General features: G+C 71.6%; 50 protein-coding genes, 1 tRNA gene and 1 other RNA gene (1 of these 52 only partly in view). 11 read left to right on the forward strand and 41 right to left on the reverse strand.

Features of this window, described 5'->3' with window-relative positions; translation table 11 throughout:
• A protein-coding gene (locus HYQ63_RS20645; RefSeq protein WP_179935290.1) for a DUF1992 domain-containing protein crosses the window boundary here: on the forward strand, nt 1-393 show its 3' portion. The gene continues 27 nt to the left of window position 1, outside the view; 393 of the gene's 420 nt are visible here — the last part of the coding sequence; its start codon lies off the left edge, out of view; it ends in the stop codon at nt 391-393.
• Between the two features lie 67 nt (nt 394-460).
• Here the strand turns inward: HYQ63_RS20645 and HYQ63_RS20650 are convergent, their stop codons facing one another.
• Both HYQ63_RS20650 and HYQ63_RS20655 read right to left on the reverse strand, forming a co-directional pair.
• Nucleotides 461-847 carry a VOC family protein gene (locus HYQ63_RS20650; protein ID WP_179935291.1) on the reverse strand — a complete coding sequence of 129 codons (387 nt, stop codon included), beginning with the start codon at nt 845-847 and terminating at the stop codon, nt 461-463.
• Between the two features lie 88 nt (nt 848-935).
• Complete coding sequence (locus HYQ63_RS20655) at nt 936-1,706, reverse strand: VOC family protein (RefSeq protein ID WP_179940333.1); 771 nt, start codon at nt 1,704-1,706, stop codon at nt 936-938.
• Nucleotides 1,707-2,009: 303 nt separating this feature from the next.
• On the opposite strand from HYQ63_RS20655, the gene HYQ63_RS20660 reads away from it, so the two are divergent.
• Nucleotides 2,010-3,287 carry a cytochrome P450 gene (locus tag HYQ63_RS20660; protein WP_179935292.1) on the forward strand — a complete coding sequence of 426 codons (1,278 nt, stop codon included), beginning with the start codon at nt 2,010-2,012 and terminating at the stop codon, nt 3,285-3,287.
• Between the two features lie 205 nt (nt 3,288-3,492).
• Here the strand turns inward: HYQ63_RS20660 and HYQ63_RS20665 are convergent, their stop codons facing one another.
• A complete protein-coding gene (locus tag HYQ63_RS20665; protein ID WP_179935293.1) occupies nt 3,493-3,867 on the reverse strand; it encodes a nuclear transport factor 2 family protein in 375 nt (124 codons plus the stop codon).
• Nucleotides 3,868-3,995: 128 nt separating this feature from the next.
• On the opposite strand from HYQ63_RS20665, the gene HYQ63_RS20670 reads away from it, so the two are divergent.
• Complete coding sequence (locus HYQ63_RS20670; RefSeq protein WP_179940335.1) at nt 3,996-5,867, forward strand: prolyl oligopeptidase family serine peptidase; 1,872 nt, start codon at nt 3,996-3,998, stop codon at nt 5,865-5,867.
• Here HYQ63_RS20670 and HYQ63_RS20675 read toward each other — a convergent pair.
• From HYQ63_RS20675 to ffs, 10 genes are all read right to left on the reverse strand, one after another.
• A complete protein-coding gene (locus HYQ63_RS20675; protein ID WP_179935294.1) occupies nt 5,755-6,633 on the reverse strand; it encodes an SURF1 family protein in 879 nt (292 codons plus the stop codon). The two genes, HYQ63_RS20670 and HYQ63_RS20675, sit on opposite strands and share 113 nt — an antisense overlap.
• Nucleotides 6,634-6,784: 151 nt before the next feature.
• Nucleotides 6,785-7,984, reverse strand: a complete 1,200-nt coding sequence (locus HYQ63_RS20680; protein WP_179935295.1) for a hypothetical protein — start codon at nt 7,982-7,984, stop codon at nt 6,785-6,787.
• Nucleotides 7,981-8,562, reverse strand: a complete 582-nt coding sequence (locus HYQ63_RS20685) for a SigE family RNA polymerase sigma factor (RefSeq protein ID WP_179935296.1) — start codon at nt 8,560-8,562, stop codon at nt 7,981-7,983. The genes HYQ63_RS20680 and HYQ63_RS20685 overlap by 4 nt, the downstream gene beginning before the upstream one ends.
• Nucleotides 8,563-8,936: 374 nt before the next feature.
• Complete coding sequence (locus HYQ63_RS20690; RefSeq protein WP_179935297.1) at nt 8,937-10,013, reverse strand: aspartate-semialdehyde dehydrogenase; 1,077 nt, start codon at nt 10,011-10,013, stop codon at nt 8,937-8,939.
• On the reverse strand, nt 10,010-11,290 hold the full coding sequence (locus HYQ63_RS20695; RefSeq protein WP_009716710.1) for an aspartate kinase: 1,281 nt from the start codon (nt 11,288-11,290) through the stop codon (nt 10,010-10,012). The genes HYQ63_RS20690 and HYQ63_RS20695 overlap by 4 nt, the downstream gene beginning before the upstream one ends.
• A gap of 294 nt (nt 11,291-11,584) precedes the next feature.
• Nucleotides 11,585-12,250 (reverse strand): DUF5063 domain-containing protein, encoded by a 666-nt coding sequence (locus HYQ63_RS20700; protein WP_179935298.1) that lies wholly within the window; start codon nt 12,248-12,250, stop codon nt 11,585-11,587.
• Nucleotides 12,243-12,842 carry a recombination mediator RecR gene (gene recR / locus HYQ63_RS20705; protein ID WP_009716708.1) on the reverse strand — a complete coding sequence of 200 codons (600 nt, stop codon included), beginning with the start codon at nt 12,840-12,842 and terminating at the stop codon, nt 12,243-12,245. Before recR ends, HYQ63_RS20700 begins: the two co-directional genes overlap by 8 nt.
• Nucleotides 12,843-12,960: 118 nt before the next feature.
• Nucleotides 12,961-13,296 carry a YbaB/EbfC family nucleoid-associated protein gene (locus HYQ63_RS20710; protein ID WP_123098234.1) on the reverse strand — a complete coding sequence of 112 codons (336 nt, stop codon included), beginning with the start codon at nt 13,294-13,296 and terminating at the stop codon, nt 12,961-12,963.
• 178 nt (nt 13,297-13,474) lie between these two features.
• A complete protein-coding gene (locus tag HYQ63_RS20715; protein WP_179935299.1) occupies nt 13,475-16,099 on the reverse strand; it encodes a DNA polymerase III subunit gamma and tau in 2,625 nt (874 codons plus the stop codon).
• A gap of 71 nt (nt 16,100-16,170) precedes the next feature.
• Nucleotides 16,171-16,267: signal recognition particle sRNA small type (gene ffs, locus HYQ63_RS20720), an RNA gene on the reverse strand.
• Between the two features lie 73 nt (nt 16,268-16,340).
• On the opposite strand from ffs, the gene HYQ63_RS20725 reads away from it, so the two are divergent.
• A tRNA-Ser gene (locus HYQ63_RS20725) sits at nt 16,341-16,428 on the forward strand.
• A 159-nt stretch (nt 16,429-16,587) separates the two neighbouring features.
• Here the strand turns inward: HYQ63_RS20725 and HYQ63_RS20730 are convergent.
• The 4 genes from HYQ63_RS20730 to HYQ63_RS20745 all read right to left on the reverse strand — a co-directional run bounded on the left by HYQ63_RS20730 (nt 16,588) and on the right by HYQ63_RS20745 (nt 18,912).
• Complete coding sequence (locus tag HYQ63_RS20730; protein WP_179935300.1) at nt 16,588-16,785, reverse strand: hypothetical protein; 198 nt, start codon at nt 16,783-16,785, stop codon at nt 16,588-16,590.
• 172 nt (nt 16,786-16,957) lie between these two features.
• A complete protein-coding gene (locus HYQ63_RS20735; protein ID WP_179935301.1) occupies nt 16,958-17,152 on the reverse strand; it encodes a hypothetical protein in 195 nt (64 codons plus the stop codon).
• Nucleotides 17,149-17,451: a hypothetical protein gene (locus HYQ63_RS20740; RefSeq protein ID WP_257231986.1), complete on the reverse strand. Its 303-nt coding sequence runs from the start codon at nt 17,449-17,451 to the stop codon at nt 17,149-17,151. Before HYQ63_RS20740 ends, HYQ63_RS20735 begins: the two co-directional genes overlap by 4 nt.
• A 210-nt stretch (nt 17,452-17,661) precedes the next feature.
• On the reverse strand, nt 17,662-18,912 hold the full coding sequence (locus HYQ63_RS20745) for a helix-turn-helix domain-containing protein (protein ID WP_179935302.1): 1,251 nt from the start codon (nt 18,910-18,912) through the stop codon (nt 17,662-17,664).
• A gap of 413 nt (nt 18,913-19,325) precedes the next feature.
• On the opposite strand from HYQ63_RS20745, the gene HYQ63_RS20750 reads away from it, so the two are divergent.
• Both HYQ63_RS20750 and HYQ63_RS20755 read left to right on the forward strand, forming a co-directional pair.
• Complete coding sequence (locus HYQ63_RS20750; protein ID WP_257231987.1) at nt 19,326-21,512, forward strand: McrB family protein; 2,187 nt, start codon at nt 19,326-19,328, stop codon at nt 21,510-21,512.
• Nucleotides 21,513-21,516: 4 nt separating this feature from the next.
• A complete protein-coding gene (locus HYQ63_RS20755; RefSeq protein WP_179935304.1) occupies nt 21,517-22,791 on the forward strand; it encodes a PE-PGRS family protein in 1,275 nt (424 codons plus the stop codon).
• Nucleotides 22,792-22,833: 42 nt separating this feature from the next.
• Here HYQ63_RS20755 and HYQ63_RS20760 read toward each other — a convergent pair whose 3' ends face one another.
• Nucleotides 22,834-24,297, reverse strand: a complete 1,464-nt coding sequence (locus HYQ63_RS20760; protein WP_179935305.1) for an MFS transporter — start codon at nt 24,295-24,297, stop codon at nt 22,834-22,836.
• A 66-nt stretch (nt 24,298-24,363) separates the two neighbouring features.
• Between HYQ63_RS20760 and HYQ63_RS20765 the strand changes: the two genes are divergently transcribed.
• The gene (locus HYQ63_RS20765; RefSeq protein WP_257231988.1) at nt 24,364-25,035 is read left to right on the forward strand and encodes a TetR/AcrR family transcriptional regulator; all 672 of its coding nucleotides are present in this window, start codon (nt 24,364-24,366) and stop codon (nt 25,033-25,035) included.
• Between the two features lie 32 nt (nt 25,036-25,067).
• Here the strand turns inward: HYQ63_RS20765 and HYQ63_RS20770 are convergent, their stop codons facing one another.
• The gene (locus HYQ63_RS20770) at nt 25,068-26,162 is read right to left on the reverse strand and encodes a magnesium and cobalt transport protein CorA (protein ID WP_179935307.1); all 1,095 of its coding nucleotides are present in this window, start codon (nt 26,160-26,162) and stop codon (nt 25,068-25,070) included.
• Nucleotides 26,163-26,337: 175 nt separating this feature from the next.
• Here HYQ63_RS20770 and HYQ63_RS20775 point away from each other — a divergent pair, with 175 nt between their 5' ends.
• The gene (locus tag HYQ63_RS20775; RefSeq protein WP_179935308.1) at nt 26,338-26,952 is read left to right on the forward strand and encodes a dihydrofolate reductase family protein; all 615 of its coding nucleotides are present in this window, start codon (nt 26,338-26,340) and stop codon (nt 26,950-26,952) included.
• A 132-nt stretch (nt 26,953-27,084) separates the two neighbouring features.
• Nucleotides 27,085-30,276 (forward strand): BTAD domain-containing putative transcriptional regulator, encoded by a 3,192-nt coding sequence (locus HYQ63_RS20780; RefSeq protein ID WP_179935309.1) that lies wholly within the window; start codon nt 27,085-27,087, stop codon nt 30,274-30,276.
• Nucleotides 30,277-30,319: 43 nt separating this feature from the next.
• Here the strand turns inward: HYQ63_RS20780 and HYQ63_RS20785 are convergent, their stop codons facing one another.
• The 4 genes from HYQ63_RS20785 to HYQ63_RS20800 are packed head-to-tail and all read right to left on the reverse strand — an operon-like array spanning nt 30,320 to nt 33,551.
• Nucleotides 30,320-31,567: a cytochrome P450 gene (locus tag HYQ63_RS20785; RefSeq protein ID WP_179935310.1), complete on the reverse strand. Its 1,248-nt coding sequence runs from the start codon at nt 31,565-31,567 to the stop codon at nt 30,320-30,322.
• A 33-nt stretch (nt 31,568-31,600) separates the two neighbouring features.
• Nucleotides 31,601-32,398, reverse strand: coding sequence for an ABC transporter permease (locus HYQ63_RS20790; protein ID WP_179935311.1), 798 nt, complete (start codon nt 32,396-32,398; stop codon nt 31,601-31,603).
• The gene (locus HYQ63_RS20795; RefSeq protein WP_179935312.1) at nt 32,395-33,378 is read right to left on the reverse strand and encodes an ATP-binding cassette domain-containing protein; all 984 of its coding nucleotides are present in this window, start codon (nt 33,376-33,378) and stop codon (nt 32,395-32,397) included. Before HYQ63_RS20795 ends, HYQ63_RS20790 begins: the two co-directional genes overlap by 4 nt.
• A gap of 26 nt (nt 33,379-33,404) precedes the next feature.
• Entirely contained in the window at nt 33,405-33,551 is a 147-nt protein-coding gene (locus HYQ63_RS20800; RefSeq protein WP_179935313.1) for a hypothetical protein, read from the reverse strand.
• A 33-nt stretch (nt 33,552-33,584) separates the two neighbouring features.
• Between HYQ63_RS20800 and HYQ63_RS20805 the strand changes: the two genes are divergently transcribed.
• Nucleotides 33,585-35,120 carry a subtype B tannase gene (locus HYQ63_RS20805; protein WP_257231989.1) on the forward strand — a complete coding sequence of 512 codons (1,536 nt, stop codon included), beginning with the start codon at nt 33,585-33,587 and terminating at the stop codon, nt 35,118-35,120.
• A gap of 28 nt (nt 35,121-35,148) precedes the next feature.
• On the opposite strand, the gene HYQ63_RS20810 is transcribed toward HYQ63_RS20805, so the two are convergent.
• From HYQ63_RS20810 to HYQ63_RS20870, 14 genes are all read right to left on the reverse strand, one after another.
• Complete coding sequence (locus tag HYQ63_RS20810; protein ID WP_179935314.1) at nt 35,149-35,475, reverse strand: hypothetical protein; 327 nt, start codon at nt 35,473-35,475, stop codon at nt 35,149-35,151.
• Nucleotides 35,475-36,692 carry a hypothetical protein gene (locus HYQ63_RS20815; RefSeq protein WP_257231990.1) on the reverse strand — a complete coding sequence of 406 codons (1,218 nt, stop codon included), beginning with the start codon at nt 36,690-36,692 and terminating at the stop codon, nt 35,475-35,477. Before HYQ63_RS20815 ends, HYQ63_RS20810 begins: the two co-directional genes overlap by 1 nt.
• A 40-nt stretch (nt 36,693-36,732) precedes the next feature.
• Nucleotides 36,733-36,864, reverse strand: coding sequence for a hypothetical protein (locus HYQ63_RS44820; RefSeq protein ID WP_257231991.1), 132 nt, complete (start codon nt 36,862-36,864; stop codon nt 36,733-36,735).
• Entirely contained in the window at nt 36,861-37,310 is a 450-nt protein-coding gene (locus HYQ63_RS20820) for a hypothetical protein (RefSeq protein ID WP_257231992.1), read from the reverse strand. The genes HYQ63_RS44820 and HYQ63_RS20820 overlap by 4 nt, the downstream gene beginning before the upstream one ends.
• Before the next feature lie 162 nt (nt 37,311-37,472).
• Nucleotides 37,473-38,708 (reverse strand): hypothetical protein, encoded by a 1,236-nt coding sequence (locus HYQ63_RS20825; protein ID WP_179935315.1) that lies wholly within the window; start codon nt 38,706-38,708, stop codon nt 37,473-37,475.
• A gap of 192 nt (nt 38,709-38,900) precedes the next feature.
• Entirely contained in the window at nt 38,901-39,749 is an 849-nt protein-coding gene (locus tag HYQ63_RS20830; protein WP_179935316.1) for a hypothetical protein, read from the reverse strand.
• On the reverse strand, nt 39,746-44,974 hold the full coding sequence (locus HYQ63_RS20835; protein WP_257231993.1) for a caspase family protein: 5,229 nt from the start codon (nt 44,972-44,974) through the stop codon (nt 39,746-39,748). The genes HYQ63_RS20830 and HYQ63_RS20835 overlap by 4 nt, the downstream gene beginning before the upstream one ends.
• A gap of 121 nt (nt 44,975-45,095) precedes the next feature.
• The gene (locus HYQ63_RS20840; protein ID WP_179935318.1) at nt 45,096-45,767 is read right to left on the reverse strand and encodes a 4-carboxy-4-hydroxy-2-oxoadipate aldolase/oxaloacetate decarboxylase; all 672 of its coding nucleotides are present in this window, start codon (nt 45,765-45,767) and stop codon (nt 45,096-45,098) included.
• 25 nt (nt 45,768-45,792) lie between these two features.
• A complete protein-coding gene (locus HYQ63_RS20845; RefSeq protein WP_179935319.1) occupies nt 45,793-47,022 on the reverse strand; it encodes an aspartate transaminase in 1,230 nt (409 codons plus the stop codon).
• Between the two features lies 1 nt (nt 47,023).
• Nucleotides 47,024-47,767, reverse strand: a complete 744-nt coding sequence (locus HYQ63_RS20850; protein ID WP_179935320.1) for an SDR family oxidoreductase — start codon at nt 47,765-47,767, stop codon at nt 47,024-47,026.
• Between the two features lie 49 nt (nt 47,768-47,816).
• The gene (locus HYQ63_RS20855) at nt 47,817-49,136 is read right to left on the reverse strand and encodes an MFS transporter (protein WP_179935321.1); all 1,320 of its coding nucleotides are present in this window, start codon (nt 49,134-49,136) and stop codon (nt 47,817-47,819) included.
• Between the two features lie 107 nt (nt 49,137-49,243).
• Nucleotides 49,244-50,341 (reverse strand): biotin-dependent carboxyltransferase family protein, encoded by a 1,098-nt coding sequence (locus HYQ63_RS20860; RefSeq protein WP_179935322.1) that lies wholly within the window; start codon nt 50,339-50,341, stop codon nt 49,244-49,246.
• Nucleotides 50,334-51,071 (reverse strand): allophanate hydrolase subunit 1, encoded by a 738-nt coding sequence (locus HYQ63_RS20865; protein ID WP_179935323.1) that lies wholly within the window; start codon nt 51,069-51,071, stop codon nt 50,334-50,336. The genes HYQ63_RS20860 and HYQ63_RS20865 overlap by 8 nt, the downstream gene beginning before the upstream one ends.
• Nucleotide 51,072: 1 nt before the next feature.
• On the reverse strand, nt 51,073-51,873 hold the full coding sequence (locus tag HYQ63_RS20870; RefSeq protein ID WP_179935324.1) for a LamB/YcsF family protein: 801 nt from the start codon (nt 51,871-51,873) through the stop codon (nt 51,073-51,075).
• Between the two features lie 239 nt (nt 51,874-52,112).
• Between HYQ63_RS20870 and nac the strand changes: the two genes are divergently transcribed.
• Nucleotides 52,113-53,015, forward strand: a complete 903-nt coding sequence (nac, locus tag HYQ63_RS20875; RefSeq protein WP_179935325.1) for a nitrogen assimilation transcriptional regulator NAC — start codon at nt 52,113-52,115, stop codon at nt 53,013-53,015.
• A gap of 33 nt (nt 53,016-53,048) precedes the next feature.
• Here the strand turns inward: nac and HYQ63_RS20880 are convergent, their stop codons facing one another.
• The 4 genes from HYQ63_RS20880 to HYQ63_RS20895 all read right to left on the reverse strand — a co-directional run bounded on the left by HYQ63_RS20880 (nt 53,049) and on the right by HYQ63_RS20895 (nt 56,956).
• Entirely contained in the window at nt 53,049-54,173 is a 1,125-nt protein-coding gene (locus HYQ63_RS20880; RefSeq protein WP_179935326.1) for a PP2C family protein-serine/threonine phosphatase, read from the reverse strand.
• Between the two features lie 108 nt (nt 54,174-54,281).
• On the reverse strand, nt 54,282-55,076 hold the full coding sequence (locus tag HYQ63_RS20885; protein ID WP_179935327.1) for an IclR family transcriptional regulator: 795 nt from the start codon (nt 55,074-55,076) through the stop codon (nt 54,282-54,284).
• A 117-nt stretch (nt 55,077-55,193) separates the two neighbouring features.
• Entirely contained in the window at nt 55,194-55,652 is a 459-nt protein-coding gene (locus HYQ63_RS20890; RefSeq protein WP_123099092.1) for an SRPBCC family protein, read from the reverse strand.
• A 59-nt stretch (nt 55,653-55,711) separates the two neighbouring features.
• Entirely contained in the window at nt 55,712-56,956 is a 1,245-nt protein-coding gene (locus tag HYQ63_RS20895; RefSeq protein WP_179935328.1) for an FAD-binding oxidoreductase, read from the reverse strand.
• Between the last annotated feature and the right edge of the window lie 35 nt (nt 56,957-56,991).

Genomic DNA, 56,991 nt, shown 5'->3' on the forward strand with positions numbered 1-56,991 from the left:
AGCTTCGAGACATGGGCCGACCGGCAGATCCGGGAGGCGGAGGAGCGCGGAGACTTCGCCGACCTGCCGGGCATCGGCAAGCCGCTCCCCCACCTGAACAGGCCGTATGACGAACTGTGGTGGGTCAAGGAGAAGATGAGCCGCGAGGGCCTGTCGTTCCTGCCCCCGACGCTCGTGCTGCGCAAGGAGGCGGAAGACGCGCTCGCGGCCGCCGCGGAGGCACCGTCGGAGCGGGCGGTACGGGAGATCATCGCGGACGTCAACGACAAGATCCGCGAAGCGATCCGGCGCCCTCCCCCGGGTCCGCCGCTCAATCTGGCGCCCTTCGACGCCGACGAGATCGTCCGGGAGTGGCGGGAGCGGCGGGAGCGGCAACCAGAAGACCAGGGCTGACCTGCACTGAGGGGTCCGGTGTGGCCGGGGCGCAGGCCCCGGCCACACCGGACCGCCCTGAGGAGGACTACTCCTCGTTGCCGTAAGGCCGGGTGATGATCTCCATGCCATGACCGGCCGGGTCCATGAAGTACAGCCCGCGGCCGCCGTAGTGGTGGTTGATCTCGCCCGGCTGCTTACCGTGCGGATCGGCGTAATACGTGATGCCCTGCTCCCGTATCCGCTGGAACGCCGCGTCGAATTCCTCGTCGGAGATGAGGAACGCGTAGTGCTGCATGGTGATCGACTCGGCGGGGATACTGGCGAAGTCCAGGGTGACCCCATTGCTGGTGGAGACCGGTATGAACGGACCCCAGGCGTCCCCCACCTCCAGGCCCAGAATATTGGCCAGGAATTCGGCGGATTCCCGGTTGTCCCGGGAGTGGACGATGGTGTGATTCAGCTCGACTGACACTGTGGAATGCCTCCAATTAAGGCAATCTCACGGGCACCTCCATGCCTCACCCAGCCGGTGACCGACACGCGATGCCGTATCTCCGATCCTAGGCGTCGTCCCGCTCACCCGTCGAGCCTCTTTGGACGGCCGCCACGCTGAAGATTCCGCCCTCCGCATCGCGGAGTGCCGCGACGCGGCCATAGGGGGTGTCGACCGGCGGGGACACGACGCTTCCGCCCAGCGCCACGGTGCGTTCGGCCACCTGGTCGACGTCCTCGACCCGGAAATAGGCATGCCAGCGGGGCCGCACATTCGGATCGGGGGCGGCCTCCAGTGCGCCGCCGCGCAGCCCGGCCACCGCCTTCCCGTCGATGTGCAGGACCACCCGGTCATACTCGAAGCGGACGTCGCACCGCTCCCGCGCCTGGGCGTCCCAGCCGAAGACATGGCCGTAGAAGAGCGCCGCGTCGAACGCGTCGCGCGTACGCAATTCCAGCCACACGGGGGCGCCCGGTCTGCGCTCGCCCCACCAGGCGGAGGTGAGGTCGCCCTCCCAGATGCCGAAGACGGCGCCGTCCGGATCGGCCGCCCAGGCCACCCGGCCGTTGCCGAATTCCAGCGGCCCGACCGCGACCGTGCCCCCGCGCTCCTGGACGCGCCAGGCCACCTCGTCCGCGCTGTCCGCAGCGAAGTACGTCGTCCAGGTGACGGGCAGCGTCACACCCACCGTCGGGGCCGACGCACCGATACCGACGGTCGGTACGCCATCGTCGGTGCAGGCGATGGTGTAACGGCCGTGCCCGTACCGCGTGGACCGGAACGTCCAGCCGAAGAGCTCTCCGTAGAAGGCGTGCGCGCGGTCCAGATCGGCTGCCATCAGGCTCACCCAGCAGGGTGCTCCCTGGACAGCGCGGAACCTCTCCCGCAAGCCGCTCACCTCACTCCGCTCACTCCGCATCCATCGCGACGCACGGCCATGCGCTTCTCTTGCGCGCGCAGCCCTCATCGCTCGCGCGTGACGCCCGATATCTTCACTTTCCTCCGATCTCCCGGTCCGCGCCACCGCACCGCTCATGAGGCGGGCCGGGCAGCGGCCGCGGCGCATCTGTGGTACATCACACCGGGACGCGTCTGCCAACGTGTGACGGACGACCCTCCGCGGCAGGGCAGTATTGCGCCCATGTCGAATCTCCGCTCGAACATCGTCACGTGGCTGGGCCGCAAGTACTTCACGAAGATTCAGAAGAACGGGTTCGATCTGTCCAAGATGTCGTTTCTTCCCGATGCCACGCTGGCACCGCTGAAGCGCGACGGACTCGACCCCGTGGCCGATCTCTCCAAAACCCGGGCAAAGGAGCCCATCAGCAAGATTTGGCTCCCTTTCGGGATCAACGGCTGGCTCGTCACCGGGTATGACGAGACCAAGGCGGTCCTCGGAAAGGCGAAGGGGTTCAGCTCCGACTTCACCAACCTGGCCGAGAAGAACATCGGCGTCGCCGAACAGCAGCATCCCGGCGGCCTCGGCTTCAGCGATCCACCGACGCATACGAGACTGCGGCGGCTGCTGACGCCCGAATTCACCATGCGGCGGCTCAGCAGGCTCACCCCGCGCATCCACGCCATCGTGGAGGAACGGCTGGACGAGATGGCCGCGGCCGACGGCCCGGTCGACCTGGTGGAGATGTTCGCGCTCCCCATTCCGGCCCTCGTCATCTGCGAACTGCTCGGCGTTCCGTACGAGGACCGCGACGACTTCCAGCGGTACAGCACGGCGCGGTTCGATCTGTTCGGCGGCGCGAACGCGTCCCTCGGCGCCATGTCGGACTCGCTGACGTATCTCCATGGAATCGTCCGCAAGCAGCGGGAATCACCGGGTGACGGGCTGCTCGGCATGCTGGTGAAGGAGCACGGCGACGAAATCGACGACCAGGAGCTGGCGGGGCTGGCCGACGGGGTGCTGACCGGCGGTCTGGAAACCACCGCGAGCATGCTGGCGCTGGGCACGCTCGTACTGCTCCAGGCACCCGAACAGTTCGCGGCGATACGCGACCAGGAAGATGTCGTCGACCGTTTCGTGGATGAGCTGCTGCGCTATCTCTCCGTCGTCCAGGTGGCGTTCCCGCGGTTCGCCCGCGAGGACATGGAGATAGCGGGCACGAAGATATCCGCGGGCGATCTGGTGCTGTGCTCGCTGAGCGGAGCGAATCGCGACGAGAAGCTGGGTCCGGACATGGAGCGGGTCGACCCGCACCGGCAGACGCCGTCTCACCTGGCCTTCGGTCACGGCATTCACCGCTGCATCGGCGCCGAACTGGCCAAGATGGAACTCCGGGCGGCCTATCCCGCGCTGGTCCGGCGATTCCCGGAGATGCGGCTGGCCGTGGATGCCGACAAGCTCAAGTTCCGGAAGCTGTCCATCGTTTACGGCGTCGACGCGCTGCCGGTGACGCTGCACTAGGCGAGCGCCGGAGGGGACACACCGGAGGGGTGGAGGGGCGGGGAGAGAAAGGGGCGAGGGAGCGGGAATCGCGGGGTGGATACGGGGAGATGGGGCCTGTCAGGTGGGGACCTGACGGGGCGGGATCTGCTGGGTGGGGGCCTGCTGGGTGGGGCCCTGCCGGGAGGGGTTTCTGCCGGGAGGGGATCTGCTGGGAGGGGATCCGTCAGAAGCGCTCGGTCAGTTGCTCGCGCCCGGCCGGCGGCTCGTACGCACGGGGCCAGAAGTCGGTGATGGTCTGGATCCTGCCGTCCGGAGCCGAGGTGAAGAAGCTGATGCCCTGCGTCTCCTCCTCCTCGTCGCTGAACCGGACCCAGGAGACCGCCTGGGTGGCGTCGGCGACCACGCGCTCGACCTCCAGGCTCCACTCGCCGAGCTGCTCGGCGTTGAAGCGGACCACGCCGTCCCGGCCGACCACCCGCTCCCGGGTCTGCGGAAGCTCGTAGCGGACGTCGTCGGCGAGGGTCGCGCCGAACGCCCTCCAGTCCCTGGCCTGGGCCGTAGCCCAATATGCCTCCACGGTCGCGGCTATGTCGCCCATCGTCGCCCCCTCCGTTACGGCCCATCTGTCCATGCCCGCCGGGAACGTTATCCACAGGCGCGAGGGGACGCCAGCGCGGATGTCGGGGTCCGGCGCAGAATGGGGTCATGACTGAGAGCACGGAGTCCATGCCGGACTGGGAAAAGCGGTTTCGGGCACCGCGAGTGGGGTTGCCGGAGTGGGCGGAGGACGCCCCGGACCGGTCGCTGTTCGTCTCGAACGCCACGGGCACATACGAGCTGTACGCATGGGACCGCGCGACCGGCGCGCAGCGGCAGGTGACGGACCGGCCGAACGGGACGACGGACGGGGTGCTGACCCCGGACGGCCGGTGGATCTGGTGGTTCTCGGATACCGATGGTGACGAGTTCGGGGTGTGGCTGCGCCAGCCCTTCGACGGCGGCAACGGGACAGGCGGCGACGGCGGCGAGTCCGGGGAGGCAGCGGGGGCGGACGAGCCCGCGGCGCCCGGTCTCGAACCCTCTTATCCGGCGGGTCTCGCGCTCGGCCGGGACGGCACGGCGGTCGTCGGGCGGTCCACGGACGAGGAGGGCTCGACGATCCATGTGGTGACGCCGGGGGCCGAGCCCCGGGAGATCTACCGCCACCGGGAGTCGGCCGGAGTGGGCGACCTGTCGCACGACGGGACGCTGATCGCGGTCGAGCACACCGAGCACGGCGACGCCATGCACTCGGCGATCCGGGTCGTCCGGCTGGACGGGACGGCGGTCGCGGAGTTGGACGACACCAAGGACGGCACCGAGGAGCTGGGCCTGTCCGTCATGGGCTTCGCACCGGTCGCCGGGGACACCCGGCTGCTGGTCGGGCACCAGCGGCGGGGCCGGTGGGAGCCGATGGTGTGGGATCCGCTGACCGGGGTGGAGACGGCCCTGGCCATCGATCTGCCGGGCGACGTCGGCGCGGACTGGTTCCCGGACGGCTCGGCGCTGCTGATCGCCCACGACCACCAGGCGCGCGGCGAGCTGTGGCGGTATGAGCTGGCCTCCGGTGAGCTGACCCGCGTCGAGACCCCGGCCGGGTCGATCGGGGGCGCCTCCGCGCGGCCGGACGGCACGATCGAGTTCCTGTGGTCCTCGGCGGAGCAGCCGCCGCAGGTGCGGTCGACGAGCGGGCGGACCGTGCTCGACCCGCCGGGGTTCAAGGCCCCCGTGTCGGTGCCGGTCGGCGACGCCTGGGTGGACGGACCGGGCGGGCGGGTGCACGCGCTGGTGCAGAAGCCCGAGGGCGAGGGCCCCTTCCCCACCGTCTTCGACATCCACGGCGGGCCGACCTGGCACGACAGCGACGCGTTCGCGGCGGGCCCGGCGGCCTGGGTCGACCACGGTTTCGCCGTCGTCCGGGTCAACTACCGCGGCTCGACCGGGTACGGGCGGGCGTGGACGGACGCGCTCAAGCACCGGGTCGGGCTGATCGAGCTGGAGGACATCGCGGCCGTCCGGGAGTGGGCGGTGGCCTCGGGGCTGGCCGACCCCGAGCGGCTGGTGCTGTCCGGCGGCTCCTGGGGCGGCTATCTGACGCTCCTGGGCCTGGGCACCCAGCCCGAGGCCTGGGCGCTGGGCCTGGCCGCGGTTCCGGTCGCGGACTATGTGACGGCCTACCACGACGAGATGGAGGCCCTGAAGGCGATGGACCGCACGCTCCTCGGGGGCACCCCGGAGGAGGTGCCGGAGCGCTTCGAGGCGTCCTCCCCGCTGACCTACGTGGACCAGGTGCGGGCGCCGGTCTACATCTCGGCCGGGGTGAACGACCCGCGCTGTCCGATACGGCAGATCGACAACTATGTGGAGCGGCTACAGCAGCGCGGCGCCCCGCACGAGGTGTACCGCTACGACGCGGGGCACGGCTCGCTCGTGGTCGAGGAGCGGATCAAGCAGTTGCGCTTGGAGATCGATTTCGCTCAGCGTCATCTGAGTCTTCCGGGTCCGGGGCGCGGTCCGGCCGCGGACCGGACGGAGGAGCCGCAGGCCCGTCCGGAGTGAGGCCCAGCGCGAGGTCGCGGGCGGCCTCGACCTCGCGCCGGAAGAGCCGGAACCACATGAAGACCACGAAGCCCGCGAAGACGAACCACTCACCGGTGTAGCCGAGGTTCTGGAACGCCTTGAGGTCCAGCCCGGTGCCCTCCGCCACGACGGGGGGCACCGGCCGCAGGGCCCCGGGCGCCTGGGAGGAGGTGATCCACGCGTCGTACACCGAGTACGGCACCAGGTTGACCAGCGAGGCATCGCTGATCATGCCCAGCTGACCGCGCGGCAGGGCGCCGCTCGCGGTCACCCCGCCGCTGCCCTCGTGCTCGGTCGCCTGGAGCGCCCCGGTGACCGTCACCCGGCCGGTCGGCGGCGCGGGCACCTTGGCCGTGTCGGCCTTGGAGGAGGCGTCCCCGGGCAGCCAGCCGCGGACGACGGGCAGCGCCTTGCCCCCGTCGGTGCGCAGCAGCGTCAGTACGTAGAAGCCGGTCCGGTCGCCGAGCCGCCGGTCGGGAACGAGGAGTTGGTGTTCGGTGTCATACCGGCCGGTGGCGGTCGCCCGCCGTCCTGAGGTCTCCGTGGTGACCGGCAGCAGGTCGCGCAGCGGCTTCGCCGCGGCCTTCTCGGCGCCGGACGCATCCTCCTGCTGCTGCTCGTGCGTGTCGATGCGCATCTCGAAGCGGCTGAGCTGCCAGCTGCCCATGAAGAGGCAGAACGGGATCGCCAGCACGGTGAACACGTTGATCACCCACCAGCGGGGTGTCAGCAGAAACCGATACACACCCCCACGGTACGGGCCCCGCGGCGGGCCCCCGGCGGCGGGCCCCGGCATCACGCCGCCGCGAGGACAGGGACGGGCACCGGCACAGGCACCGGCACGAGGGCCCGGACGGCGCCGGGAAGAGGGCCGGGGAGAGGCCCCGCGAGGGGGCTCAGGAGGAGGCCAGCAGGCCGGTGCCGTAGACCGTCCCCGCGCAGGCACCGTTCAGGGTCACGCTGCCGACCGCGGGCTCGCCCGCCTCCGGCGTATAGCTGACCTGGACGCTCGCGGCAGGCTGCTCGCCACCGCCGCCGCCCGGGGAGCCGCTCGGGTCGCCCGAGCCGGGCTGGTCCGCCGGGCCACCGGCATCCGGGGTGGGGCTGGCGGTCGGCGTGTCGTCGCCGGAGCTGGGGCATCCGCTGGTGCCGCCGCCCGACGCCGGGATCCATGCGAACCGGACCTCGTACGCCTGGCCCGGCTGGAGGATCAGCGTGCCCGGCTCGGTGGCCGGGTCGGGCAGCCCGCCGGCCGCGTCCCCCGCCGTGTGATCGACGAAGAAGACCTTCCCGGGGTCCGCCGAGCCCTGCGCGGCCACGCCGAACCTGCCGTCGCCCTCGACCATGCAGGCCTGACCGGAGGTGTTCACGACGCGGAACGAGCCGTAGATCCGGCCCTCGGCGTCCGCCGCTCCGGCCGACCCGCCATTGCCGCCGAGCTGGGTGCGGGAGCAGGTGGGCGAGGTGGCGTTCAGCGTGCTGGAGGGGTCCGGGGCGGTGCCGCCCGAGTCGCCGCCCTGAGCGCCCTTGGACGGCTTGTCCTCGTCCTTCTTGCCGTCCTTGCCCTTGTCGCCGTGGTCATCCGTCCGGGCCGTGTCGGAGGGCCCGTCGGGGTCCTTGCCGCCGCTGCCCTCGCCGCGCCCGCTGCTGTCGCCCCCCTGAGGGGTGCGGTGGCTGCTGGCCGCGTTGGCCGGGCGGTCGTTCGAGGCGTTGCTCGCGGAGGTGACGTGCACCAGGGCAGGCAGCGCGGCACCGCCGAGCACCACCGCCGCCACGGCCCCGACCAGGGCCTGGCGGCGCCGCGCCCGGCGGGCGGGCACGGCGCGCCGCAGATACTCCAGGGAGTGCGGGGGCGGCTCCAGGTCGTCCACCGCGTGGTGCAGCATCCGCCGTAGCGCCTGCTCGTCCATGTCACCCGCGCCGCGTATGTCCCCCGCGTCGTCCGCGCCGGTGCCGTCCGGACCCGTGCCGTCCGCGGCCGCGCCGTCCGGCGCCGCTCCGTCCGGACCCGCGCCGTCGGGAGCGGCCTCCAGCGGCTCCCGGTCGCCCCTGCGGTCGGGGTCCTCCGGGACCGGCGTGTCGTTCTCGTGGTTCATGCGGGAGCCTCCATGGCGACGCGGAGCGCCGCGATGCCGCGCGAGCCGTACGCCTTGACCGAGCCGAGCGATATGCCCAGCGCCTCGGCCACCTGGGCCTCGGTCATGTCGGCGAAGTAGCGCAGCACGAGGACCTCGCGCTGGCGGCGCTGGAGGCCCTTCATCGCCTTGATCAATTGGTCGCGCTCCAGCTGGTCGTACGCGCCTTCCTCGGCACTGGCCATGTCGGGCATCGGCTTGGAGAGCAGCTTCAGCCCCAGGATGCGGCGGCGCAGCGCCGAGCGGGAGAGGTTGACGACCGTCTGCCGCAGATAGGCGAGGGTCTTCTCCGGGTCGCGGACTCTTTTGCGCGCCGAGTGCACGCGGATGAACGCCTCCTGCACCACGTCCTCGCAGGACGCGGTGTCGTCGAGGAGGAGCGCCGCGAGCCCGAGCAGCGACCGGTAGTGGGCGCGGTAGGTCTCGGTGAGGTGATCGACTGTGGTCCCCGCTGCCATCGCCATCGCGTCGTCAGCGTCCTCGCGCCCTGTCGCGAGGGGTGCAGGGCGGGCGGTCGACCATGGCGCGATCACCGGCATGCCGCCTGATGTGCGCGGACGCGGGGGCCGCACTGCCGCGCCGCCGCGCCCTGGAACCGTTGCGATGCCGAATACCTCTGCCACGTCTGTTGGACACGCTGTCCCCCGTCAGGGTTGTACGCGCGAGGCACCGCTTTTGACGCTGCACCAGATCCCCCCATGCGCCCCAACTCTCCCCAATGCCCAGTTTTCACAGCGCCCACGGGTGGGCGACCAGAAAGACGCTCCCCGCTCGCTGCCGGTTGCAGCAAGCGGGGAGCGGTTCGTCGGACGGGTCGTCGGCCCGGACCAACTGGTCCAGGCCATTGACCGGATCACAGGATATTCACATTATCCGGGGCGTGCACCTCCTACGGTGCACTATCCGCGGGGCACTACGCGGCGGTCAGCTCCGCCGCGATGACCTCCCCGATCTGCGCGGTGTTGAGCGCCGCGCCCTTGCGGAGGTTGTCGCCGCACACGAAGAGTTCGAGCGCCTTCGGGTCGTCCAGCGAGCGCCGCACCCGGCCGACCCACGTCGGATCGGTGCCCACGACATCGGCGGGCGTCGGGAACTCGCCCTCCGCCGGGTTGTCGCACAGCACCACACCCGGCGCACCGGCCAGGATCTCGTGGGCCGCCTCCACCGTCACCTCGTTCTCGAACCGCGCGTGCACGGCCAGCGAGTGCGTGGTGATCACGGGCACGCGCACACAGGTCGCGGTGACCCGCAGGTCCGGCAGCCCCAGGATCTTGCGGGACTCGTTCCGTACCTTCAGCTCCTCCGAGGACCAGCCGTCCTCCTTGAGCGAGCCCGCGAACGGCACCACGTTGAGCGCCATCGGCGCCGGGAACGGCCCGGTCTCGCCGACCGCCCGCCGTACGTCGCCCGGGTGCGTACCCAGCTCCGTACCGGCCACCAGCGCGATCTGCTCGCGCAGGGCGTCGATGCCCTCCTTGCCCGCGCCGGAGACCGCCTGGTACGAGGAGACGATCAGCTCGCTCAGCCCGAACTCGGCGTGCAGCGCGCCCATCGCGACGATCATCGACAGCGTGGTGCAGTTCGGGTTGGCGATGATGCCGCGCGGCCGGACGCGCGCCGCGTGCGCGTTCACCTCGGGCACGACCAGCGGCACTTCCGGGTCCATCCGGAAGGCGCCGGAGTTGTCCACGACGACCGCGCCCTTGCTCGCCGCGACCGGCGCCCACTGGGCCGAGACCTCGTCCGGGACGTCGAACATCGCGACGTCGACGCCCTCGAAGGCCCCCTCGCCCAGCGCCACGACCTCGACCTGCTCGCCCCGGACGGTCAGCTTCCGTCCGGCCGAGCGCGGGGAGGCGATCAGCCGGATCTCGCCCCACACGTCGGCCCGCTCGGACAGGATCGAGAGCATGACAGTGCCGACGGCACCGGTCGCGCCGACGACGGCAAGCGTCGGCTTCCGGCCACCGGCGCCGCCGGCCCGGGTCATCGGCCGGTCCCTCCGTACACGACGGCCTCGACGCTGTCGCTGTCCAGCCCGAACGCGCTGTGCACGGCGCGGACCGCGTCCTTCACGTCGTCGGCGCGGGTGACGACCGAGATGCGGATCTCGGAGGTCGAGATCAGCTCGATGTTGACCCCGGCGTTCGACAGCGCCTCGAAGAAGGTCGCGGTCACGCCCGGGTTGGTCCGCATCCCGGCGCCGATCAGCGAGATCTTGGCGATCTGGTCGTCGTAGCGCAGCGAGTCGAAGCCGATCTGCGGCTTCGCCTTGGTCAGCGCCTCCATCGCCCGGTGACCGTCCGTCTTGGGCAGCGTGACGGAGATGTCGGTCAGCCCGGTCGACGCGGCGGAGACGTTCTGCACCACCATGTCGATGTTGATCTCGGCGTCCGAGATCGTGCGGAAGATGGCCGCGGCCTCACCCGGCTTGTCCGGCACCCCGACGACCGTGACCTTGGCCTCGGACGTGTCGTGTGCGACCCCGGAGATGATCGCCTGCTCCATGCCTTCTTCTCCTTCTCCCGCTTCCTGCCGATTGCGCACCCAGGTGCCCTGATGGCCGGAGAACGATGACCGTACGTGGATGGGGATGTTGTAGCGGCGCGCGTACTCCACGCAGCGCAGATGCAGCACCTTGGAGCCGCTCGCGGCCAGCTCCAGCATGTCCTCGTACGGGATTTCGTTGATCTTGCGAGCCTTCTTCACCACGCGCGGGTCGGAGGTGAACACTCCGTCCACGTCGGTGTAGATCTCGCACACCTCGGCCTCCAGGGCCGCCGCCAGGGCCACCGCGGTGGTGTCCGAGCCGCCCCGGCCGAGGGTGGTGATGTCCTTGCTCTCCTGGGACACGCCCTGGAAGCCCGCGACGATCGCGACGGCGCCCAGTTCGAGCGCATCGCGGATGCGCCCCGGCGTGACATCGATGATCCGCGCTTTGTTGTGGACCGCGTCGGTGATGACTCCTGCCTGGCTGCCGGTGAACGACAGCGCCTCGTGACCGAGGTCTTTGATCGCCATGGCCAGCAACGCCATGGAGATTCGCTCTCCCGCGGTCAGCAGCATGTCGAACTCGCGCCCAGTAGGAATCGGGGATACCTGCTCGGCGAGATCGATCAGCTCGTCCGTCGTGTCGCCCATCGCGGAAACCACGACGACCACCTGGTGGCCGTTCTTCTTGGCTTCGACGATTCGCTTGGCGACCCGCTTGATGCCCTCGGCATCGGCAACGGAGGAGCCTCCGTACTTCTGCACGACAAGGCCCACGTGCGCTCCTCGCAGATCTCAATAATGCGGTCGGCTCAGTCTAGCGAGCGGCCGGAAAGTGCCCTCCCAATATCAGATAGCGAGACACACGCCTCACCAACCGACCAGGACGGACCAGACGGACCCGGGCGGACCAGGGGGATCATGCGGCACAACGTCCCCGTACCGCGGATACTCCCGGCATCCCGTACCACTCGTTCAGCGACGAACCCTGCCCGCTTCCGGGCGAAGCACACGGGAACGTAACCCAGCTCACAGGGCGCACGGGTGCCCTGCGGGCCTCCGGGTCGGCTCTCAGGGGCGCAGGGAGCGCAGCCCCAGCGGCTCCGCGATCTCCGCCGCCATGACCCGGCCGGCCTCCTCCGCCAGCGCCTCGTCACCGCCCGCGTTACTGTCCGTGTCCAGCCCGTCCAGCTCGTCCAGCGGGCTGTCCAGCCGTACGTGCGCGACGAGCGACTGGAGCGCGCGCAGGGCGGCGGAAGCGGTCGTACCCCAGTTGGAGAGGTACGAGAACTGCCACCACCACAGCGCCTCGTTGATCCGGCCCTCGCGGTAGTGCGCCATGCCGTGCCGCAGATCCGTGATGATCAGGGCGAGGTCGTCGGAGATGCGGCAGGGGACGGGCTCACTGCGCGGTACGTACGGGTCGAACACCTCCGAGTAGACGTCCACCGGCTCCAGCAGCCGGGCGAACCGTTCCCGCAGCTCGTCGACGTCCGGCTCAGGGCCGGCGTCCGGCTCGTACCGCTCGTCCGGTACGAAGTCCTCGTGGGCGCCGAGCCGCCCGCCGGCGAGGATCAGCTGGGAGAGCTCGAGCAGCAGGAACGGCACGGCGCTGTTCGGTTCGTCGCCCTTGGCGACCTCGGTGACCGCGACGATGAAACTCTCGATCTGATCGGCGATCTGGACCGAGAAGTCGTCCGGGTCCGGGTGGGCGTCGTGCAACGTAGCGTCAGACATCGAGAAGTCTTCTCCCTTCGAAGGCACGACCCAGCGTGACCTCGTCGGCATACTCCAGGTCCCCCCCGACGGGAAGACCACTGGCCAGGCGCGTGACCTTCAGCCCCATGGGCTTGATCATGCGCGCGAGGTACGTGGCGGTGGCTTCACCCTCCAGATTCGGATCGGTGGCCAGGATCAGCTCCGTGACCGTACCGTCCGCGAGCCGGGCCAGCAGCTCCCTGATCCGCAGATCGTCCGGGCCCACGCCCTCGATGGGGCTGATCGCCCCGCCGAGCACGTGATAGCGGCCGCGGAACTCGCGGGTCCGCTCGATCGCGACAACGTCCTTCGGCTCCTCGACCACGCAGATGACCGCGGGGTCGCGGCGCGGGTCCTGGCAGACCCGGCACTGCTCGGCCTCGGCGACGTTCCCGCACACCGCGCAGAACCGCACCTTCTCCTTGACCTCGGTCAGCGCGTGAGCGAGGCGGCGGACGTCGGTGGGCTCGGACTGGAGGATGTGGAAGGCGATCCGCTGCGCGCTCTTGGGACCGACGCCGGGCAGCCTGCCCAACTCGTCGATGAGGTCCTGGACCACGCCCTCGTACACGCCTGCATCCAATCTCGCGCCGCCGCGCGGTGGCTGTACTTCATCTGAATATTCGGTTGCGCCGCTCGAAACGGGACACAGGACCCGTCGAACGGTCTTCAGTCTCGGGCCTGCGGCCTCAGAAAGGCAGCCCCGGCATCCCACCCAGCCCCTGCGCCAGCGGGCCGAGCTTCGTCTGCTGAAGCTCCTGCGCCGCGTGGTTCGCGTCGCGGACGGCCGCGACGACCAGGTCCGCGAGGGTCTCGGTGTCCTCCGGGTCCACCGCCTTCGGGTCGATCACCAGACCCTGAAGCTCACCGGCACCGGTCACGGTCGCCTTCACCAGCCCACCACCCGAGGACCCCTCGACAGGGGTACGGGCCAGCTCCTCCTGGGCCGCGGCGAGGTCCTGCTGCATCTTCTGCGCCTGCTGCAACAACTGCTGCATGTCAGGCTGGCCACCACCGGGAATCACGAGTTCGCTCCTGGCTGTCGACTGCGGTTCTCTTCGATAGCCCGAGCCTACGTGCTCCCACGGCGCCTTGCCCTACGCCGTACGGAGGAGACGGCCGCGCCCGGCACCGGGCCCGCCCCCTACGCCGTACGGCCTACGTGCTCTCCTCGCTTTGCCCGCTCTGCCCGCTCTGCTCGCTCTACTCGTTCGCGATCTCTTCGATGACCGTGGCGCCCAGCTCGCGCACGATCAGGTCGTGCCCGCTCAGCGCGGTCTCGTCCAGATCCGGGTCGTCCTCGGCCGGCATGTCGTCCTCCGGCGAGATGGGCGGAGGCTCGGGCTCCCGGTACGCGGACGCCTCGGGAGGCGGCCCCGCGTCGGCGGGCGCGGGAGCCGGGGCCGACGGGCCCGGGGCCGAGGGTGCGGGGGCGGACGGGGGCGCGGGGGCGGGCTGTCGGGGCGGGGCGGGCTGGCCGCCGCCCCCGCCGAAGCCGCCGCCTGCGTTTCCGCCGAAGCCGCCGCCTGCGTTCCCGCCGCCTCCGCCGAAGCCGCCGGGACCGCCGGAGGCTCCCGGCCCCGGCCCGCCGGGCCCGCCGCCCGGACCAGCCGGCCCGCCCTGTCCTCCAGAAGGATCGACGATCGCCTCGATGCGCCACTGCACGCCGATCGCGTCGTTGAGGGCCTGCCGCAGGACGTCCTCGCTGCCGCCGTTGGCGAAGCTGTCACGGGCGCCCGCGTTGGGGAACCCGATCTGGAGGGTCGTGCCGTCGAACCCGGAGACCGTGGCGTTCTGGCTCAGCAGGATCCACGTGAAACGGCGGCGGTTCTTGACCGCCTCCAGGATGTCCGGCCACATCTGCCGCACCTGCATGGCGCCCTGCGCCATGCCCGGAGTCGGCTGCGGCTGGCCGGGCCCACCAGCCGGACGCCCCTGCCCGGCCCCCTGTCCGGCCCCGGGCGCAGGTCCGGCCCCGGCCCCGGGCGCGGACCCAGCTCCGGACCCAGCTCCGGGCGCGGGCGTAGTAGCCACGGACCCCGGCGCGGAGGCCGTGGGCCAGGCCCCCGGCCGCTGCCCCCCGCCCGCCGCGGGCGAACCGCCGGGCTGCTGCCCACCGCCGCCCGCACCGGGCTGCGCACTCGTCGGCCAGGCCCCGGGCCGCTGCCCGCCGCCCTGCGGCGCCTGCCCGGACGCACCGCCGCCGCCTCCACCTGCCGAAGGCCAGGCGCCTGGCCGCCGCGCACCGCTGTCCGCACCGCCACTGTCCGCACTGCCGGCGTCCGTACTACCGCTGCCCGCACCGCCTCCGCCTCCGGCCGGACCGCCGCCCGCCGCGGGCTGCGCACCTCCGGGCCAGGCGCCCGGCCGCTGGCCGCCGCCCTCACTTCCCGCACCCCCGCCGGAAGCGTCGTACCCAGGCGCCGGTCCACCAGCGCCACCTGCCGTCTCGTCCTGCCCGCCGGTCTGCCCCCCAGGAGCCTCGGGGGCCCCGGGCGCGCCCCCGCCCGGCCCACGGCCGCCGGCCATCGCCGCGCGGGCGGCCGCCGGACCGGAGGGCCCGGCCGGGACGTGGGCGTCGGGCCCCGGTACGTACCCCACGGCAGGCCCGGACCCACCGCCGACGCCGCCACCACCGCCGCCGACGCCACCGCCCAGGCCGCCCGCCAGGGCACCCCGCTCCAGCCGCTCCAGACGCGACTGCACCGACCGCTCGTCGTCGAAGGCGGCGGGCAGCAGCACCCGCGCGCAGATCAGCTCCAACTGCAACCGCGGCGAGGTGGCGCCGCGCATCTCCGTCAGCCCCTCGTTGACCAGATCGGCCGCCCGGCTCAGCTCGGCCCCGCCGAAGACCGACGCCTGCGCCTGCATCCGCTCGACCACATCGGCCGGGGCGTCGATGAGCCCCTTGTCCGCCGCGTCCGGCACGGCGGCGAGGATCACCAGGTCACGCAGCCGCTCCAGCAGGTCGGCGACGAAGCGCCGGGGGTCGTTGCCGCCCTCGATCACCCGGTTCACGACCTCGAAGGCCGCCGCGCCGTCGGTCGCCGCGAACGCGTCCACGATCGCGTCGAGCAGCGAGCCGTCCGTATAACCGAGCAGCGAGGTGGCCATGGCGTACGTCACGCCGTCCTCGCTCGCGCCCGCGAGCAGCTGGTCCATGACCGACATCGAGTCCCGGACGGACCCGGCGCCCGCCCGCACCACCAGCGGCAGCACCCCGTCCTCGACCGGGATCTCCTCGCGCCCGCAGACCTCGCCCAGATAGTCGCGGAGCGTCCCCGGCGGCACCAGCCGGAACGGATAGTGGTGCGTACGCGACCGGATGGTGCCGATGACCTTCTCCGGCTCGGTGGTCGCGAAGATGAACTTCAGATGCTCCGGCGGCTCCTCGACCACCTTCAGCAGGGCGTTGAACCCCGCCGAGGTGACCATGTGGGCCTCGTCGATGATGTAGATCTTGTAACGACTCGACGCGGGCCCGAAGAACGCCTTCTCCCTCAGCTCCCGCGCGTCGTCCACACCACCGTGCGACGCGGCGTCGATCTCGATCACATCGATCGACCCGGGCCCGTTCCGCGCGAGGTCCTGGCAGGACTGGCACTCCCCGCACGGCGCCGGAGTGGGGCCCTTCTCACAGTTCAGACAGCGGGCCAGGATGCGCGCACTGGTCGTCTTGCCACAGCCGCGCGGACCACTGAACAGATACGCGTGGTTGACCCGGTTGTTGCGCAGCGCCTGCTGCAACGGATCGGTGACATGCTCCTGCCCGATGACCTCCGCGAAGGTCTCGGGGCGGTAGCGGCGGTACAGCGCGAGGGACGACACGCTTACGACGATATCGGGGCCCACCGACATCCGGACGCCGCCCGGTGCCCCGCCCCACACGTCCCCCACAACGCAAGGGCCCCCCACGCACCCGCCAGAGCCCACTTACCCTTGCTGCCTTCCGGCCCTGGGGGAGTTCGGTGAGATAGCGCCACGTGAGGGGCTGGCCCCCACCCTAGCGGATAGACCGGGGTGGGAACGAGTTCGCGAGCACTCCCGATCGTCTTGTAGAGTCTCCAGCGGAGGATTCGCCTAGAGGCCTAGGGCGCACGCTTGGAAAGCGTGTTGGGGGCAACCCCTCACGAGTTCGAATCTCGTATCCTCCGCCAGTGCCTTCACCGGGCACGATGTCGAAGGGCCCCACCGCTCGCGGTGGGGCCCTTCGGCGTTCGTGGTCTCATTTTTGGTCTCGTTAAGCCCGGGTAGCCCAGATCACCATGCTCTATCGCCTGGCGTTGGAGAACTCGCGCCGCGCTCGAACCACTGAGCTACGGTGCGACGCCCGTACCGTCGCACCGGTTGCACCCCACCGTGAACACCTTGCCGCCCGGCTCCAGGAAGACGGTCGCGGGCAGGCCGCGGCGCTTCTTGCAGCCACAAGCTTCAGCCGGTTGCGGGGCGGGGGCCCGGAGCTGATCCACGAGTTCCACGAGATCGACCTTCTCGGGGTTCACCCATTGCTCCATGGCGACCACCTCCTGTGACGATGGTACGAGCGCGACACATGGTCGCTCAGCGCTTCGTCAGTTCAGACCGTCCCCCGACCGGTCCGCAGCCGTGGCGGGACAGGATGGTCGGCACGCCCACAGCTCTGATGGGCGTTCAGCGTCAGCGGGTCTGACAGCGCGGCCGGGTCGTTCATCGGCCACGCTCCAAGCGCCTGTGGCGGGCGAGGAGGCTGCCGTCGAACGGGTCGCGCTGCTGCGGAAAGGTGGGCGCACAGTCGGGGCAGGCGTAGACCGTGCCCCCACCGGCGCTCGCGCCGTGCCCGATCGCGACCACGACCGGCTGCCCGGTGGTCTCCTGACAACGGGCGCAGACCTGGACGCTCACCGGGCCGTCGCCCCCTCGGCGGGCTCAGCGGAAACCACCCGCACCAGCGCCTCGCGGAGCCGGGCCGCGTCGGTCAGGTACCGGTCCGGCCCCACCGGGACGCGCCAGTGCAGGCGCGGACCATCCCTCCAGTCGACAGGCGGAACGCCGACGTACGTGACCTCGGCGCCGTGCGCACCGAGCGTCTGTACCTGCTGCATTCCTCGCCAACACTGGGCATGGCCCGCCGGGATGAGCCAGTACATCAATCCGTAGTCGGCGATGACGGCACCGGACTCATCACCGAGTAACTCCAGCACCCGTTCACCGATCTCACCGGGGCGCGCAAGACGTCCCAGTACGGACCGACCTTGACCATCTCGACGTCGCTACCGCGCGGCGGCGTCCATGGACTGGGTGTTCTCGGTTGCGTCTGCACGCGGTCTCCCGGCGTCATCGGTGAGCAGGTGATGACCGACCGTAAGAGCGCCGGGAGCGGGGTAGGGGCAGGATTCCTGCCCCTCGAACATTCAGGCGGCCAATACCCCGATCTTCACGGCGAGTTCGGCAGCACGACGGCGACGCACCGGGGACTTCGACTCGGTCTCTTCCAAGATGATGCGGCGGGCGTAGCCGTTGTAGCGGATCGTCTCCGGCGCAGCCTCGTACGCCGTGTCCAACGTCGCCAGAGCGGCCTCCGGCTGCCCGTCCAACTGGTAGCCCCTGGCCTCCTCGATCCGGTGCCGGGCTCGCCGCGGCCGCGACGGAATCGTCTTGGCATCCGCCTTCGCGGCCTGTCGTACGGATTCCCCGCCCGCGTGCAGCTCGACGGCGACCGTGACCGCGTGTGCGCCCATGACGGCCCGGGAGAACGACGTCGCCGGGTGGAAGTAGTCGGCGGGCAGCCGCTTGGCCGTCTTGCGGGCGGTGTCCCAGTAGCGCCAGGCGGTGCCGGTGTCCCCGCGGCGGGCTGCGGTGTATCCGGCCTCGAACTGTAGGGCCCCGGCGATGGCGCGTACGTCGTCCGACGCGTCGGACAGCAGCGGGGTCAGGTAGCGCAGCGTTTTGAGGGTGACCGCGTCGGCCGCATCGAAATGGGCGGGCCCGCTGTCGCGGTGGGCCTGGGCAGTGAGCCAGGCGGCGACGCCGATTGCGTGCGGGTCCCCGCTCTCCTGGGCAGCAACCATGCCGCGCTCGGCCACGCGCCACAGCAGGGCGGAGTCGGGCTGATAGGCGATGAAGAACTGGCTGAGGCCGTAGACCTCCGCGAGCACAGCCTGCGCCGCTCGCCGCTCGGGGGCACGGTCTGCCTGATGGACGGCGAGTTGCGCATCCCGGATGAGGCCCGGCAGGAGCCCGCCGATCACTTCGCGGTGGTTGGGCGCGGAATGGCGCGCGGACCAGGCACTCGCGAGGCGAGCGCTCAGGTGCGCGGCCGAAGGCGCCTCGCGGTCGGTGGCGAAGAGGAACGCGTCGATCGCGTCTCGTACGGCCGGCAGCTTGGCATGGCCGGGACCGATGAACAGGTCGACGGGCATGGTCTGATCGCCCGTAAGTTCACCGAGGTTGCGAACCCGCAGCACCTCAGCGACGCGCAAGATCATGGGCAGTCCTGGTGTGTGAAGCGTGCCGTTCTCCACCTGCTTCACCCAACTCGGGGACTTACCGAGCAGACCGGCGAGGACGGTACGGCTCATGCCTCGACGTGTGCGGAGAACCTGCATGCGCTGGCCGAAGACCAACGGGTGGTCCATCGGGTCCGGAGTGACATCAGATGGCATGGCCTTGCCCCTCTCTGTCCAGCTCGTCACCGCCAGGGTATGGGGCAAGGCCCTTGTCGTGTGAGGCCGTTCACTCCCGGTCCGGACGAAAGCCCCTTCGGTCGGCCGGAAGGCAGCGAGGGGACACAGCCCAGTACACGCCCGCGGTTCCTTCGACCTCGACGACCTCCATGCCCGGCTCACCGGCATCGGCTGGCTAGTCGACGCCGCATTCACCGCAGACGGCCTCGATGAAGAGGCAACCACCGAGCTGCGCAGGCGGGCACAGTCGTGGGCAGAAGACATCGCAGAGCGACTCCACAAGCTGGAAGTCGATAACGAAATCTGCGTCACCCAGCCCCTAGCGCTCCATTGCCGCACCTGACAGGGAGAGGCCGAGGCAGCGGGCGTGGGAGGTGCGTAAGAATGGGCGCATGGCTGAGGGTGGGGACTTCTGGCACGGTCTCGCGGGACGCATCGCGCACTTCGACCGAGAGGCGGCCGCGCAGGCCGCCGACAGGGCGGAGCAGGAGAGGCAGCGGGTACTTGAGGAATTCCCGCTGGAGAGCTGGCCCGAACTGCGGTTGGATCGGTATGCGCTGGGACCGGCGGCCTACGGGGGCCCGCGGCACTCCTTCTGCCGCCTCCTGGAGTACGGCACCAACGCCTTCGGCAGTATCCGCGGCGGCAGCGCGGCCAAGCACATCGTGTTTCAGCACCGGACAGGTGAGTGGCGGGTTGTGCCCAGTGCCCTGCGTGGGCTCAGCGTGGGCGAAGCGTGGGCCGAGGTCCGCGCCGAGTTCGTGACCGCCTTCGCGGCGGCGGCCGACGGGGATTACGAGCGCATCGACGATTTGGAGTCGCTTTCGTACGGGCAGGCGCTGACCACCAAATCCCTGGCGGTCTACTTTCCCGACGACTTCCTGCCGATCTTCTCCGCCTCGCACGTCCGCCACTTCACCGCGCTGCTGGGCGGCCGACCGCACCAGTACTCCTCGGGCGTACGAACCTGGCGAGCCAACCGTGAGCTTCTGGGCCTCGTACGGAAGACGCAGGAGTTCGAGGGGTGGCGCCCGCATGAGGTGATGGCGTTCCTCTACGCCTTCCACGATCCGCGGCCGAAGGACCGAGTGATCTGGAAGATCGCGCCGGGGGAGCGGGCCGCCCTCTGGGACGACTGCTTCTCGAACCGTCGCATCCGGATCGGCTGGGACGAGGTCGGCAGCCTCGGCCAGTACGAGAGCGACCAGGAGCTCAAGGAAACACTGGACCAGTACTGGCCGCGCAGTACCGGCGGGAATCTGCGGCTCGCTCGGCAGATGCTCGCCTTCCGCGACCTGGAGCCCGGCGATTTGATCGTTGCCAACCGAGGCAAATCGGAGGTGCTGGCCGTGGGCACCGTCACCGATGGCTACTCCTACGACCCGGACGTGAAGAAGTACCGGCACACCGTGGGAGTGGACTGGGACACGTCGTACGCCCAGCTCTTCGACTCGCCGCGACACGCCTGGCAGCAGACCCTCGTCAAGGTTTCCGCCACCCTGTGGCAGGAGATCCGACATGGCCGCAAGACGGCACTCGCCGAAGCCGCCGAGCCGGTGGGCGGGACCGACACCGAGCTACCCGATTCCGTACGCGAGGTGCAAAGTCTGCTCGACCACAAGGGGCAGGTCGTGTTGCAGGGGCCGCCGGGCACCGGAAAGACCCGGCTGGCGCTCAGCGTCGCGCTCGCGATAGCGGGTCGGGGAGATCAGATCGAGGCACCGCCGGAGGAACGCGCGGCGGCGCTGGCAGAGTTGTCGAAGGTGCCCGACGACGCCAAGGCCGCACGCCTCACCATGGCGACCTTCCACCCGTCCTACGGGTACGAGGATTTCGTCGAGGGGTTCAAGCCGGACCTAGCGGCGACTGGGGCCGGGCTCAATCTGACGATGACGGACGGACTGTTCCGCCGGGTCTGCGCAGCGGCTGAAGAGGCACCCGACGAAACCTTCCTGATCGTCGTGGACGAGATCAACCGCGGTGACCTGCCGCGCATTCTCGGCGAGTTGATCACCCTTCTGGAGCTCGACAAACGCGGCTCCGTCTACGTCACCTTGCCCACCAGCGGCCGACAGCAGACCGTGCCGAAGAACGTACGCATCATCGGGACCATGAACTCCGCCGACCGCAGCGTGGGGCACATCGACGCCGCGATCCGGCGCAGGTTCGCCTTCCTCGACGTACCACCGGATCTCGACGTTCTGGATGGCGAGGTCGGAGGACTCGGCCTGGCGGACTTCCTGGAGGGCCTGAACGCCAAGCTCGACCAGTCCTTCGGGCCGGATCACCTCCTCGGCCAGGCCTATCTGCTGGCCGACGACCGGCCGCTCGCAACCGCCGAACAGCTCTCCCACGCCTTCCACCACGAGATCGTGCCGCTCGTGGCCGACTACTGCTTGGGCCAGCCCGACCTGCTGAGGAGCGTGCTGGGCAAACTGGTGGACGACAGGACCGGTCGGGTGGTGCAGACCAACCCGCAGGATCTGCCTGGAATGCTGGCCGACGAGTTCGCGAGTACCTCATCCGCGGGCGAGGAGCGCACGGAGGACGAGAGCCTGGGCGGCTGGGGTGGGGAGTAGCCGGGTGCACCGGACCGCCGCCTGGCACGAAGTGATCCTCAAGGAGCACGAGTCCGTCCATGTTCCGCGCTCCAGACTGTACGGGGACGATCTCGGCAAACTTCGCTCGGTCAAGGCCGTCAAGGTCACCGAAGCCCGCAACGGCTATGTACTCAAGGCGCGGGCAACTACAGGGGTACTCCAGCTCGATCGGATACGGCTGGTACTGCGACCCAAGTTCCCGATCGCCGGGGACCGGCTGATCGACTGGCTCTGCTACGCCAACAGGCAGGAAGAGCCTGACGAGACACTGCGGAACTGGCCACTCGGCAGTGACGGATACGCGGGGCTGGTGCCCGCCGCCCTGCTCCACGAATGCCGACGGCTGCTCCGACGCGGTCTGCGCAGGGATTACGTGCGCCACCACCGGGTCGACACGACCCTGCGGGGACGGCTCGACGTGGAGGCGCAGGCGACCCGCTGCTACGGAGCTGTCGATCGGCTCCATCTCCAGACGTACGAGTACCAGGACGGCGGCTGGGAGAACCTGGTGTGCGGAGCCGCGCTGACCGTCGCCGCCCGGCGTTCCAGCGATCCGGAGCAGACCCGGTGGCTGCTCAACGTCGCGGCGCAATTCCCTTCCCCGCGGCAGCCACTCGACGCCGTGTCCTTGCTCCAGCGAGGACAGTACACACGGCTCAACACCCACTACCGCGCCGCCCACGCCTGGGCCCGGGTAGTGCTCGGCGGTGGCGGTGTGACAGATCTGCTGGAGCCGTACGGCTTCGGGGCGAAGAGTCTCCTGCTCAATCTCAACGTGCTGTGGGAGCGCGTCGTCCAGCGGATGGCGGTCGACGCGGCAGTGGAGCTGGGCGGCAGGGGCGCACGAGGAGAAGAAAAGGCCATCCACACGCACGGGCAGCAAAACGACAAGACCCCGACGTTCAACCCCGATGTGCTCCTGGCCTTCCCTCCGCCGACCGGCAGCTCGGCCGACACGCGCTTCCTCGCTGTGGACGCGAAGTACAAGGGCTACATGGAGAAGAACGTATCCGCCGCCGACCGCCATCAACTCCTCACCTACATCGCCGGATACACCGACCCGGAATACCCGCTCGCCCTCGTCGTCCATCCCTCGCCGAACGTGCCCGCCAAGCGCGAGCTACGTATCCAGGGCCCGCGTGGCCGCCTGGGGCTCATCAAGGTGCTGGGCCTCGACACTCGTACCGCCCCCAAGGACGCGACCGGACCGCTGCGAGAGGCGATCGCTAAATTCGCGCATTTCGTCGCCCCGGCGTAGCGCGTACCCCGCGCGTGGTCCTGCATCGCCGGGAGGGGACGCTCAGGCCCGTGGCCTGATGCGGTGGGCCGTCGCCACGCCGAGGACGGCCAGGGTCGTGGTGAGGGCGAAGGTGGCCGTCAGGGCGGTGGCGGTGGCCGCGTCGTGGGCGTGGGCCAGGGCGATGGCCGCGCCGCCGAGGCCGGTGAGGACGGCGGTGGCCAGGGTCTGGGCGAGTTGCATCGCGCCGCTGGCCTCGCCGTGCCGGTCGGCGGGGGCCTGCTCCATGGCGTCGGTGGTGGCGGCATTGAACGCGATGCCCATGCCGACGCCGCCGACGGCCCAGCCGACCACGGCGACCAGGGCCGGGACCGAGTCGATCAGTATTCCGGCGGCGATGACGGCGACGCCCGCGGCCAGGATCGCGCAGCCGATGGCGATCGGCAGCGCTCGGGAGCGCCCGCTCCAGCGGTCGTCCGCCCGGCCCTGCCAGGCCGCGCCGAGCACCCAGGCGATGGCCCCGGCGGACAGGCCGAGACCGGCCTCGGTGGTGCTCAGGCCGCGCAGCTCGGTGAGGCCGAGCGGCAGGAATGCCTCGCTGCCGAAGTAGGCGCCGCACAGCAGGAAGCGGATCAGCACTCCGGTCGGTACGCCGCGACGCCCGCGCAACGTACCGGTCGGCAGTACGGTGCGCAGGCCCAGCACCGCGGCCACGCTGCCGAGCAGCGCGAGGGGCAGCAGGAGGGCGAGGTTGGTGAACTGGAGGCCGCCGAGCAGCACCGCGGTGCCCGCGGCGACCAGGATTCCGCGCGCCACCGGGCCGCGCCACCAGGCGTCGGAGGCTGCGTCGGCGGCGGGCGGGTTCGGGTGTCCGCGGCGCGCCAGCGGGGGTACCGCCATGGCCCAGGCGAGCGCGATCAGCGGCAGGAGCAGGATGAACACGCCGCGCCAGTGGACGTGTTCGGCGATCAGTCCGGCGACGGCCGGTCCGGCGAGCGAGGGGACGGTCCAGGCGCCGGAGACCAGCGCGAACATCCGGGCCCTGAGGTGTTCCGGGTAGTGCAGGCCGATGACGGTGTACGCCAGGGCCATCACGGCGCCGACGCCGAGGCCCTGGACGAAGCGCCCGGCGAGGAAGACCGGCCAGTTCGGCGCGGCCCCGGCCAGGGCGCAACCCGCCGCGAAGACGGCCAGGCCGATGCCGAGCGGCCGGGCCGGGCCGCGGCGGTCGGCGGAGCGTCCGGCGGCGACGGTGCCGATCAGGTTGGCGAGCATCAGGGCGGAGAAGCCCCAGCCGTAGGCGTCGAGGCCGCCCAGCGCACCGGCAATCTTGGGGAGCACGGTGGCCACGCCCATCGACTCGAAGGCCACCAGGCCGACCGAGAGGACGATTCCCCAGGTCATGGCCGTGTACGGGGTCTGGAAGACGCTCTGCCCCGCGGCCCGGTCCGGGGGTTGCGCCGTGGGGTCGGGCCGCGCCGAGGCGTCGGTGGCTCCTTCGTCGGCCAGTGCCCGCCGTGGTGACATGGGGACCTCCTAATTTCGTTACGTTACGGAACGGAACGAAAATGCATGCTACCTATACTGGCCGCCATGGCAAACCCCGGGAACACCTCCGCCCGCACCGAGGCCAGGACCGAGGCCCGCACCGAGGCCAGGGCGGCAGGGCGGCCGCGCGACGCGCGGCTCGACACCGCGATCCTGAGCGCCACCCGGGAACTGCTCGCCGAGGTCGGCTACCCCGGCCTCACCCTGGAGGGGGTCGCCGCCCGGGCCGGGACCACCAAACCGGCCATCCGGCGCCGCTGGGCGTCGCGGCAGCTGTTGGTCATCACGGCCCTGGGCGAGATCATGGGCACCGCCCCCACCCCCGACACGGGGTGCACCCACTGCGACCTGATCCTCGGCATCGAGACCATCGGCCAGGCCTTCGGGGGCGCCTTCGGCCGCCGGACGCTGCCCGCGCTGATCGCGGACCTGGCCGGGGATCCCGAACTGGACCGGGTCTTCGCCGACACGCTCTTCCACCCCCGGCGCGCCACCACCAGGGCGGCGCTGCTCCGCGGCATCGAACGCGGTGACCTCCGCGAGGACGCCGATCTCGATCTGCTGCTCGATCTGCTGGCCGCCACCACCTACCACCGGGTGCTGTTCGGCCATCTGCCGGTCGACGACCGGCTGGCGCACGACGTGGTGATGACCGTCCTCGACGGCGCGGCGACACCGCGCTGGCGCGAGCACTACCGGCAGCGCCACGACGGGTGACGGGCCAGGGGCCCGTGGTTACGGGGTGGCGGTTACAGCCAGCCGTTGCGGCGGAAGCCCCGGTGCATGGCGAAACAGGCGGTGGCGATGACGACGAGCACCAGCGGGTAGCCGAAGCGCCAGCGCAGCTCGGGCATGTGGTCGAAGTTCATGCCGTAGACGCCGCACACCATGGTGGGCACGGCGATGATCGCCGCCCAGGCCGTGATCTTGCGCATGTCCTCGTTCTGGGCGACGGTCACCTGCGCGAGATGGGCCTGGAGTATGGAGTTCAGCAGGTCGTCGAAGGCCGCGATCTGGTCGGTGACCCGGGCCAGGTGGTCGGCGACGTCCCGGAAGTACGTCTGGATGTCGGCGTCGACCGCGGGGAGGCGCTGGGCGGAGAGCCGTTCCATCGGGCGGTCCAGGGGCGCCACGGCGCGCTTCAGCTCCAGCAGCTCCCGCTTGAGCTGGTAGATCCGGCCCGGATCGGCCCGGAACGCCGGCTCGGGGGCGAAGACGTCGGTCTCGACCTGCTCGATGTCGTCCTGCACCGCGTCGGCGACCGCGAGATAGTCCTCGACCACGTGGTCGGCGATGGCGTGCAGCACCGCGGACGGGCCCTTGGCCAGCTGGTCCGGGTCGGCCTCCAGCTCCTCCCGCAGCGGGCCGAGCGAGCCGTGGCGGCCGTGCCGTACGGTGACGACGAAATCGGGCCCGGTGAAGGCCATGACCTCGCCGGTGTCCACGACCTCACTCGTCGTGGTCAGCTCGTCGTGATCGACGTACCGGACCGTCTTGAAGACGGTGAACAGCGTGTCGCCGTAGGTCTCCAGCTTCGGCCGCTGATGCGCGTGGACGGCGTCCTCGACCGCCAGCGGGTGGAGCGCGAACAGCTCGGCGATCCCGGAGAACTCCCGCTCGGTGGGTTCGTGCAGCCCGATCCACACGAAGCCGCGCCCCGCCCGGCGCACCCGCGCGATCGCCTCCTCGACCGGGCAGTCACCGGGCTGACGCTTCCCGTCGACGTACGCCACGCAGTTCACCACGGACGTGCCGAGCGGCGAGCGGGCCGGGTGGTTGAGATCGACGCGGCGGCGCCGCCGGGCCAGGCGCGCCACTTTCCGGAGGTTGCCGACCATCGACATGGGAACTCCTTCGGCTGAGCTACGGCCGACGCCTACCCCGTCGAGGGATCGCGACGACTGCGCCCACAGCGTACGACCCGGCTCTCTTTTCGCCCTGGCCCCGGCCGATGAGTTTGTGCGGTGGCCGCGGTCTGAGAGGAGGAAGGGTCATCCGCACCGCTCGTGGAGGGGCATCATGAGGAAGATCATTGCCAGCCTGTTCATCTCGCTCGACGGGGTCGTCGAAGCGCCCGACCAGTGGCACTTCCCCTACTTCAACGACGAAATGGGCGCCGCCGTCGACGCGACCTTCAGCGTGACCGACACGCTCCTGCTGGGCCGCAAGACCTACGACAGTTTCGCGGGGGCATGGCCGGAGCGGGAGGCGGCCGGGGGTGAGGACGCCGACTTCGCGAAGAAGATCGGCGATGCCCGCAAGATCGTCGTGTCACGCCAGGAGCTGTCGTTCACGTGGCGGAACACCGAGCAGCTCAAGGGCGAGGTGGTCGACGCCGTCACCGCGCTGAAGAACGAACCGGGCAAGGACATCGCGATGAGCGGCTCGGTGTCGGTCGTACGGCAGCTGCTGGCACACGGGCTGCTGGACGAGCTGCACCTGCTGGTGCACCCGATCGCCGTGCGCAAGGGCATGCGGCTGTTCGACGAGGGCGAGACCACGATTCCGCTGCGGCTGCTGTCCTCCAAGACGTTCAGCACCGGGGTGCTGCACCTCGTCTACGCCCTGGCCGACGCGACCGGCGACGCCACGTACGACGACGCCAAGGCGCACCTGCCGCAGGGCGAGCAGTAGCGGCCCGCAGCGTCCATACGCTAGCCGCTCGGGCGAGGGATCCACGGGATCGACAGGGCTGGCCGGAGCTCTTCTGCCGCACGATCGGCCGGACAGCCGAAACGTCCGCGCACCGCTCGCTAATCTGCGCGGGTGACGATCGAGCTGACCGTCCTGTCGACGGTTTCGTATCGCGGGGAGGAGATCACCGCCCCGCGGCTCCGGGGGCTGCTCGCGCTGCTCGCCTCCGACCTGCGCACCGGGTGCAGCACCGGGCGGCTGGTCGACGGGTTGTGGCCGGACGGGCAGCCGGAGAATCCCGTCAAGGCGGTGCAGATCCTGGTCTCGCGGCTGCGGTCGCGGCTCGGGGCCGATGTGGTGGTGAGCACGCCCAGCGGGTATCGGCTGGGGCTCGGTGAGGAGCGGGTGGACGCCTCGGCCGTGCTGCTGCACGCCGCCGCCTGCGCGGAGAGGGCGCGGGCCGGGGACCATGCGGGGGCGCTCGCCGAGGCGGAGGAAGGGCTCGCCCTCTGGGACGGGGCCGGGGACGGCGGCGGGGACGCGGACGCGGTGCTCGGCGATCCGGTCGCGGCGCTGCGGGCCGAGCGGGCGGCGGCGTACCGGGCGCTGATACGGGGCCGGGCGCTGGGGCTGGCCCGGACCGGCGGCCGGGAGGCGGCCGCCGGGCCGCTGGCGGAGCTGGTGCGGGAGTTCCCGAGGGACGAGGAGCTGTGGCTGGAGCTGGTGCGGTGCGAGGCGGCGACCGCGGGCACGGCCGCGGCCCTGGCCACGTACGAGCGCTACCGGCGGCAGCTGCGCGACGAGCTGGGTGCCGACCCGGGGCCGGGGCTGCGGGCCGTGCACGAGGAGTTGTTGCGGGGCGAGGCGCCCGTGGTGCGGCGCGGGGTGCCGCACGAGCCGAACGCGCTGCTCGGCCGGGACGGGGACATCGCGGCCGTGGCGGGCTTGCTGCGTTCCTCGCGGGTCACGTCGATCGTCGGGCCCGGCGGGCTCGGCAAGACCCGGCTGGCGGCCGCGGTGGCACGGGCGGCCGAGCAGCGGGTGGTGCATCTGGTGCCGCTGGCGGGCGTGACGAGGGACGAGGACGTGGCGGGCGAGATCGCCTCCGCGGTGGGTGCCGTCGCCGCGGTGGGTGCCGTCACCTCCGCGGCGGGTGCCGGGGAGGCGTGGCGGCCGTCGGGGGGCGGGTTCGCGTCCGGGACGGGGGGCGCGGGCGGCGCGCCCTCGGCCGAGGTGTTGGGCGGGCTCGTCGCGGCGCTCGGGGCGGGCCCGGTGCTGCTGGTGCTCGACAACTGCGAGCAGGTGGTGGGCGGAGTCGCCGAGGTGGTGCGGGCGCTGGTGGCGGCGACCCGGGAGCTGCGGGTGCTCACCACGAGCCGTACGCCGCTGGGCATCGCCGCCGAATCGGTCTATCTGCTGCCGGAGTTGGACCCCTCGACGACGGTCGAGCTGTTCGAGCAGCGGGCCAGGGCCGCGCGGCCGGACGTCGAGCTGCCCGCCGAGGCCGTCGCCGCGCTCTGCCGCCGTCTCGACGGGCTGCCGCTCGCCGTGGAACTGGCCGCGGCGCGGGTGCGGGTGCTGTCGGTGGGGGAGATCGCCCGGCGGCTGGAGGACCGGTTCGCGCTGCTGCGGGGCGGGACGCGGGACGCGCCGCAGCGGCACCGCACGCTGCGCGCGGTGGTCGACTGGAGCTGGAACCTGCTCGCACCGGACGGGCAGGCGGCTCTGCGGGCGCTGTCCGTGTTCCCGGGCGGTTTCACGGCCGAGGCGGCGGAGCACCTCGTCGGTCACGACGCACTGGAGATCCTGGAGGATCTCGTCGGGCAGTCGCTGCTGAAGGTGACGGACACCCCGGCGGGCGCCCGGTTCCGGATGCTGGAGACCGTACGGGAGTTCAGCGCGGCGCACCGGTCGGCGGCGGGCGAGGACGAGCAGGTCACGGGGCGTTTCCTCGCCTGGGCCCGGTACTTCGGTACGACGTACCACGACGCGCCCTTCGGCCCGGACGCCGTCGCCGCCTGGCAGCGGACCCGAGCCGAGCAGGACAACCTGGTGCGGGCGCTGCGCATCGGGCTGGACGCGCGCCACATGCCGACGGTCGTGGCGACCGCGGCCGCCCTGAGCACGCTGTGGGTCACCGAGGCCCACTACACCCGGCTGTTCGCGCTGGCCGAGGACACCGGCCCGCTGCTGTCCCGCTACCGGCCGGAGCCCGACGGCGTCGAGCCGGTCCGCACGCTCGCGACCGTGGTCGCGGTCAACGCCTTTCTCGGCGGGGGCACGAGCGCGCCGCGCTTCCTCGCCGTACTGCGCCGACTGCCCCCGGGCGCGCCCGGGACCCTGATCGGTGCGCTCGCCACGGTGCTCAGCCGGATACCGGAGGTGCTGGGTCCGGACCGTACGGCCCTGGAACGGCTGTGCGCGAGCGACGAGCCACTGGTGGCGGGGGCCGCGGAGGGGGTGGCGGGCTACCTGTGGGAGAGCGAGAACGAACCGGAACGGGCCATGGCCGCCGCCCGGCGGATGCTCGCCGCGTTCGAGGGACGGCGCGTGCCGTGGCTGACCGTCATGGGGCATTCGCGGCTGAGCGAACTGTGCCTGCACGCCGAGCGGGGCGCGGAGGCGCTGGTCCACATGGCGAAGGCCATGCGGATCATGGACGAACTGGGCGACTGGAACGACATGATGGGCCTGCGCTGGGGCATGGTGCTGGCCAACCTCCAGACCGGCGACCTCGACGCGGCCGAGCGCTGGCTGGAACTGGCGGTGCTGCACCGGCCGGAAGAGGCCGTCGACCTGCTCACTCCCGACCTCGGGGCACGCGCGGAGATCGCGCTCGCGCGGGGCGAGACGGAGCGGGGGCTGGCGTTGTGGCGGCGGGCCACGAGCACCCTGGAGAGCGACGGCGATCCGCTGCTGGAGCCATGGGCGCTGGAGATCCAGGCGGTATCGGTCGCGGCGCACGCCCAGCACGGCCGCCTCGACCTGGTGTCCGGACCGGCGGCGGCACTCGCGGAACGGATCGTGGCCCTGCTGAACCGGGGCGTGGTGCTGGACATCCCGATCTGCGGGGTGGTGCTGCTGGCCCTGGGCTACGTCGACCTCGCGGCGGGGCGAGCGGGTACGGGGGTGCGGCTGATCGCGCTGGCCGAGCGGTTCCGGTGCCTGCGCAGTTTCCAGCCGACGACGGCGTCGGCCCGTTCGCGGCATGCGGCGGAGACGGCCGACAGGGCGGCGTACGACGACGCGATGTCGACGTACGCCGCCCTGGGGCGGGACGAACTTCCGGGCGCGGCGGTCGCCCTGCTGAGGCTCCGCGCCTGAGGGGGGCGCGTGCCGGTGGCTTCCGGTGGTCGGCGGCCGGGGGTCACAGGCGGATCGGCAGGCGCAGCAGGTGGAAGCCGTCGCCCGGCCAGTGGCCGAACTCCAGCGCGGCGCGGTCCACCGCGAGACGCAGGTCGTCGCGGCGGACGAAGAGGCGGTCGAGGACGACGCTGGTGACGAGGCGGCCGAGTGCGGCGCCGATGCAGTAGTGGGCCCCGTGGCCGAAGGCGAGGTGGCCGTCCCCGCGGCCGAACTCCCTGCCGACGTCGAGCTGTCCGGCGCCCTCGCCGAACTCCTCCGGGTCGTGGTCGGCGGCGAGCAGGGCGACCGTCACCGACTCGCCCCGGCGCAGCGCCGTGCCCGCGAAGTCGAAGTCCTCGGTGGCGTAGAGGGTGGCGCCGATGCGGACGATGGAGACGTACCGGAGGAGTTCGGGGACGGCGCGCGGGAGGAGTTCGGGGTCGGCGTGCAGCCGGGCGGCCTGCTCGGGGTGGTCGAGCAGGGCGAGGGCGGCGTGGGCCAGGAAGAGCGCGGGCGGGGTGATCCCGGTGTTGATGAGCAGGAAGACGATGCCGATCAGCTCGTCCTCGGTGAGCACGTCCCCGTCGAGGAGGGCGGAGATCAGGTCTTCGGTGGGTTCGGCCCGGCGGCGGGCGATCAGCTCCTTGGCGTATTCGACGAGCGCGACGAGCGCCTCCCCGGCCCGGCTGCCGTCGCCGAAGGCGAAGTCCCGCATCCAGGAGCAGACGTGCTCGCGGTCGCGCTCCTCGACGCCGGTCAGCTCGCAGATGACCTGGGTGGCCAGGGGGTAGGCGAAGGCGCCCAGGAGGTCCGTACCGCCGTTCGCCTCGGCCTCGGCGACCAGGGCGTCCGCGGTCCGCTCGACGAAGGTACGCAGCGCCGCGATGCGGCGGGCGGTGAACGCGCGGGTCAGCGGGGCGCGGCGGTGGGCGTGCTCCTCGCCGTCGAAGAGGGCGAGGTGTCCGGCGAAGTACTTCACGTACTCGGCGGGGAGCCCGGCGGAGGCCGCCTCCAGCAACTCGTCCTGCGCGTCGGATGCTTCGGTGTCGCCCGGGATCCGGGTGCGGTCGCGGATCAGGCGCGGCTCGGTGAGGGCGGCCTTGACGTCGGCGTACCGGGTGACGAGCCGGACGGGGGTGGTGAGGCCGGGGAGGACGGCGTGCGGGAGTTCGTCGCGGGTACGGAGGTCGGCGTAGCCGCGTACGGGGTCCTCGACCTGCTCGGGGGTGAGGTGGACGGCGTTCGCGGGTGCGGTGGCGTTCTCGGACATGGCGGTCTCGCTTCCTGGTGGAGTTGGGGGGGGTCAGCGGGGGTCGCGGCCGAATCGGCGCTGCGACCAGACGAAGCCGAGCAGGGTGATGGCGAGGCACCAGGCGACGGACAGCCAGCCGTTGTGGCCGATCTCCGTGCCGGTGAGGAGCCCGCGCAGGGTCTCGACCACGGTGGTGAAGGGCTGGTACTCGGCGAACCACCGGATCCAGCCGGGCATCGCGTCGACCGGCACGAACGCGCTGCTGATGAACGGCAGCAGGAACGACAGCGGCAGTACGGCGTTGCTGGCGGCCTCGGGCGTCGGGCTGGCGAGGCCCATGGCGACCGCGAGCCAGGTGAGCGCGCAGCAGGCCAGGGCGAGGACTCCGGCGGCGGCGAGCCATTCGACGGCTCCGGCGTCGGAACGGAACCCGATGGCGAGCGCGACCCCGGTCACCAGGGCCAGGCTGATCATGGTCTGGATGACGCTGCCGACAACATGGCCCACGAGGATCGAGGAGCGGGAGATGGCCATGGTGCGGAAGCGGGCGACGATGCCCTCGGCCATGTCGGTGCACACGGCGACGGCGGTCGGCACCGTTCCGGAACCGACGGTCATCAGCAGGATGCCGGGGACGACGTAGGCGATGTACGCGGAACGGTCACCTCCGCCGCCGATGCCGCTGCTGAGCGCCGTACCGAAGACGTACACGAAGAGCAGGAGCATGATCACCGGCATGCCGGTGACGCCGATGGTCATGGAGGGGTAGCGGCGGGCGTGCAGCAGATTGCGCCGCAGCATGGTCATCGAGTCGCGCAGCGGATACGTGGCGAGAGAACGGGGGCTCATCGGGCTTCCACCTTGTCGTTGCCGGGGCGGCCGGTGACCGCGAAGAAGACGTCGTCCAGGTCGGGGGTGTGCACGGTCAGGCCCTCGGGCGTCACGGCGGCCCGGTCGAGGCCGTCGAGCAGCGAGCGCAGCGCGTGGACGCTGCCGTCGTTCGGCACCCGGAGGGACAGACCCGCCTCGTCGGGTGCGGCGCCGTCGCCGAGGGCCCGGTGCGCGGCGGCGAGGGAGGCAGGGTCGGCGAACGTGAGGCGGACATGGCCGCCGGGGACCAGCCGCTTCAGCTCCTCGGGGGTTCCCTGGGCGGCCAGTCGGCCCCGGCTGAGGACGGCGATGCGGTCGGCGAGCTGATCCGCCTCCTCCAGGTACTGGGTGGTGAGGAAGACCGTCACCCCGCCCGCGACAAGATCGCGGATGATCTGCCACATGGTGTGGCGGCTGCGCGGGTCGAGGCCGGTGGTCGGCTCGTCGAGGAAGATCACGCGCGGCGAGCCGACCAGGGTCATCGCGATGTCGAGGCGGCGCCGCATCCCGCCGGAGTAGGTGGAGGCGGGCTTCTTGGCCGCCGCCACGAGGTCGAAGCGGTCGAGGAGTTCGGCGGTGATCCGCTTCCCCTCCCGGCGGCCCAGGTGGTGGAGGTCCGCCATGAGGGCCATGTTCTCCTCGCCGGTGATCATGTTGTCGACGGCGGAGAACTGCCCGGTGACGCCGATCGCGGCGCGCACGGCCTGCGGGGCGGCGGTCAGGTCGTGCCCGGCCACGCTCGCCCGGCCGCCGTCGGCGGCGATCAGGGTGGAGAGGATCTGGACGGTGGTGGTCTTCCCGGCGCCGTTCGGGCCGAGGAGGGAGAAGATCGTCCCCTGGGGGACGTGGAGGTCGATCCCGTCGAGGACGACCTTGTCGCCGTATGCCTTGCGCAGTCCTTCGGCGGCGATGGCCGGTGTGGCCGCCGCTGCGCCCGTCGTTCCTTCTCGTGAGGTCATGCCCCAGAGACTGCGGGTGGTCGGCTTCAGCGCGGCTTCAGTCCGGTTGCGGCGCCCGTCCCGCCGGTTTCAGCGCCTGAAACCCCGTGCCGCAACCGCTCCGCGCAGGCTGTGCGTTCGCCATGAATGCCGCGGAAATTGTTGACGATTTTGCGGACGATCCATACGTTCACCCATCGACGGGGACCACGGACGAGCGGCAGGAGATGTCAGTGAAGCGCAGGACCATGGTCATGGGACTCGCCGCGGCCACCGCGGCGGCGTCGACGGCGGGGATCGGCGTCGCCGCCGCCCGCTCGCGGAGGCCCTCGGACGCGCTGGTCTTCGACAAGGACGCCTACACGGTCCTGACGACGACCGTCGCCACGGACGACGGCGACAAGGCCGTGACGTACCACTTCTACAAGGCCATCACGTACGTCACGAACCCGGTGGACGCGAAGTACCAGTGCCTCAACGTCAGCGTGCCCGTCGAGATCGACGGCACGGCGGTCGACGCCACCCGCGCGCCGATCCTCTTCGCCAACTCGGTGGGCGGCTACATGCCGTCCTCCGTGGCGGACGCCACCGGCGTCGGCGGTTCCCCGATGACCCCGCCCGGCGGGGGCGGCGGTGGTGGCGGGGGCGGTGGCGGCGGGCAGGCGGCCATGGTCAGCAACGCCAAGCTGGCCGTCGCCGCCGGTTACGTCGTCGTGGAACCGGGCGCCCGCGGCCGGACCCTCGTCGGCGCGGACGGCACGTACTACGGCACGGCGCCGACCGCCATCGTGGACCTCAAGGCCGCGGTGCGGTACGTACGCTTCAACAAGGGCCGCATACCGGGGAACACCGACCGGATCGTCTCCTCCGGAACCAGCGCCGGAGGCGCCCTGTCCGCCCTGCTCGGAGCGTCCGGGGACAGCCCCCTGTACGAGGCCGACCTCAGGGAACTGGGCGCCGCCCCCGCGAGCGACGCCATCTTCGCCGGCGGCGCCTGGTGCCCCATCGCCGACCTGGAGCACGCCGACATGGCGTACGAATGGAACTGGGGCGGCAACGAGCTCAGTTCCGGCGACACCGTCGACCAGACCATCTCCAAGGAGCTGCGCTCCGCCTTCGCCGAATACCAGGCCGCCCTGAAACTGCGGGGGAAGCACGGCTTCGGCCCCCTCACGGCCCGCACCTACGACGACTACCTCGTGAGGACCTACCTCGAACCGGCCGCCACCACCTACCTCAAGGCCCTCCCGGCAGCGGACCGTTCGAGCTACCTGGCCAAGAACCCGTGGCTCACCTGGTCCGGCGACCGCGCCACCTTCGCGTGGAGCGACTTCCTCACCCACGTCGGGACCCGGAAGAAGAACACCCCCGCCTTCGACCCCTTCGACCTCTCCGCGCCGGAGAACAACCTGTTCGGCGCGGGAACCACCAAGGCCCGCCACTTCACCCTGTACAGCCTCCGCCACGCCACCGGCAACGACAGCGCACGCCTCGACGGCGACCTGCCCCGCAAACTCGACCTGATGAACCCCATGTTCTTCATCGAGCAGCGGAACCCCGCCCGGGCGAAGCACTGGTGGATCCGCGTCGGCACCAAGGACACCGACACCTCGCTCACCGTCGTCGGCAACCTCGCCGCGGGCCTGGAGAACCTGGGCGACGACGTCAACGCCCTCATGTACTGGGACGCCGGACACGGCGCCAACGAGGACGCGGCGGACTTCATGACCTGGATCGGCCGCGTGACGGGCCACTCCGGGTGAACTGACGCCAGCGATCCCGTAAGGGCTACTACGCCCCCAACAGCCCCCACCGCACCGCCGCGACTGCCCCAAGCAGCAGCGGCGGTGCTAGCCACCACGGCCCCATGACACGCCGCACCGACGGCATCACCGTGATCAGCGCGGCGAGGGCGCTCGCCGCGAGGGTGAGCACACACGCAAGGACGATTCCGGCGCGTGCGTCGTCGTCCCAGCTGCCCGACGGCTCGATGGTCAGCGCCGTGTAGCTGAAGAAGGCCGCGATCAGATGAAGGATCACCAGCGGGACGGCCAGAACCCACCGCAGGCAGCCTTGGTCCTCTGCCGACGTGGCGACTTCGGTGCGGTCCTCGAGCATCAGCGCAGTGCTTCCCTCGCCTGGTCGATGTCGTTGTTGAAGCCCCGACCGTAGGCCTGGGCGTCACTTCCCTGCCAGTACGGTCCGCCGTTGCACCGCGCGGCGAGTTCCTGGTATTGGGCCGGCGTCATCTCGTCCGCCGGCACATCGGCGAACTTGCTCTCGGCTTTGAGCTGCGCCAGGTACCCGGACGCGATGAAGATGTTCTGCCCCGGATCCTGGAGGGACTCCTCGACGGTCGCCCGCTGCGCTTCCGTGAGGTTGTCCGGGTCGTAGCCGAGCACTTCAGCACCCCGCCGCACCTGGATCGCGATGGGGCCGAAAGACGTTTCATCGGGGCTTCCGCCGGCCCGCCACGGCAGATTCTCGGGCAGGATCGGGCTGAACGGGACGTCGAACTGCTCGCGAATGGTGTCGACGGTGTCGTCCATATAGCCAGGCTGGCCGCCGACCTCCTGCCAGGCGATACCGGCGACCATGTCCGCGGGGAGCCCCGAGTTCTTCGCCGCAGCGCGGATGGTCTCCTTGTTCGCTGCGATCCATTCCTTTCGGTCCTGGTCCGAGGAAGGCGGATCCCAGTAGGCGTCCTTCGCGTCAGGCAGGTTGGCCACCTGAGTGCGTATGTCACGGAGCGTCGGCGAGATGATGGCGTCCCCAACCTGACCGGAGTAGTCCCGCTTGGGGCCGCTGCCGGGAAGCTTGGTGAGAGGATTGCTGCTCGCCTCCCGGGCCTCCTGGCGCATGGCCTCGATGGCCGAGAAGACGTCCACACGCTCGGTCAGGCCCAGCCGGTATTCGGGCAGCAGGTCATACGCCGCCTTCAGGCCGTGGACGCACAGGTCGCGGGCTTCCTTCTCCGTGGTCTTGGCGAGGTGAAAGTCGCCCCCGGCTGCGTTGTGGAGCCGGTTCGCCTCGTCCTTGATGTCGTCAACATCCATGGTGATCTCGGCAAAGAAATCCATGACGCCCGTGGTCGCCCGCATGTCCTCCCACTGGCGCATGGGTTCCGCCTCCTGCGCCTCACGGGTGATCGCGGTGCCTTTGGTGCCGATCAGCTTGGCAAGCGCCTGTTCGTTCACCTTGCCATTGGAGTAGTGCTTCTTGGCAGTCACCAAAGCATAGGCGTATTCACGCAAGGCGGTGTTGGCCTTGCCATACCCCTCAGCAATGTGCGTCAGCAGCTTACGCGCCTCGGCGACGCGTGCTTCATAGTGCACGCTGTTTTCACTACGCCAGTGGGTGCGCTTTTCCGCTCTCTCAGCCCGGAGCGTCCACTTCCACCAACAGGTCGTGCAGCCGCTTGAACTCGTCGGCGTTGCGCTTGACGAGCGACGGCTTGCAGTCCTCCAGAAATTCGACGTCCTTGCGGTAACTCAGCGCCTCGCTCATTTCACCCCCGGCGCCACGTACTGGCCATTCAGAACGTCGTCGAGGAACCGCCGCGCGTTGTCGTCCTCCACCGTTACGAAGTCGGTTCCGGCACTCTTGAGACGTGTGGCGAGGGCGGCGAACAGGGATATGGTGTCCAGGAATTGATCATCGGCGAACCTGCCGAAGCGTTCGACTTGAGCAGCGACGTCACCGTGCGACCTGGGTTCCCGGGCCATGGTGCACAGCTCGGCATCGGGCCTTCCCTGGTAGAGGAGCCCGGCGATTTCAATCAGCAGATTCGCATTACCGTTGATGGAATCCGTGTTGTAGTCGAGCTTCTTCCCGTCCGGCGCGCCTCCCGGGCCATCGCCCTTCTGCGCTTGCAGTTGATTAAGCTGCATTCCGTCGGCCCGGCGTTTCTGCGCATCGGCCTTCAGCTGGGCCCACTCCTCGTCGAACGACACTCATCCCCCTATGATGTCGGCCTCCCCCTTACGGGTGACTGAGGACTTTACCAGAGCTAAATCATCTCTGGCCTTTCGACAGCGGCGACAGAGCGGTTCCTGAGCCTCGCCCCGGAGCTGCTGGGGCGGCGCGCCGCGGGCTGATCCGGCGGGGGCGGGGCCTCAGGTGCGGCGTGCGGCGCGTACGTGGGCTGCGGCCGAGCTGGGCCGGTACGGGGCGGTGCCCGCGTACGTGGCGCGGTAGCCGTGGTGGCGCAGGTCGTCGTAGCGGGCCCGCGAACCGGTGCGGAGGGTGGCGTCGCACCGCGCCCGGCCCCGGGCGTTCGTCACCGCGGCGCACAGCTTGCGGGCGCCGGTGGCGTCGGTGAACCGGACCGTCTGCCCGGGCAGCGGGGCCCCATCGGCGGTGGTCAGGGTGGCGGACAGCCCCTTGACCCGCAGGGACGCGGGCGACGTGTGCCGTTCCACGGTGGCCGCGCTCGCCGTGAGGCGGGTGGACACGGGGTGGGACGGCGGGATGGCCAGCCCGACCGGGCTGCTCAGCCCGGCGATGGGCACGGTGGTCTGGCCGCTTCCGTCCGCGGGGACCTCCACCACCCGGTCGTTGCCGAAGTCGGCGACGAACAGGTTGCCGTACGCGTCGACCGCCAGCCCCTGCGGGGTGTTCAGCCCGGTCGCGGGGACGGTCGTCTGCGGGCCGCCGCCCCGGGGCAGCTTCACCACGCGGTCGTTGCCCGAGTCGGCGACGTACAGGTTCCCGGCGTGGTCGAACGCGAGCCCCGTGGGCTCGGAGAGCCCCGCCGTGGGCACGGTGAGCTGCGGCCCGCCGTCCACGGGCACCACCACGACGCGGTCGTTGACGAAGTCGGCGATGTAGAGGTTGTCGTGCGCGTCGAGCGCCAGGCCGTCCGGGTGGACCAGGCCGGTGGTGGGCACGGTGGTCTGGCCGCCGCTGCCGTTGGTGGCCACCTCCACCACCCGGTCGTTGAAGCTGTCGGCGACGTACAGGTCGTCGTCACCTTCATCGTCACCGTCCTCGCCTTCGGTGGCCAGCCCGATCGGGCGGGACAGCCCGGTGGTGGGGAGCGTGCTCTGACCGCTGCCGTCCGCGGGGACCGTCACCACCCGGTTGTTGCCGGTGTCGGAGACGTAGAGGTTGCCCTCGGTGTCGAGGGCGAGGCCGGTGGGGCGGGTGAGGCCGACGGTGGGCACGGTGGCCTGGCCGCTGCCGTCGGTGGCGACCTTCAGCACGGTGTTGTCGGTGTACTCCGAGACGTACAGCTGCGCGACCCGCGGAGCCGCGGCCGCCGGGGCGAGGCCGGAGACGAGCCCGTACGCACACAGCGTCAGGATGCCTGCCAGCGCGGTCAGTCGGTGCCGTACGGAGAAGCGGCTCATTCCACACCCACCTGTGGTTTCCGGACGATCGGCCCATTGCCGTGACCCCGACCTTAGGAACCCACCCCCGGCCCCCGTCCGCACCACGCCCCCGGGCCGCCCGGAATCCACCCGGGCGGCTGTCGGCGGAACGGCGGTATCCGAGTGGCGCTGTCGGAACGCTCATGCCGGAAGCCGCGCGGGTGCCGGACGCTACACGGCCAGCGCCTCGGCGACGGCCATTCCGGTTTCGCGGGCCGTCAGGTACGGGCGGACGTCGTGGGCCCGGGGGCCGTTGTGGACGAGGAGGTCGGTGATGCGGGGGCCGAAGGCCGGGGCGAGGGTCTTGGTGAGGGCCACGGCGTCGGCGCGGTCGGCGATGTTGGTCCAGCGGGTGACGGGGGCGGGCCAGCGGGGGTGCGGGGCGGGTGGGGGCAGGAGGCGGTCGAGGACCAGGCGGGGGATGGCGAGCGGGGAGCCGAGGGTGATGAGGTGCAGGTCGGGCCACTCGGGGTGGGCACAGAGGGTTTCGTAGGCGACGACGGTGCCCAGGGAGTGGGCGACGATGACCTCGGTGTCGGCGGTCACGGTGCGGGCGAGGCGGTCCTGCACGCGGGCGCGGAGGTCGGGTTCGGTGAAGTAGCGGCGGACCTGACGGGCGCTGGCGATCATGAGGCGTTCGGTGAGCCCGGCGAAGAAGGCCGAGTGGCCAAGGGCGTTCAGGGCGCGCTGCACGGCGTACGGGGTACGCAGGCGGGTGGTCGCCTCGGGGCCGGTGACCTGGGGGTCCTGCTGGGCGGCGGCGTGCCACCAGCCGAGCAGGAGGTCGGTTTCCAGGCCCTCCTCGACGTCGGACGCGTCGAGGTCGGGGACGCCGAGGCCGCGGTGGCCCGCGGGGCGGAAAAGGTCGCCGTAGAAGGCCATGGCGACCTCATGCGGATCGGGGCGGGGGCCGGAGGCGAGGGCGAGGCCGTCGCACAGGGCGGGGTACCAGTCGGCGAGGAGGGTCTCGGCGCCCTTCACCTGCTGGGCGATGCCGTGGACGAGTACGACGCGGGTCATGGGGTGGCGTTCTCCTCGCCGGTGGGGGTGGTGAGGCCGAGGACGACGGCGCCCATGTGGGTGGCGACGCACAGTTGCCCGCCGCCGACGGCCACGTCCCGGATGCTGCTGCCGATGTCGATCTCGGCCGTCCAGGAGGCGGACCGCAGGTCCCAGACACGGACCAGGCCGAAGCCGTCGGCGGCGACCAGGATCGGCGCGCCGTCGATGTCGGCGGCCTCGATCGCCGTGACGCCGGAGGGGAAGGGCTCCAGGTCGATGCCGAGGTCATGGTGGTCCGTCAGGTCCCAGAAGCGCAGCCGTCCGTCGCCCGCGCCCACGGCCAGGACGTCCCGGCCCAGGTCGAGGAAGTCCGCGCAGTACGCCCCCATGGAGTGGCCGGTGAGCGGTTCCCGGCGGGGTTCGCCGGTGCGCGGGTCCCACAGCCGGACCGTGCCGTCGAGCGAGGCGCTGGCGAGGAGGTCCGCGCCGCCCGCGCGGCCCACCCGCAGGCCCTGCACGTTCGCCGTGTGCCCGGCCATCGGCGGGCACACGGGCGTCCGGGTGCGCAGGTCCCAGGCGTGCAAGGTGTGGTCGTCGGCGGCCGACACCGCCAGGGCCCTGCCGTCCAGGGCGTACAGGGCCGTGTGCACGGCGGCGCCGGGCCGTACGGCGAGTCGCCTCCGGGGCTCCAGGCTCCAGACGTCCCCGCTCTGCCAGTCCCCGCGCACCACGACGGACACGCCGCCCACCCGGGCGGCGGTCGCGCAGGACGTGTGCACCCCGGTCGACACGATGTGGGCGGCGACCTGGCGTCCGTCGCGCGGGTCGTGGGTGCGCACCGTGCCGTCCAGCCCGCCGGTGACCACGACCGCCCTGCCGTCCGTCATCTCGACGACGTTCGCCGAGATCAGGCTGTGGTTGACGCCGCACAGCGGCTCCCCGACCGGGCGTGCGGCGGCCAGATCCCAGACGCGTACCTGACGGGGGAAGGCGGTGACCGCCACCGGGGTGCCGTCCACCACCCCGAGGGCCGGGGCCGGGGGATCGTCCCCGCCTATCCTGGTCATCCCGTTCAGCGGGGCGCCCAGGGCCGCGCCCGTGCCCAGGTCCCAGACCCGCGCGGTGTCGTCGAAGCCCATGGTCGCCACCAGGGTTCTGGCACCGGTCCGGGCCAGGGTGCCCGATACGACGAAGCCGGTGTGTCCGAGCAGCGGGCGGCCGACCGCGGTACGGGTGGTGATGTCGTGCACGTACAGCCCGTTGCCCTCGTGCGAGGACAGCACCACCGGGCGGTCCCCGTGGAACGCCACGCCCACGGCCCGCGACGACGGCGTCAGATCCTCGACGTTGAAGTACGCGGCCGGTCCGGGCCCGGCACCGGCGCCGTCCACCCGCCACACGTAGGCGTGGTCGTGTGAGGTGGCGATGGCGATCTCCAGGCCGCGGGCGGTCCCCCGGACCGCCAGGTGGCGGATTCCGCCGATGTGTCCGGCCAGCGGCGGCATCGCGGGCTCGCCGGAGGCCGCGTACCAGACCCGTACGGTGCCGTCCTCGCCGCCGCTGACCACGACCGGCTGCCCGGCCAGGGCGCCGGTGGCCACGCAGCGCACCACGTTGGTGTGGCCGGTCAGCGGCGCGCCCAGGGGTTCGCCGCGCAACGGGTCCCACAGCCGGACCGTGGTGTCGGAGCCGCCGGTGACCGCGACCGGGCGGCCGTCGATCCGGTCCAGGGCGACGGCGCGCACCTCGCCCCGGTGGCCCTCCATGGACCGCCCCACCTGGACGCGGGTGCGCAGGTCCCACAGCCGTGCCGTGCCGTCCTGGCCGCCGGTGACGGCGAGCGGACGGCCCCGTACGTCGCGGAAGGCCACCGCGGACACCTGGCCGGTGTGGCCCTCGGCGGGCTGATCGGCCGACAGGTCCCAGATGCGGGCGGTGCGGTCGTTGCTGACCGTGACGGCCAGCGGCGTGCCGCCGCCGATGAGGGCGGCCGCGGTGATGTCCGCGACGTGGCCGCGCAGCGAGTGGCCGACCTGGCGCAGGGTGCGCAGGTCCCACAGCCGGGTTTCCCACACCCCCGCGGTCAGCGCCACGGGGCGGCCGCCGAACGAGCCGATGACGGCCGAGGCGACGCCGCTGCGCTGGAAGTAGCGGTGGGCGGCGACCGGTTCGCCGAGCTGGCGGCGTTCGGCCAGGTCCCACAGGCTGAGCATGCCGGACTTGTCGCCGACCAGCGCCACCGTGCGGTCGTCCAGCCGCCCCAGGGACACGGCGGTGACCGCCTCGGCCGGGCCGATGAGGGGGCTGCCGTCGATCCGGGCATCGCCGTCGTGCAGCACCTCGCTCAGGTCCCAGACCTGCACGGTCTTGTCCTCACCGCCGGTCACCGCGACCGGTCTGCCGTCGAGTTCGCCGAGCGCCGCGTCGAGCACGGTGCGCTGGTGCACGGCCAGGTCGCGGCCGAGCGGGCGGCGGGCGGCCAGGTCCCAGATCCGCGCCGTACCGTCCTGGCTGGCCGTCAGCACGACGGGACGGCCGTCGATGGCGCCGATCTCCATGGCCTGGATGCGGTTGGTGTGCCCGGTCAGCGGCGCCCCGTACTCCTGGCCCGCCGAGAGGTCCCAGACCCGGACCGTGCCGTCGACGCCGCCGGTGAGCGCGACCGTGTAGTCCCCCAGGTCGCCGATGGCGACCGCGCTGACGGGCACCGGCAGCGGCAGCGGTTCGCCGATCTGCCGCTGGTTGGTGAGGTCCCAGATGCGGGCCGTGCCGTCCACGCCGCCAGTGACCGCTATGGGCCGGCCGTCGAGGTCCCCGGTGGCGACGCAGACGACCGCCTTGGTGTGGCCGCTCAGCAGCCGGTGCGCACCCGTGGCCGACCACCACGCCCAGCGGGCCGTCCACGGCAGGGCGACGCCGAGGCGTCCGATGGCGTCGGCGAGGTCGTCCGCCTGGCAGCGGCGGGCGGACAGCTGGAGGTCGGCCGCCCGGCCGCCGAGCGGGCGGTCGGGGGTGAGCCGGTGCGCGACCTGCTCGTACGCGGTACGAACCCGCCGCGGCCCGTCGCCGTCGATCGTGGCGAACGCCCGCAGCAGCCCGAGCGGTTCCCCGGCCAGCAGGAAACCGGGGTCCCTGATCAGCTCGGTGAGCAGGCCCGCCGCCCCGGCGTGGGTGGCCAGGTGCTGGCGTACGTAGGGGGGTGCCGCGAACCAGTCGGGCCGCCCGTCCGGCGCCGGGACGACCGACACCAGCGCCTCGACCACGGACTTCTGGATCTCGGTGGACGGCCGGTCGGCGGTCGCGCGCAGATGCTCGGCCAGCGCCTTGTGGTAGAGCCGGTACACCGAGCGGCGGTCGTCGTCGATGACCTCCGCGACGTACGCCTCGGCGACGTCCAGCAGCCAGGAGACGTCCTCCTCGGTGCAGTCGGTGCCGGACAGCAGCGAGCTGAGCGTCGTCCACACCTGGCCGCGCGGCAGCCCCTTGCCCTCGGAGAAGGCCAGCGGTAGCAGCATCCGGCGCACCCGCGGCTCGTCCGGGCCGAACCGGGCCAGATAGTCGTCGAACGCCTCGCCGACCTCGCTGGGCAGCCGGTCCGCCCAGCCGGGGTGGTCCACGTCGACCGCGGCGCGGTCGGAGCGCAGGGTGCGGGCGGTGGTGCGGGCGTAGAGGTAGACGCCCGCGGCCTTCCGCGCGACGCCCCGGGCGACGGTCGCCGCGAGGGCGGGCCGGTCCCGGTAGGGCGTACGGACCTCCGGCTCCTCCACGGCGAGGAGCACCTTGGCGACGTACCCGGCGACGTCCGCCTCCTCCGCCCGGTAGCCGGGACGGTCCAGGTCGAGGCAGGTGAAGGTGGAGCCGAGCGGCTGCACCAGCTCGTGGCGGGTGCCCACCAGGAGCCGTACGCCCTGGATCTCGGACATGGGACGCAGCAGTTCGCGGGTGATGCGGCGCGGCTCGCCGTGGCCGCCCGCGTCGGCGGCGGTGTCGGACCCCGCCTCGTCCACCGCGTCCACGACGACCACGACCGGCGGGCCCTGGCGGCCGCGCCGGGTCAGCTCCTGGAGCAGCGCGGCCGTGCCGTCGGCCCGGGTGCCGAGCGCGGTCGCGATGCGCTCGACGACCTCCTCCAGCCGCTTGTGGCGCGCGTGCACCGCGGCCGTGACGCAGCCCTCGGGCACCAGCGTCGCCGGGTCGACGCCCTCCGGGTCGAACTTCGCGCGGTACGCGGGGTCCGAGGGCGCCACGATCCGGCCGAGGACCGCCGACTTGCCGCAGCCGGGGCTTCCGGTGACGACCCGGCCCTTGCCATCGCCGTGCTCGGCGGTCAGCCAGGCGACGAGTTCGGTCAGCACCCGCTCCCGGCCGCTGAAGTACAGGCCCTGCTCGGACTCGAACTCCACGCCGCGGGCGCGGGGGCCGAAGTGCTCGGTGAGGTCGCGCTCGGCGACCCGGCGCTGCACTTCGAGGTCGGTGCCGAGGGGCGGCAGCTCCTCGCGGTAACCGGCGTTGGGCAGGAACGGCGCCAGGCCCGTGACCAGACCGCTGGCCAGCTCGGCGCGCTGGCCGCGGCCGGCGGCGTCGAAGCACTCGTTGACCGCCTTCACCAGCTCGGTGAGGTCCAGGTACTGCTGCCGCTGCCCAGTGCGCTCCGTGGTGATCTCCACGGACGACCCGAGCGCCGCCACGAACGCACCGTCCTCGGCGACGTCCTTGCGGCGGGCCGACGCCAGGAACCACAGCCCGGTCGAGGTCGCTCCGCCACCGTGCCGGTACGCGATCGACTGGAGCGCCAGCCCGGCGGCGTCCGCGCTCCCCGCGCCGCCACCGCAGGTGTCCAGCACGACCAGCAGATGGCGCAGCTCGCCCCGGCACAGGATGCGCACCAGGTCCTCGGTGGCCAGGGCGGTGGTGGCCGGGTCGTCGTCCTGCGAGTCCCAGCACAGCAGGTAGTGCCGGTCCCGGTCGTGGACGAGGCCGTGCCCGGCGAAGTACACGACCACCACATCGTCCGGGGTGAGCCGGGTGTCGGCCGACCAGTGGCGCAGCTTCTGCCGGATCTGCTCGGCGCCGTCGTAATCGCCGAGCCCCGGCAGGACGGCCTGGTAGCCGAACCCCTCGAAGAGCCCGGTCATCGCGGCGACGTCCCCGGGCACTTGGGGCAGCTGCTCCTCCTCCGGCAGATGGCAGTACCGCCCGCTGCCCAGCGCTATGAAGAATCGCCGCCCCACCTGGAGCCCCACCGCCGCTTCCCCCACTGCCGTGCGTCCCGCCGTGCGCCGCGAGAACCGTAACCGGATGATCGCAACCCGTGTCGGGAAGCGCAACGGGGCGGTGAGGGGCGGCGCATGGGCCAGGGGGTGGCTAGTCGATGACCAGCCCCTTGGCCTTCAGGACCGGTTCGAGGCCGCAGACCTCGATCACGCTCTTGCCGGAGCGGTAGGCGGCGATGAAGGCGTCCTCGGCCTCGACGCGCTCCTGGCACTTGGCGATGACGTCCGCCAGGTCCTCGTGGCGGACCACCACGACGCCGTCGGCGTCGGCGCGGACCACGTCGCCGGGGCGGATGATCTCGCCGCCGATCAGGACGGGTTCGGCCATGGGGCCGACGGTTTCCTTGACCGTGCCCTTCATGCAGACGCTGTAGGAGAAGACGGGGAAGCCGAGTTCGCGCAGTTCGCGGGTGTCGCGGACGCCGGTGTCGGTGACCAGGCCGCCGAGGCCCTTGGCGACGCAGGCGTTGGCCAGGACGTCGCCGAAGGAGCCCGCCTCGGCGTACTCGCCCGCGGAGACCGTGATGACGTCGCCGGGGCGGGCGTGGGCGATGGCGACCTGGAGCATGATGTTGTCGCGGGGCGCGCAGACCACGGGGAAGGCGGGGCCGCACAGGGACATCGCGGGGTCGACCGGCTTGATGGTCGAGTCGAGGGCGCCGAGGCGGCCCTGGGCTTCGTGGATGGTGGCGGCGGAGTAGCCGCTCAGCTGCTTCACCAGGTCCGGATCGGGCCGGTCGAAGGCGGTGTTGACGCGGATCATGCGGCGGTGGCTCCTTCGGGAGAGGTCAGGAGAGGTCGGCGCGGGCGCGGGCGATGGCCTCGCAGGCCGCGGTGAGGACGTCGTTGGAGGTGGCGAAGGAGATGCGGAAGTAGCCCGGGGAGCCGTACGCGGCGCCGTGGATCACCGCGACCGACTGTGACTCCAGCAGATGGGCGGCGACGTCCTCGTCGGTGCGGACCTCCTGGCCGGAGGGGGTGCGGGTGCCGAGGACGCCGGTGCAGTTGACGAAGGCGTAGAAGCCGCCGTCCGGCGGGGTGCAGGACAGCCCGGGGATGTCGTTGATCAGCTTGACGACGGTGTCGCGGCGGCTGCGGTAGACGGCGACGCTGTCGCGGACGAACCCCTGGTCGCCGCTGAGCGCGGCGGTGGCGGCGGCCTGGCTGATGGAGGAGGGGCAGGAGGAGATCTGGGACTGGAGGGTGTTGATGGCCCGGATCAGCTCGGCGTTGCCCGCGCCGTAGCCGATGCGCCAGCCGGTCATCGCGTACGTCTTGGAGACGCCGTTGGTGGAGAAGACCCGGTCGGCCAGGCGTGGTTCGACGGCGGCGAGGCTGTGGACCTGGCCCGTCCCGAAGAAGATCTCGTCGTAGATCTCGTCGGTGAGCACGTGGACGTGCTGGTGGTCGAGCAGCACCCGGGCGAGGGCGCGCAGTTCGTCGGCCGTGTAGACGGCGCCGGTGGGGTTGCCCGGGGAGTTGAGGACGACCCAGCGGGTGCGGTCGGTGAGGGCGGAGGCCAGCCGGTCGGGGGTCAGCTTGAAGCCGTCGGCCTCCGGGCAGGGGACGACCACCGGGGTGCCGTCGTTGGCCAGCACCATGTCCGGGTACGAGACCCAGTACGGGGCCGGGATGACGACCTCGTCGCCCGCGTCCAGGGTGGCCATCAGGGCGAGGAAGATGATCTGCTTCCCGCCGCCGCCCACCGCGATCCGGCCGTCGGGGAAGTCCAGTCCGTGGCGCCGCCGGAGCCGGTCGGCGATGGCGGCCCGCAGCTGCGGGGTGCCGTTGACCGGGGTGTATTTGGTGGCGCCCTGCCGGATCGCCTCGATGGCGGCGTCCTTCACATGGCCGGGGGTGTCGAAGTCGGGTTCGCCCACGGTGAGGTCGAGGATGTTCCGGCCCTGGGCCTTCAGTTCGCGGACCCGCTGGGCGGCCGCGGTGCTGGGCGAGGGTTTGATGCGGCCGACGCGCTGTGCGGTGCCGCGCTGTGCGGTCCCGCGCTGTGCGGTGCTCATTTCAGTCGGCCCTCCGCTCGAAGTTGAGCCCGCCCGGGACCTGGAAGGTGGGCAGGATCTCCACATGACCGATGTTGACGTGGCGCGGCGAGGAGATGGCGAATTCGATGGCGTCGGCGATGTCCTCCGGCTTGAGCGATTCGTAGCCGTCGTAGAACTGGCGCTGCGCCTCTTCCATGTCGCCGAGCAGTCGCCCGAAGATTTCCGTCTCGACCCGCCCGGGGCAGATTTCGGTGACCCGGATCCTGCGCCCGTATCCGTCCACCCGCAGCTGGCGGGAGAGGGTGTGCACGGCCGATTTGGTGGCGTGGTAGATGGTGTTTCCGCCGAAGTTGTAGACGCCGGCGATGGAGCTGACGTTGACGATGTGGCCGAGGTCGCGTTCCACCATTCCCGGCATGACCAGCCGCACCAGGTGCAGCACCGCCTGGATGTTGACGGCGATCTGCTCGTCGACCGCGAACTCGTCGGCGGTGAGGATGTTTCCGGTGCGGGACACCCCGGCGTTGTTGACGAGGACGTCGACCTGGAGGTCCCGCAGTTCCGCGGTGAGCGCGGCGGTGTCGGTGATGTCGACGGCGTGCGGTGTGCAGCCGGTGCGCCGGGCGAGGTCGTCCAGCCGGTCGGCGTTGCGGGCGACGGCGTGAACCTCCAGGCCCTGCTTGGCCAGCCGCTCGACGACCACCGCGCCGATTCCGGTGGAGGCACCGGTCACCAGTGCGGTCTTGTAGTCGGAAAAGGGCATCGGGGCTTCGCTCCTCTGTCGGAAAAGGGAGTTGGGGAGGCGGGGGGAATTACGCGTCGCGCAGCGGCAGATGCGCCTTGTCCGTCACCCGGGATACGGCGATGAGCGTGCCGAGGGCGGTGACGACCGCGTAGAAGGCGGGCATGTTGACGTTTCCGGTCTGGGCGATGAGATAGGTCATCAGCAGTGGTGCGGTACCGCCGAAGAGCGCCGAGGAGATGTTGTATCCCAGCCCGTAGGCGGAATAGCGGACCCGGGTCGGGAAGAGTTCGACCAGCAGGATGTGGATGACGCCGGTGTGGCCCGCGAAGACGACGGCCATGACGCTTGCGCCGAGAATGGCCAGCGCCACGTTGCCGGTGCCGATGAGCAGGTAACAGGGAATGCCCAGGGCGGCCATGGCGATCGCGGCGCCGGAGAGGACCTTCTTCCGCCCGATCCGGTCGGACAGCCTGCCCATGAACGGAATGGCGAGGGAGATGGCCACCAGGCTGGCCGAGGTGACGAGCAGCCCCTGCACCTTGCTGAAGTGCAGCTCGGTGCTCATGAACGTGGGCATGTAGCCGAACAGCACGTAGTAGCCGGAGCCGTTCATCAGCGGGATGAACAGGGCGAGCAGCATCGCGCGACGGTGCTCGGAGGAGGTGAACGCCTCCTTGAGCGGGTTCTTCGACAGCCCGCCCGATTCCTTCAGCCGGTTGAAGTTCGGGGTGTCGCTGATGCGCTTGCGGATGTAGAGGCCCGCGACGCCCAGCGGGACGGCGAGCAGGAACGGAATGCGCCAGCCCCACGACTCCATCGCGTCCGACCCGAGGCCACTGTTCATGCCCGCGGCGACCAGCGTGCCGGTGAGCAGCGAGAGGAACGAGGCGATCTGGGCGTAGCTGGTGTAGAGGCCGCGCTTGCCCTCGGGGGCGTGCTCGGCGAGGAAGCTCATCGCGCCCGACGCCTCACCGCCGACCGAGAAGCCCTGGAGCACGCGGAGCAGGATGAGGAGGACGGGGGCCGCGATGCCGATACTCGCGTACGTCGGCAGCATGCCGATCGCCGCGGTCGCGACGCTGATCAGCAGGATGACGAAGACGAGCATCCGCTGGCGTCCGATGCGGTCGCCGAGGTGTCCGCAGATGATGCCGCCGAGGGGACGGAAGAAGAACGAGACGGCGTAGCCGAGGAAGACGAGCTGCACCTGCACCGCGTTGCTCGCGTCGGGGAAGAAGACGACACCGAGGGTGCCCGCCATGAAACCGAAGATGCCGTTGTCGTAAAGCTCGGCGAAGATGCCGACGCATCCGGCGAGGGTCACCTTCCGCGCGGTTCTGGGATCGACGACGTTGGGGGTTGGTTGGGCGGCGGCGACGGCGGTCATGATGTCTCTTTTCTGGAGCGGGGTCAGGCAGGTGGGGGCGGATCACTCACAGGGGAAGGGGACGGGACGTCACACGGGGGACGGACGTCACACGGAGGGACGGGACGTCACACAGGGGAGGGGACGGAGGGGGTGGCCGAGGGGACGGGGATGCGCAGCTCGTCGAAGACGGTGCGGACGCGGGTGGCCAGGGCGCGGACGGCATGGCGCTGGGACCGGTAGTCGGCCACCGCCTCCTCCACGGTCCGGTGCCGGAAGCGGACCGACTGACCGGGCCGGGCCTGCCCGAGCGCGGACAGACCGGTCGCGGTGACCACGGCGAGGACCGGGTATCCGGCGGTGACGCCGCGGCCGCGGTGCAGGACGAGCAGTTCGTCGCCCGCGGGCACCTCGACCGCGCCGACCGGCACACCGCGGGACAGCACCTCGCCGGTCGCCACCCGCCGCGGTACGTCGCCGCTCATCCGCAGCCCGATGTGGTTGCTGCGCGGGGTCACGGTGAACGGCGACCGGAACAGCCGCTCGGCGGTGTCGCCGAACTCGGCGAGGTCGGGGCCGTCGGTCACGTCGACCGTCCAGGACTCGGCGCAGTGCGCCACCGGGGCGTGCACCCGGAACAGCGGGATGCCGAACACCGGATGGGCGACCGGCGGGCAGGAGGTGCGCAGCGCCAGCTCGTCGCCGTCGCGCAGCGACCGTCCGAAGCCGAGGATCGTGTCGGGGGCGCAGCTGCCGAGCAGGGACGGGGTGTCCACCGAGCCGAGGACGGCGAGATAGACGCGCAGCCCCAGCCGGATGCCGCTGACGGCGATGGTCTCCCCGGCCCGTACCGGCAGCGGCTCCCACATCGGCCGCGGCACACCGCCCACGGTGACGTCGGCGGGGGCGCCGGTGACCGCGATGAGGATGTCGGTGGACGGGGTGCAGCCGAAGTCCAGGGCGGTGATCTCCACCAGCGGCGCGCCCTCGTCGTTTCCGGCCAGCACGTTGGCGACGCGGGCGGAGTGCTGGTCGAGCGCGCCGTTGACCGGCAGTCCGTAGCGGGAGTGGCCGAACCGGCCGAGGTCCTGCACGGCCGCCAGGCCCGCCCGGTGCACGGTGAGGGTGTCGGTCGCGGTGCGGGCGTCGGTCACGGTGCGGGCGTCGGTCACGGTGCGGGCGTCGGTCACGGTGCGGGCGTCGGTCACGGTGCGGGCGTCAGTCATGACACGCCGCCAGGGGTGTGCCCGCGTGCTCGTCCCACTGCTCGGGGGCGATCGGTACGAACTGGAAGGTGTCGCCGGGCCGGTACGGGGTCAGCGGCCGGGCGTCGAGGTCGAGCACCCGCAGCGGGGTGCGGCCCAGCAGCGGCCAGCCGCCGGGGGACGGCATCGGGGAGATGACGGCCTGCCGTCCGGCCACCGCGACCGACCCGGGGACGACGCTGGTACGCGGCGAGGCGAGCCGCGGCACCGGGCGCGGGAACGCCGGGCCGTCCATCATCGGGGCCGCGGCCGGGGCGCCGAAGCAGCGGACGGTGAGGGGAGCGCGCGAGTGCAGCTCCACCACCTCGGCCTCGGTGAGCCCCAGCTGCTCGGCGACGACGGGCAGGTCGGGGCCGTGCTCGCCGCCGTACACCACCGGTACGACGAAGCGCCGGGGCGCGGGACCGGGGCGCGGGCCCTCGGCGAGGCGGCCGCTCTCGTACCGCAGCAGGCGCCGGAGCGTGAGGTGGTCGGTGGTGGCGCAGTCGAACTCGACGAGCAGCGTGTCGTACGTGGGCACGATGCCGTACACCCCGCCGGGCCGGGCGGCCTCGACCGCGTCGGCCAGGGCGTGGACGGTCCGCCAGGCCCGGTCCGGCGGCAGCCCCACGGCCTTGACCACGACGGCCGAGTCGCCGCAGTCCGCGATGGTGACCTCGCCCGGGTCCGCGATGGTGACCTCGCCCGCCATGTCAGGCGCTCCCGACGGTGGCGTCGGCCTTGAGGTCCAGGACCTCGGTGAGCGGAGCGATCCGCACTCCCGCGGTGAGCAGTTCGCCGCGGATCCGGCGGGCGAGCGCGATGGCGCCGGGGGTGTCGCCGTGCAGCAGGACGGTGTCGCACGCGACCGGGAGGTCACGGCCGCCGACGGTGCGGATCACGCCCTCGGTGACCATCCGGACCGTCCGTTCGGCGATCTCCCCCGCGTCGTGGAGCACCGCCCCGGGCTCGCTCCGGGGCACCAGCGTGCCGTCGTCGCGGTACGCCCGGTCGGCGATGCCGACGATGCCGACCCGCAGGCCCAGGGCGCGGGCGGCGTCGGCGAGTTCGCCGTCCTGGGCGAGGACGATCAGGGACCGGTCGAAGGACGCCACGGCCCCGGCCACCGCCTCCGCGTAGTCGGGGCGGGTCGCGACCAGATTGCCGAGCCGCCCGTGCGGCGCGATGTGCCGTAGCCCGGTGCCGTGCGCGGTCGCGAAGGCGTGCAGCGCGCCCATCTGGTACAGCGTGTCCGTGCGGACCTCGTCCGGGGTCAGATCGATCGCGCGGCGGCCGAATCCGACGAGATCGGGAAAGCTGTGATGCGCGCCGACGGCGACACCGATTTCGGCGCAGCGGCGAACCGTCGCGTCCATGATTCTCGGATCGCCCGCATGGAATCCGCACGCGATATTGGCCGAGGTCAGCACGTCCAGCAGCGCCTCGTCGTCGCCCATGGTGTAGGCGCCGAATCCCTCGCCGAGGTCGGCCACGAGATCGACGGCATGCGTCATGACGTCCTCCGGAATAGAAGAAAGCGGCGTGTCGCTTTTCGCGAGCAGAGGGTCGCGAGAGGGATCTTCGCGAGGGGAGAAATTCGCGTTCCGGTGAACGTAATCCGCACGAGAGAAGGCGGCAAATATGCGTTGGGTGTGACGTAATCACCTCTGGTTATGACCTGGACCACACTCGCCGTCTGCGGCGTCCGGTGCGGCGCCTACCATGAGGGCCCGCCCAGCCCGGAGGACCGCCCATGGACACCAGGCGTCTGTACTCGTTCGTGAAGATCGTCGACGCCGGGAGCATCACGCGCGCGGCCGACATCCTGCACATCGCGCAGCCCGCCCTCAGCCAGCAGCTCTCCATGCTGGAGTCCCACTTCAAACAGCAGCTGCTGATCCGCAGCAAGCGCGGAGTGGCACCGACCGAGGCGGGCCGGGCGCTGTACCGGCACGCCCAGCTCATCCTGCGTCAGGTCGAGCTGGCGCAGGCCGCCGTCGACGTGTCCGGGCGGGCGCCCGCGGGCAGCGTCTCGGTGGGCCTGGCCCCGTACAGCATGGGCGCGGCGCTCGCGCTGCCACTGCTCACCAGCGTGCGCGAGCGCTACCCCGACATCGTGCTGCACATCAACGAGAACTTCGGCGGGGTGATCAGCGAGGCGATCATGACCGGCCGGATGGACATGGCGTTCATCTACGGGGCGGGGCCGCTGCGGGGCGTGCAGTTCGAACCGCTGCGCACCGAGGACCTGTTCCTGATCGCGGCGCCGGGCAGGACGACGGAGCCGGGCGGGGGCGCGGACGTCCCGCTGGAGGAGCTGGCGGACGTGGAGCTGCTGCTGCCCAGCCGCATCCACACCATCCGTCAGGTCGTGGACGCCGCGTTCCAGCAGGCGTCACTCCAGCCGCGGGTGATCGGCGAGATCGAGTCCGTCCTGACGCTGGTCAGCGCGGTCGGCGCGGACCTGGGGGCGACGGTGCTGCCGTGGTCGGCGGCGCGCGCGATCCTCGACGTGCAGAACCTGGTGGTGCGCCGGATCGTGAACCCGACCATCCCGGTCAAGCTCTCGTTGTGTACGTCCGACCATCAGCCGCTGTCGGAGCCCGCCCATGCCGTGCACGATCTTTTCCATGAATTGATCGCCGACTTCGGCTGAAGGTCGGCCAGACGTCCGCCAGAGGTCCGCGTCTCAGACGCCCGTGGTGTCGGCGGCCGCGTCGACCGCCGAGGATGCCACCCGGCCCGAGGCGGGCTTGCGCAGCAGCAGGAGCGCCGCGTCGTCGTGCAGCCGCCCGCCCACGTGCGCCAGCAGTTCGTCGTGCAGCCCGGCCAGGGTCCGGGACGGCTCGTCGGACACGTGCCCGGGCACCCGCTCGGCCAGCGGGAAGTACGCCCGGCCGTGGTCGCGCGCCTCGATGACCCCGTCGGTGTACAGCAGCATCTGGTCGCCGTCGGCGAACGGCACCACCTCCAGGCTCGGCGCCTCCCCGCCCAGCGAGGCCAGACCCAGCGGCGGCGCCGGGCGCAGCGGCTCGACGGGCACGACCGCACCGGCCGGGCCGATCAGCAGCGGCGGCGCGTGGCCGCAGTTGACGATCTCCATGCGCCCGTCGGCGGGGCATCCGGCGACAACGGCGGTGACGAAGTCGTCGGGGGCGAGGTTGCGGGCGAGGCTGCGCTCGATGCGGCCGACGACGTCCAGCAGATCCGGTTCGTCGTACGCGGCCTCCCGGAACACGCCGAGCACCAGCGCGGCGGTGGACACGGCGGGCAGTCCCTTGCCGCGGACATCGCCGACGATCAGCCGGACCCCGTACGGGGTGGACACCAGCGCGTACAGGTCGCCGCCCACCCGGGCCTCCGCCGCGGCGGCGCTGTAGCGGACCGCGACCTGGAACTGGCCGACCCTCGCGGGCACCGGCCGGAGCAGCGCGTTCTGCGCGGCCTCGGCGACCGAGCGGACCGCGGCCAGCACCCGTTCCCGGCGCCCGCGCAACACGCTGGCCAGGCAGCTCGCCAGGGTCACCGCGATGAGCGTCGACAGCACGACCGCCTGCCCGTGGACCGGCGCGGCCTGCCAGGCGCCGAGCGCCGCGCCCAGCGCGACGGCGAGGAACCCGATCCGCAGCACCGCCCACGGGCGGCACGCGGCGGCGGCCAGCGCGGGGCCGACGGCGAGCAGCGGCAGCCAGCTCGTCCCGTCTCCGGTGACGAAGGCGATGGCCGCGACCGCGCCCAGGATGAGTACGGGCACTCCGGCCGCGAACGGTGCGGGGGGATAGGGCTGGTCCAGATGGGTGCGGGCCTGGATCATGTCCGGGTCGACTGCTCTCTCTCGCTCGCCGGGTTCACTCGAATACGGCGTGATGTCCGTTTCATCCAGAGAACCAGCGCTTCGCGGCGAGCGACAAGGGCCGGAATTTCAGATAGTGAGCGAAAGGCTCCTGGTCACGCGGTCGGCCGTCGGCAACAGCCGCTCGCGTATCTCCTCCAGCCGCGCGGCCCGGTCCGCCCGACCGGCCTGACCGGCCAGACCCGCCCGGCCGGCCTGGAGCGACACCCCGAGCGACCCGAGCCGGTCCCCGCTGTACACGGGCACCGCGAAGCAGACCGTGCCCAGCGCGTACTCCTCCAGGTCGGTGACCGGCTGGTCGGCGGCCGAGGCGTCCAGCCGCCGCAGCAGCTCGGCGGGGCGGGTGACGGTGCGGGGCGTGAGGTCGGCGAGCGGATGCCGGGACAGATAGTCGCTGCGGGCCTCGTCGCCCAGCTCCCGCAGCACGCACTTGCCGAGCGCGGTGGCGTGCCCGGCGTCCTCGAACCCCACCCACAGATCCACCCGGGGCGCCCGGGGGCTGTCGACGATCTCCGCGACCCGGATCTCGCCGTCCTCGTAGAAGGTCAGATACGCGGCCGCCGACAGCTCGTCCCGCAGCCCGGCCAGCGCCGGCCGCACCCGGTTGAGCAGCGCCTGCCCGCGGCTGCCGACCTGGAGCGTGTGCAGCTTGTCGCCGACGACGAAACCGCCGTCCGGCAGCCGGTGCACATAGCCGTCGTGGACCAGGGTCCGCAGCAGGTGGTACGTGGTGGCGAGCGGCAACCCCACCTCCCGAGCCAGCTGTTTCGCCGGCGCACCGCCCTCATGTGCGCCCACGGCCTCCATCAGGCGGAAGGCTCGCTGCACGGAAGTGATGAGCGTAGGGCCTCCTGGAGTACCCATATGACCAGCTTGCGCCCGGTACGGCGGCCGGGCAAGGGCGTATCTGCGGCCGGGACGCGCGAGGGCGTCGGCCGACCCGGATAGTCGGCCGACGCCCTCGGTCCGGAGCGAAGGCGGTCAGCCGGGGCTGATGCGGCCCCGCCAGCCCCCCTCTTCCTGGCCCCGGTGCTCGATGAAGTCCTTGAACCGGTGCAGATCGCCCTTGATCCGGCGGTCGAGCGTCCCGGTCATGTCCGCGGCCTTCTCCGCCATTCCGGTCGGCTCGAAGACCATGGCCAGATTGACCTCGGTGTGGGTGGCATCCAGGGACCGGAAGGTCACCAGGCCCTGCTGCTGCACGTCGCCCGAGGTCGTACGCCAGGCGATGCGCTCGTCGGGGAGCTGATCGACGATCTCGGTGTCGAATTCGCGGTGCACACCGGCGATGGAAGTCGACCAGTGGTTGTGACGGTCGTCCACCTGGGTCACCTGGTCCACGCCTTCCATGAACCGCGGGAACTCGGTGAACTGCGTCCACTGGTTGTAGGCCGTGTGCAGCGGAACCTCAACCTCGACGGTCTCCCGCACGGTGCTCATCGGTGACTCCTTTCGACGCTGTCACCGCACCGGGTAACCGTGCCCGCGCACGTAAAACGTCAGCGCAGGGGATGCAGCGCGGCCAGTTCGGCGGGGGCGGTGCCGGTCGCGATGGCGTCGGCCAGCAGCCGACCGGTGAGGGGGCCGAGGGCCACGCCCCACATGCCGTGGCCGCCGTTCACGTACACCCGCGGCGAGGCGGTCGGACCGACCAGCGGCAGCCCGTCGGCGGTGCACGGGCGCGAGCCGACCCACTCGTCCGTACGGGCGTCCCAGTCGACGTCCCGCAGCAGCGGACGGGCCGCGGCGATGATCGCCTGGATGCGGCGCGGATCGACGGGCCGCTCCGGGGGCGCCAGCTCCATCATCCCGGCGACCCGCACCCGGCCGTCGCCCAGCGGGGTGCACACCACCTTCTGCGCGGCCAGATACGTCGGGCGCGCCGGTGCGCCCGCGGCGGGCACGCTGAAGCTGTACCCGCGCCCCGACTGGACGGGCACCCGCACCCCGAACGGGCGGACCAGCCGGTTCAGCCAGGTCCCGGTGGAGACGACGGCGACGTCCGCGCGCAGATCGCCCTGCGACGTGCCGACCGCGACCCCCGTGCCCAGGTCGCGGATGCCGGATACTTCGGCCCGCTCCACGACCTTCCCCCCGCGCTCCCGCACCGCGTCCGCCAGCGCCCGCACGAAGTTCCCGGGGTTCAGCCGCCGCTGCCCGTGCAGCGCGATGCCCGCGCCGACCGCGTCGCTGAGCACCGGCTCCAGGGAGCGCGCACGGTCGCCGTCGATGGCCTCGTACGGAATCTCGTACCCCGCCGCCCGCGCGTGCTCCAGCTCCTCCACCATCCCCGCCCGCTCGGCCGCCGTACCGAACGCGAGCAGCATCGGGTCCACCGGGACGGTCGGCTCCTCGACACCGCCCGCCGCGAGATCGTCGTACGCGGCGAGCGCGTGCCGGTTCAGCGCGGCGAACGTGGTGGCCAGCACCCGCCAGCGGCGCGGGGTGCAGTGCCGGGTGAACGACAGCAGGAAGCGCGCCAACCGCGGATCGGCCCGCGGCGGGATGTAGACGGGCGAGGTCGGCGTGACCAGACTGCGCACCCCGTACCGCAGCGCGGCGGGCTCGGGCAACGGCATGGCGAGCGCCGGCGTCAGCCACCCCGCGTTCCCCCACGAGGCCCCGGCCGCCGGTCGCCGCCGCTCGGCCACCGTGACCTCGACACCCCGGCCCTGTAGGGCCCACGCGGTGGCGAGCCCGACGATTCCGGCACCGACGACGACGGCGCTGCGTGGTGTGGACACGGTGGCGTTCCCCTTCCCCTGGCTTCCCCTGGATT

Origin of the sequence: Streptomyces sp. Rer75 (assembly GCF_013414305.1) — a bacterium.
Classification (GTDB): Bacteria; Actinomycetota; Actinomycetes; order Streptomycetales; family Streptomycetaceae; genus Streptomyces; species Streptomyces himastatinicus.

Excerpts from the sequence above, each read along its gene's own strand:
- HYQ63_RS20655 (WP_179940333.1), bottom strand. The coding sequence starts at position 1,706 with ATGGCAGCCGATCTGGACCGCGCGCACGCCTTCTACGGAGAGCTCTTC.
- HYQ63_RS20660 (WP_179935292.1), top strand. The coding sequence starts at position 2,010 with ATGTCGAATCTCCGCTCGAACATCGTCACGTGGCTGGGCCGCAAGTAC.
- HYQ63_RS20665 (WP_179935293.1), bottom strand. The coding sequence starts at position 3,867 with ATGGGCGACATAGCCGCGACCGTGGAGGCATATTGGGCTACGGCCCAG.
- HYQ63_RS20670 (WP_179940335.1), top strand. The coding sequence starts at position 3,996 with ATGCCGGACTGGGAAAAGCGGTTTCGGGCACCGCGAGTGGGGTTGCCG.
- HYQ63_RS20680 (WP_179935295.1), bottom strand. The coding sequence starts at position 7,984 with ATGAACCACGAGAACGACACGCCGGTCCCGGAGGACCCCGACCGCAGG.
- HYQ63_RS20685 (WP_179935296.1), bottom strand. The coding sequence starts at position 8,562 with ATGCCGGTGATCGCGCCATGGTCGACCGCCCGCCCTGCACCCCTCGCG.
- HYQ63_RS20690 (WP_179935297.1), bottom strand. The coding sequence starts at position 10,013 with ATGACCCGGGCCGGCGGCGCCGGTGGCCGGAAGCCGACGCTTGCCGTC.
- HYQ63_RS20700 (WP_179935298.1), bottom strand. The coding sequence starts at position 12,250 with ATGTCTGACGCTACGTTGCACGACGCCCACCCGGACCCGGACGACTTC.
- HYQ63_RS20730 (WP_179935300.1), bottom strand. The coding sequence starts at position 16,785 with ATGGAGCAATGGGTGAACCCCGAGAAGGTCGATCTCGTGGAACTCGTG.
- HYQ63_RS20745 (WP_179935302.1), bottom strand. The coding sequence starts at position 18,912 with ATGCCATCTGATGTCACTCCGGACCCGATGGACCACCCGTTGGTCTTC.
- HYQ63_RS20750 (WP_257231987.1), top strand. The coding sequence starts at position 19,326 with ATGGCTGAGGGTGGGGACTTCTGGCACGGTCTCGCGGGACGCATCGCG.
- HYQ63_RS20760 (WP_179935305.1), bottom strand. The coding sequence starts at position 24,297 with ATGTCACCACGGCGGGCACTGGCCGACGAAGGAGCCACCGACGCCTCG.
- HYQ63_RS20765 (WP_257231988.1), top strand. The coding sequence starts at position 24,364 with ATGGCAAACCCCGGGAACACCTCCGCCCGCACCGAGGCCAGGACCGAG.
- HYQ63_RS20770 (WP_179935307.1), bottom strand. The coding sequence starts at position 26,162 with ATGTCGATGGTCGGCAACCTCCGGAAAGTGGCGCGCCTGGCCCGGCGG.
- HYQ63_RS20775 (WP_179935308.1), top strand. The coding sequence starts at position 26,338 with ATGAGGAAGATCATTGCCAGCCTGTTCATCTCGCTCGACGGGGTCGTC.
- HYQ63_RS20785 (WP_179935310.1), bottom strand. The coding sequence starts at position 31,567 with ATGTCCGAGAACGCCACCGCACCCGCGAACGCCGTCCACCTCACCCCC.
- HYQ63_RS20790 (WP_179935311.1), bottom strand. The coding sequence starts at position 32,398 with ATGAGCCCCCGTTCTCTCGCCACGTATCCGCTGCGCGACTCGATGACC.
- HYQ63_RS20795 (WP_179935312.1), bottom strand. The coding sequence starts at position 33,378 with ATGACCTCACGAGAAGGAACGACGGGCGCAGCGGCGGCCACACCGGCC.
- HYQ63_RS20805 (WP_257231989.1), top strand. The coding sequence starts at position 33,585 with ATGTCAGTGAAGCGCAGGACCATGGTCATGGGACTCGCCGCGGCCACC.
- HYQ63_RS20810 (WP_179935314.1), bottom strand. The coding sequence starts at position 35,475 with ATGCTCGAGGACCGCACCGAAGTCGCCACGTCGGCAGAGGACCAAGGC.
- HYQ63_RS44820 (WP_257231991.1), bottom strand. The coding sequence starts at position 36,864 with ATGAGCGAGGCGCTGAGTTACCGCAAGGACGTCGAATTTCTGGAGGAC.
- HYQ63_RS20825 (WP_179935315.1), bottom strand. The coding sequence starts at position 38,708 with ATGAGCCGCTTCTCCGTACGGCACCGACTGACCGCGCTGGCAGGCATC.
- HYQ63_RS20830 (WP_179935316.1), bottom strand. The coding sequence starts at position 39,749 with ATGACCCGCGTCGTACTCGTCCACGGCATCGCCCAGCAGGTGAAGGGC.
- HYQ63_RS20840 (WP_179935318.1), bottom strand. The coding sequence starts at position 45,767 with ATGATCCGCGTCAACACCGCCTTCGACCGGCCCGATCCGGACCTGGTG.
- HYQ63_RS20845 (WP_179935319.1), bottom strand. The coding sequence starts at position 47,022 with ATGAGCACCGCACAGCGCGGGACCGCACAGCGCGGCACCGCACAGCGC.
- HYQ63_RS20850 (WP_179935320.1), bottom strand. The coding sequence starts at position 47,767 with ATGCCCTTTTCCGACTACAAGACCGCACTGGTGACCGGTGCCTCCACC.
- HYQ63_RS20855 (WP_179935321.1), bottom strand. The coding sequence starts at position 49,136 with ATGACCGCCGTCGCCGCCGCCCAACCAACCCCCAACGTCGTCGATCCC.
- HYQ63_RS20860 (WP_179935322.1), bottom strand. The coding sequence starts at position 50,341 with ATGACTGACGCCCGCACCGTGACCGACGCCCGCACCGTGACCGACGCC.
- HYQ63_RS20865 (WP_179935323.1), bottom strand. The coding sequence starts at position 51,071 with ATGGCGGGCGAGGTCACCATCGCGGACCCGGGCGAGGTCACCATCGCG.
- HYQ63_RS20870 (WP_179935324.1), bottom strand. The coding sequence starts at position 51,873 with ATGACGCATGCCGTCGATCTCGTGGCCGACCTCGGCGAGGGATTCGGC.
- nac (WP_179935325.1), top strand. The coding sequence starts at position 52,113 with ATGGACACCAGGCGTCTGTACTCGTTCGTGAAGATCGTCGACGCCGGG.
- HYQ63_RS20880 (WP_179935326.1), bottom strand. The coding sequence starts at position 54,173 with ATGATCCAGGCCCGCACCCATCTGGACCAGCCCTATCCCCCCGCACCG.
- HYQ63_RS20885 (WP_179935327.1), bottom strand. The coding sequence starts at position 55,076 with ATGGGTACTCCAGGAGGCCCTACGCTCATCACTTCCGTGCAGCGAGCC.
- HYQ63_RS20890 (WP_123099092.1), bottom strand. The coding sequence starts at position 55,652 with ATGAGCACCGTGCGGGAGACCGTCGAGGTTGAGGTTCCGCTGCACACG.